At 70.2% G+C, this 57,671-nt stretch carries 45 protein-coding genes and 9 pseudogenes; 32 read left to right on the top strand and 22 right to left on the bottom strand.

The window, feature by feature from the left end:
* Window positions 1-110 precede the first annotated feature (110 nt).
* On the bottom strand, window positions 111-305 hold the full coding sequence (locus ACZ67Q_RS29245) for a hypothetical protein (RefSeq protein ID WP_471188115.1): 195 nt from the start codon (window positions 303-305) through the stop codon (window positions 111-113).
* A gap of 40 nt (window positions 306-345) precedes the next feature.
* Window positions 346-564, bottom strand: a pseudogene (locus ACZ67Q_RS29250) (ATP-binding protein); the annotation flags it as partial.
* A 652-nt stretch (window positions 565-1,216) separates the two neighbouring features.
* Here ACZ67Q_RS29250 and ACZ67Q_RS29255 point away from each other — a divergent pair.
* Window positions 1,217-2,062: a hypothetical protein gene (locus ACZ67Q_RS29255; RefSeq protein ID WP_471188117.1), complete on the top strand. Its 846-nt coding sequence runs from the start codon at window positions 1,217-1,219 to the stop codon at window positions 2,060-2,062.
* A gap of 652 nt (window positions 2,063-2,714) precedes the next feature.
* Here ACZ67Q_RS29255 and ACZ67Q_RS29260 read toward each other — a convergent pair.
* From ACZ67Q_RS29260 to ACZ67Q_RS29280, 5 genes are all read right to left on the bottom strand, one after another.
* Complete coding sequence (locus ACZ67Q_RS29260; protein ID WP_471188120.1) at window positions 2,715-3,050, bottom strand: hypothetical protein; 336 nt, start codon at window positions 3,048-3,050, stop codon at window positions 2,715-2,717.
* 165 nt (window positions 3,051-3,215) lie between these two features.
* Window positions 3,216-4,970 (bottom strand): cation:proton antiporter, encoded by a 1,755-nt coding sequence (locus tag ACZ67Q_RS29265; RefSeq protein ID WP_471188123.1) that lies wholly within the window; start codon window positions 4,968-4,970, stop codon window positions 3,216-3,218.
* A 105-nt stretch (window positions 4,971-5,075) separates the two neighbouring features.
* Window positions 5,076-6,119: a cytochrome d ubiquinol oxidase subunit II gene (locus ACZ67Q_RS29270; RefSeq protein WP_471188126.1), complete on the bottom strand. Its 1,044-nt coding sequence runs from the start codon at window positions 6,117-6,119 to the stop codon at window positions 5,076-5,078.
* The gene (locus ACZ67Q_RS29275) at window positions 6,116-7,588 is read right to left on the bottom strand and encodes a cytochrome ubiquinol oxidase subunit I (RefSeq protein WP_471188129.1); all 1,473 of its coding nucleotides are present in this window, start codon (window positions 7,586-7,588) and stop codon (window positions 6,116-6,118) included. The genes ACZ67Q_RS29270 and ACZ67Q_RS29275 overlap by 4 nt, the downstream gene beginning before the upstream one ends.
* Before the next feature lie 346 nt (window positions 7,589-7,934).
* On the bottom strand, window positions 7,935-8,417 hold the full coding sequence (locus tag ACZ67Q_RS29280) for a hypothetical protein (RefSeq protein ID WP_471188131.1): 483 nt from the start codon (window positions 8,415-8,417) through the stop codon (window positions 7,935-7,937).
* A 224-nt stretch (window positions 8,418-8,641) separates the two neighbouring features.
* Between ACZ67Q_RS29280 and ACZ67Q_RS29285 the strand changes: the two genes are divergently transcribed.
* From ACZ67Q_RS29285 to ACZ67Q_RS29300, 4 genes and pseudogenes are all read left to right on the top strand, one after another.
* Window positions 8,642-8,956 (top strand): hypothetical protein, encoded by a 315-nt coding sequence (locus ACZ67Q_RS29285; protein ID WP_471188134.1) that lies wholly within the window; start codon window positions 8,642-8,644, stop codon window positions 8,954-8,956.
* A gap of 172 nt (window positions 8,957-9,128) precedes the next feature.
* Window positions 9,129-9,335 carry a hypothetical protein gene (locus ACZ67Q_RS29290; RefSeq protein ID WP_471188137.1) on the top strand — a complete coding sequence of 69 codons (207 nt, stop codon included), beginning with the start codon at window positions 9,129-9,131 and terminating at the stop codon, window positions 9,333-9,335.
* A gap of 101 nt (window positions 9,336-9,436) precedes the next feature.
* Window positions 9,437-10,033 (top strand): TetR/AcrR family transcriptional regulator, encoded by a 597-nt coding sequence (locus ACZ67Q_RS29295; RefSeq protein ID WP_471188140.1) that lies wholly within the window; start codon window positions 9,437-9,439, stop codon window positions 10,031-10,033.
* Between the two features lie 29 nt (window positions 10,034-10,062).
* Window positions 10,063-10,395 (top strand): annotated as a pseudogene (locus ACZ67Q_RS29300) (transposase); the annotation flags it as partial.
* Window positions 10,396-10,854: 459 nt separating this feature from the next.
* Here the strand turns inward: ACZ67Q_RS29300 and ACZ67Q_RS29305 are convergent.
* A complete protein-coding gene (locus ACZ67Q_RS29305; RefSeq protein ID WP_471188143.1) occupies window positions 10,855-11,565 on the bottom strand; it encodes an alpha/beta fold hydrolase in 711 nt (236 codons plus the stop codon).
* Window positions 11,566-11,597: 32 nt separating this feature from the next.
* Between ACZ67Q_RS29305 and ACZ67Q_RS29310 the strand changes: the two genes are divergently transcribed.
* The 11 genes and pseudogenes from ACZ67Q_RS29310 (at window position 11,598) to ACZ67Q_RS29360 (ending at window position 28,194) form a co-directional block, all read left to right on the top strand.
* Window positions 11,598-12,761: a beta-ketoacyl-[acyl-carrier-protein] synthase family protein gene (locus tag ACZ67Q_RS29310; RefSeq protein WP_471188617.1), complete on the top strand. Its 1,164-nt coding sequence runs from the start codon at window positions 11,598-11,600 to the stop codon at window positions 12,759-12,761.
* A gap of 29 nt (window positions 12,762-12,790) precedes the next feature.
* A complete protein-coding gene (locus tag ACZ67Q_RS29315; protein ID WP_471188146.1) occupies window positions 12,791-14,047 on the top strand; it encodes a cytochrome P450 in 1,257 nt (418 codons plus the stop codon).
* Window positions 14,044-14,859, top strand: a complete 816-nt coding sequence (locus ACZ67Q_RS29320; protein WP_471188149.1) for an SDR family NAD(P)-dependent oxidoreductase — start codon at window positions 14,044-14,046, stop codon at window positions 14,857-14,859. Before ACZ67Q_RS29315 ends, ACZ67Q_RS29320 begins: the two co-directional genes overlap by 4 nt.
* An 83-nt stretch (window positions 14,860-14,942) precedes the next feature.
* On the top strand, window positions 14,943-16,160 hold the full coding sequence (locus ACZ67Q_RS29325) for a macrolide family glycosyltransferase (protein ID WP_471188151.1): 1,218 nt from the start codon (window positions 14,943-14,945) through the stop codon (window positions 16,158-16,160).
* A 13-nt stretch (window positions 16,161-16,173) separates the two neighbouring features.
* Window positions 16,174-18,243, top strand: coding sequence for an FtsX-like permease family protein (locus ACZ67Q_RS29330; RefSeq protein WP_471188154.1), 2,070 nt, complete (start codon window positions 16,174-16,176; stop codon window positions 18,241-18,243).
* A 43-nt stretch (window positions 18,244-18,286) separates the two neighbouring features.
* Window positions 18,287-18,748 (top strand): annotated as a pseudogene (locus ACZ67Q_RS29335) (ABC transporter permease); the annotation flags it as partial.
* Between the two features lie 351 nt (window positions 18,749-19,099).
* A complete protein-coding gene (locus tag ACZ67Q_RS29340) occupies window positions 19,100-19,375 on the top strand; it encodes a hypothetical protein (RefSeq protein WP_471188157.1) in 276 nt (91 codons plus the stop codon).
* Window positions 19,375-19,773: a PIN domain-containing protein gene (locus ACZ67Q_RS29345; RefSeq protein ID WP_471188160.1), complete on the top strand. Its 399-nt coding sequence runs from the start codon at window positions 19,375-19,377 to the stop codon at window positions 19,771-19,773. Before ACZ67Q_RS29340 ends, ACZ67Q_RS29345 begins: the two co-directional genes overlap by 1 nt.
* Window positions 19,774-19,975: 202 nt before the next feature.
* The gene (locus tag ACZ67Q_RS29350; protein ID WP_471188619.1) at window positions 19,976-20,827 is read left to right on the top strand and encodes a DnaB-like helicase C-terminal domain-containing protein; all 852 of its coding nucleotides are present in this window, start codon (window positions 19,976-19,978) and stop codon (window positions 20,825-20,827) included.
* 136 nt (window positions 20,828-20,963) lie between these two features.
* Window positions 20,964-21,050 (top strand): annotated as a pseudogene (locus ACZ67Q_RS29355) (IS5/IS1182 family transposase); the annotation flags it as partial.
* A 499-nt stretch (window positions 21,051-21,549) separates the two neighbouring features.
* Window positions 21,550-28,194 (top strand): polymorphic toxin-type HINT domain-containing protein, encoded by a 6,645-nt coding sequence (locus tag ACZ67Q_RS29360; protein WP_471188621.1) that lies wholly within the window; start codon window positions 21,550-21,552, stop codon window positions 28,192-28,194.
* A 100-nt stretch (window positions 28,195-28,294) separates the two neighbouring features.
* Here the strand turns inward: ACZ67Q_RS29360 and ACZ67Q_RS29365 are convergent, their stop codons facing one another.
* The 3 genes and pseudogenes from ACZ67Q_RS29365 to ACZ67Q_RS29375 all read right to left on the bottom strand — a co-directional run bounded on the left by ACZ67Q_RS29365 (window position 28,295) and on the right by ACZ67Q_RS29375 (window position 30,008).
* Complete coding sequence (locus ACZ67Q_RS29365; RefSeq protein WP_471188163.1) at window positions 28,295-28,681, bottom strand: hypothetical protein; 387 nt, start codon at window positions 28,679-28,681, stop codon at window positions 28,295-28,297.
* A gap of 431 nt (window positions 28,682-29,112) precedes the next feature.
* Window positions 29,113-29,403 (bottom strand): annotated as a pseudogene (locus ACZ67Q_RS29370) (DUF1330 domain-containing protein); the annotation flags it as partial.
* 41 nt (window positions 29,404-29,444) lie between these two features.
* The gene (locus ACZ67Q_RS29375; RefSeq protein ID WP_471188165.1) at window positions 29,445-30,008 is read right to left on the bottom strand and encodes a carboxymuconolactone decarboxylase family protein; all 564 of its coding nucleotides are present in this window, start codon (window positions 30,006-30,008) and stop codon (window positions 29,445-29,447) included.
* 102 nt (window positions 30,009-30,110) lie between these two features.
* Between ACZ67Q_RS29375 and ACZ67Q_RS29380 the strand changes: the two genes are divergently transcribed.
* A complete protein-coding gene (locus ACZ67Q_RS29380) occupies window positions 30,111-30,386 on the top strand; it encodes a winged helix-turn-helix transcriptional regulator (protein ID WP_471188167.1) in 276 nt (91 codons plus the stop codon).
* 911 nt (window positions 30,387-31,297) lie between these two features.
* Here the strand turns inward: ACZ67Q_RS29380 and ACZ67Q_RS29385 are convergent.
* The 7 genes and pseudogenes from ACZ67Q_RS29385 to ACZ67Q_RS29415 all read right to left on the bottom strand — a co-directional run bounded on the left by ACZ67Q_RS29385 (window position 31,298) and on the right by ACZ67Q_RS29415 (window position 38,061).
* Window positions 31,298-32,182, bottom strand: coding sequence for an NmrA/HSCARG family protein (locus ACZ67Q_RS29385; protein ID WP_471188172.1), 885 nt, complete (start codon window positions 32,180-32,182; stop codon window positions 31,298-31,300).
* A 344-nt stretch (window positions 32,183-32,526) separates the two neighbouring features.
* On the bottom strand, window positions 32,527-32,703 hold the full coding sequence (locus ACZ67Q_RS29390) for a hypothetical protein (protein WP_471188174.1): 177 nt from the start codon (window positions 32,701-32,703) through the stop codon (window positions 32,527-32,529).
* A gap of 641 nt (window positions 32,704-33,344) precedes the next feature.
* Window positions 33,345-33,492: pseudogene (locus ACZ67Q_RS29395) on the bottom strand (lamin tail domain-containing protein); the annotation flags it as partial.
* 306 nt (window positions 33,493-33,798) lie between these two features.
* Window positions 33,799-34,767 (bottom strand): quinone oxidoreductase family protein, encoded by a 969-nt coding sequence (locus ACZ67Q_RS29400; RefSeq protein ID WP_471188177.1) that lies wholly within the window; start codon window positions 34,765-34,767, stop codon window positions 33,799-33,801.
* A gap of 230 nt (window positions 34,768-34,997) precedes the next feature.
* Window positions 34,998-36,443 carry an MFS transporter gene (locus ACZ67Q_RS29405; RefSeq protein ID WP_471188179.1) on the bottom strand — a complete coding sequence of 482 codons (1,446 nt, stop codon included), beginning with the start codon at window positions 36,441-36,443 and terminating at the stop codon, window positions 34,998-35,000.
* Between the two features lie 229 nt (window positions 36,444-36,672).
* Window positions 36,673-37,035, bottom strand: a complete 363-nt coding sequence (locus ACZ67Q_RS29410) for a MarR family winged helix-turn-helix transcriptional regulator (RefSeq protein WP_471188623.1) — start codon at window positions 37,033-37,035, stop codon at window positions 36,673-36,675.
* 852 nt (window positions 37,036-37,887) lie between these two features.
* The gene (locus ACZ67Q_RS29415) at window positions 37,888-38,061 is read right to left on the bottom strand and encodes a hypothetical protein (protein WP_471188182.1); all 174 of its coding nucleotides are present in this window, start codon (window positions 38,059-38,061) and stop codon (window positions 37,888-37,890) included.
* 129 nt (window positions 38,062-38,190) lie between these two features.
* On the opposite strand from ACZ67Q_RS29415, the gene ACZ67Q_RS29420 reads away from it, so the two are divergent.
* The 4 genes and pseudogenes from ACZ67Q_RS29420 (at window position 38,191) to ACZ67Q_RS29435 (ending at window position 40,688) form a co-directional block, all read left to right on the top strand.
* Entirely contained in the window at window positions 38,191-38,397 is a 207-nt protein-coding gene (locus ACZ67Q_RS29420) for a UBA domain-containing protein (protein WP_471188185.1), read from the top strand.
* A gap of 743 nt (window positions 38,398-39,140) precedes the next feature.
* Window positions 39,141-39,269: pseudogene (locus ACZ67Q_RS29425) on the top strand (IS5/IS1182 family transposase); the annotation flags it as partial.
* 41 nt (window positions 39,270-39,310) lie between these two features.
* The gene (locus ACZ67Q_RS29430) at window positions 39,311-40,186 is read left to right on the top strand and encodes a hypothetical protein (RefSeq protein WP_471188188.1); all 876 of its coding nucleotides are present in this window, start codon (window positions 39,311-39,313) and stop codon (window positions 40,184-40,186) included.
* Window positions 40,187-40,526: 340 nt separating this feature from the next.
* Complete coding sequence (locus ACZ67Q_RS29435) at window positions 40,527-40,688, top strand: hypothetical protein (RefSeq protein ID WP_471188190.1); 162 nt, start codon at window positions 40,527-40,529, stop codon at window positions 40,686-40,688.
* Between the two features lie 371 nt (window positions 40,689-41,059).
* On the opposite strand, the gene ACZ67Q_RS29440 is transcribed toward ACZ67Q_RS29435, so the two are convergent.
* Together ACZ67Q_RS29440 and ACZ67Q_RS29445 are read right to left on the bottom strand one after the other, a co-directional pair.
* Window positions 41,060-42,247: a sensor histidine kinase gene (locus ACZ67Q_RS29440; protein ID WP_471188192.1), complete on the bottom strand. Its 1,188-nt coding sequence runs from the start codon at window positions 42,245-42,247 to the stop codon at window positions 41,060-41,062.
* On the bottom strand, window positions 42,244-42,831 hold the full coding sequence (locus ACZ67Q_RS29445) for a response regulator (RefSeq protein WP_471188625.1): 588 nt from the start codon (window positions 42,829-42,831) through the stop codon (window positions 42,244-42,246). The genes ACZ67Q_RS29440 and ACZ67Q_RS29445 overlap by 4 nt, the downstream gene beginning before the upstream one ends.
* Before the next feature lie 548 nt (window positions 42,832-43,379).
* Here ACZ67Q_RS29445 and ACZ67Q_RS29450 point away from each other — a divergent pair.
* From ACZ67Q_RS29450 to ACZ67Q_RS29480, 7 genes are all read left to right on the top strand, one after another.
* Entirely contained in the window at window positions 43,380-43,760 is a 381-nt protein-coding gene (locus tag ACZ67Q_RS29450; RefSeq protein ID WP_471188195.1) for a hypothetical protein, read from the top strand.
* Window positions 43,761-43,883: 123 nt separating this feature from the next.
* Complete coding sequence (locus tag ACZ67Q_RS29455) at window positions 43,884-44,615, top strand: DUF5819 family protein (protein ID WP_471188628.1); 732 nt, start codon at window positions 43,884-43,886, stop codon at window positions 44,613-44,615.
* Entirely contained in the window at window positions 44,612-45,676 is a 1,065-nt protein-coding gene (locus tag ACZ67Q_RS29460; RefSeq protein WP_471188197.1) for a hypothetical protein, read from the top strand. The genes ACZ67Q_RS29455 and ACZ67Q_RS29460 overlap by 4 nt, the downstream gene beginning before the upstream one ends.
* On the top strand, window positions 45,673-46,800 hold the full coding sequence (locus tag ACZ67Q_RS29465; protein ID WP_471188199.1) for a serine hydrolase: 1,128 nt from the start codon (window positions 45,673-45,675) through the stop codon (window positions 46,798-46,800). The genes ACZ67Q_RS29460 and ACZ67Q_RS29465 overlap by 4 nt, the downstream gene beginning before the upstream one ends.
* Window positions 46,801-46,802: 2 nt before the next feature.
* A complete protein-coding gene (locus ACZ67Q_RS29470) occupies window positions 46,803-47,198 on the top strand; it encodes a thiol-disulfide oxidoreductase DCC family protein (protein WP_471188202.1) in 396 nt (131 codons plus the stop codon).
* An 834-nt stretch (window positions 47,199-48,032) separates the two neighbouring features.
* The gene (locus ACZ67Q_RS29475; protein WP_471188204.1) at window positions 48,033-50,579 is read left to right on the top strand and encodes a hypothetical protein; all 2,547 of its coding nucleotides are present in this window, start codon (window positions 48,033-48,035) and stop codon (window positions 50,577-50,579) included.
* A gap of 230 nt (window positions 50,580-50,809) precedes the next feature.
* Window positions 50,810-51,052: a hypothetical protein gene (locus tag ACZ67Q_RS29480; protein WP_471188206.1), complete on the top strand. Its 243-nt coding sequence runs from the start codon at window positions 50,810-50,812 to the stop codon at window positions 51,050-51,052.
* Window positions 51,053-51,467: 415 nt separating this feature from the next.
* Here ACZ67Q_RS29480 and lspA read toward each other — a convergent pair whose 3' ends face one another.
* The gene (gene lspA, locus ACZ67Q_RS29485; RefSeq protein ID WP_471188209.1) at window positions 51,468-52,055 is read right to left on the bottom strand and encodes a signal peptidase II; all 588 of its coding nucleotides are present in this window, start codon (window positions 52,053-52,055) and stop codon (window positions 51,468-51,470) included.
* A 498-nt stretch (window positions 52,056-52,553) separates the two neighbouring features.
* Here lspA and ACZ67Q_RS29490 point away from each other — a divergent pair, with 498 nt between their 5' ends.
* The 4 genes and pseudogenes from ACZ67Q_RS29490 to ACZ67Q_RS29505 all read left to right on the top strand — a co-directional run.
* Entirely contained in the window at window positions 52,554-52,964 is a 411-nt protein-coding gene (locus ACZ67Q_RS29490) for a histidine kinase (RefSeq protein ID WP_471188211.1), read from the top strand.
* Window positions 52,965-53,048: 84 nt separating this feature from the next.
* Entirely contained in the window at window positions 53,049-53,489 is a 441-nt protein-coding gene (locus ACZ67Q_RS29495; RefSeq protein WP_471188214.1) for an Lrp/AsnC family transcriptional regulator, read from the top strand.
* Window positions 53,490-53,539: 50 nt separating this feature from the next.
* Window positions 53,540-56,515 carry an aminotransferase gene (locus ACZ67Q_RS29500; RefSeq protein WP_471188216.1) on the top strand — a complete coding sequence of 992 codons (2,976 nt, stop codon included), beginning with the start codon at window positions 53,540-53,542 and terminating at the stop codon, window positions 56,513-56,515.
* Between the two features lie 52 nt (window positions 56,516-56,567).
* Window positions 56,568-56,942 (top strand): annotated as a pseudogene (locus ACZ67Q_RS29505) (FAD-dependent oxidoreductase); the annotation flags it as partial.
* A 69-nt stretch (window positions 56,943-57,011) separates the two neighbouring features.
* Here ACZ67Q_RS29505 and ACZ67Q_RS29510 read toward each other — a convergent pair.
* Window positions 57,012-57,194 (bottom strand): annotated as a pseudogene (locus ACZ67Q_RS29510) (MMPL family transporter); the annotation flags it as partial.
* Between the last annotated feature and the right edge of the window lie 477 nt (window positions 57,195-57,671).

The raw sequence follows: 57,671 nt of genomic DNA on the forward strand, positions 1-57,671 counted from the left end.
CGGACCTATCCAGGAGGGCTCCGACGCCGTGATCACACCAGCCACGGCAAGATCATCTCACCTCTGGCCAGCAGTTACGGGACAACCTCTAGGACTTCCCGACCAAGGCTTCAGTAGCTCTGATTCTCGCCCGCGAGGGTACGCCGCGGCCCCTGCTCGGGCGCGATGGCGGCCTCCGTCTTGAGGACCTCGGCGCGGGTGTTGCAGCCATCCTTGTCGGCATTCACCCAGTGCTCGAAGGCGTCGCGCTGGTGGCCGGGGCGGTCCTCCGCGGCGATGGGCGGCTGGGCCAGGACGTCCCGCACGGCCGCGGTGAGCGTTTCACCACTCGGGCGGCCTCTACACAATCACGATCTCCAGGCCGTGCCGGCCGACGCGGCCCGGGTCGGCCGCCTGAGCCACGGGCAGGCACGGCTCGCTGTCCCACACCGTGACCTTCACCGCGCCTTCACGGACCTGCAGGGTCAGAAGCCATGGTACGGGAGCGTGTTTACGGGCATTGGTCACCAGCACCAGCTGGACCGCACCCTTGGCGCTGTCGGACACGGGCACCCCATGCACGGCCAGCGGTCAGTCAGGCCCTGGCGTTCCTGGCGGCCGGTCTGGTGAGCGCGTACGGCGAGGTGTGGCCCCGGTGGACCCTGTGGTTGCGCGGGCCGCCGGGCGCCGATCCTCGCAGCGGTCATCCCAGCCGGCCTCGGCGCGACGTCGCAGGCCACCCCGCCCTCCCTATGCAGCGGGTACTCCGTGACGTTGGGACCCAGTTGCCGACGAATGGCACAAAGCCATCGGACCTGGCCGGATCGCCACAGCCCTGGCCCTGCTCGACCTCACCCACGTGCAGTTCGTGCTGCTCGCCTGCACCTGGTGCTGCGACCACGGGGCTTGGGCAGAGATCGCATCACGGTGGACCCACATGGGTCAACGCTTGCGTTGAACAGTCGTTATGTGCGGTTCGCCGTGGCAGAGTCTGTGCGTGTTGAGGGGCGTGCCATGCCAGCTGCCCCATGAGTGCAGCAAACCGGGGATACGTCATGAGTGACGCACGAGGCGGCTCGGGCCGGAGCGCAGCCCGGAGTGCCCTGGACGGTGCTCCGTCCCGTAGGTCCCCAGCGGATCAGAGGCGGGGCGTCGGAGACGACCCGGCCTCGGGCCACCTGGGCAGCGGGCAGTGCCGTCCTTCCGACGAGGGCGGCATCGCCGCCATCCCACCCGCATGACATCCGCCGAGCAGCGCGCCGAGGGCGCGGGACCGTTCACCACCCGGCTCACCTGGCAGCCGCCCAACGGCGGCACCGCCGTCTGGGAGTCGCGGCCCGCCCGCCGACGCGGCACCCTCGCGGTCCGTCCGCCCGGGACACCGGCCGGACGGAACATCAGCGTCAACGACCTCGTGCTGGGCCGCCTGCGCAGGCTCAACGCCATCGCTGCGACCGCCTTCATCATGGGCGGCGCGCTCTTCGCGGCCGGTGCCGGTGTCGCACAGTTCGGCCCCGGCGACGCCACCGCGTGCGCCTCCATCTACTTCGCCGGCGGCCTCTTCTTCAACACCGGCGGATACGTCTCCCTGCTCCAGGTCGTCAACGCGCCACGCCACGAGCCCGGTGGCGAAGGCCGCCTGGTCACCCGCGACTGGCGCTGGTGGAGTTACGAGCCGGGGCGGGTGGACTGGCTGAGCACCTTCGTGCTCTTCGCCGGCACGCTGGTGTTCGCCGTGAACCTGCTGGACTCCTTTCTGCAGGGGCTGAGTGTCCAGCAGATCAACCGGTTGATCTGGGCACCGGACGTGATCGGCTGCGTGTTGTTCCTGATCTCCGGACACCTCGCTTTCATGGAGATATGCCACCGCGGATGGCCCTGCCTGCGCCGCCGCAGCCTCGGCTGGTGGATCGTCGCCGTGAACCAGCTCGGCTCCGTCCTCTTCATGATCTCGGCACTCGCTGCCTACACCCGCCCCGCCACCAGCAGCCTGATCAACACCGACATCGCCAACTGGGGCACTCTGCTCGGCGCTGGATGCTTCTTGGTAGGCGGCCTCCTCCAGCTCGGCGAACACCCCTGACCCGCAAGGACTGGCTCACGGCGATCCCTGTCGGTCCGGCCGGCCGCCACGGGCAGAAGTCACCACGCCCGGCGTAGGGCGTAGGGCGTAGGTACCAGTATCGCGGCGATCCCGTCAGCAGCGCCTGCCCGGCAGTCGGCTTCGAAGCGGGTCTCCAGACCTCGCTGAACGTCGTGCCGCAGGCGAGGGCTGTCGTTCCGGTGGCGGGCCGCCGCTCACATGCACATGGCGGATGAGAGCGACGTCGTCGGCCGCGCCGCCTGCGACACCAGCCGGGCCAGCAAAGCGTCGGCCAGTCCGCCGGGGGGCGACGGCCATGCACTCGGCCAACCCCGAGCACAGGCGTTCAAGGCCCTCGTCGATGTCCTCGCCACGAGGTTCAATGAGCCCGGCGGTAATGACAGAAGGGTGTCCCGCGGTGCAGGGCACGCCGGCGCCTGGGGCAACCGGACCGAGTGCCTGGGTCGTGGCGGACGGGGTCGCCGACGCGGCCCGCGTCGAGAGGTATCAGGCGGAACCGGTCACCGCCGACGCCGACTCCCTGAGCCACCGCCGACGCCGGTGCGTCCCCAGCACCTGGATTTTTAAGGTTCCGGGTGCCGCCGAGAACCCGGAAAGCAATCGATGCGCGCCAGTTGACGGAGATGTCCGCTCAGTCGGTCGCGAAGGCGAAGCTCTGCCACAGTCCGGTGGACCGGACCACCTCGTCCGAGGACTGCTGCGCGAGGTAGTTGCTCTCCCCGCCCTTCGGCACGGTGCAGTTCGGTGTGTTGTACAGGACGATGTTGCTCAGCGTGTAGTTGTCGGCATGGGTCACGCCCTCGGGGAAACGATGGCACCCGCTGGTCGAAGGGTTCGACAGCGTCTGCACGGGTCTGACGCCGCTGCGGACCTTGATCTGACCGGACGCGGTCTCGGTGCAGGCGGTCAGCACGACGCCGAGCAAGGCGATGCCGGTGAGCGCGGCCAGCGGCCGTAAAGCGCGCATCCGTCCTCCAGTGCGGGTCCGCGGGGGCTGACTGCGACGTCGTTCCCTCACCACTATCCGCCACAGGCTGCGAACTCGCCGCCGAGCCGAGCGTGCCACGGTCCGGCCCCTGAATGCCCGCCTCCGTACGCGTTGCCGACCGCAGGCCGACGGTTCGGCCGGCCGTCACGGGTGGTTCGTCAGGAGGACCAGGGTGTCTTCCGGACCGTATCGCGGCGGGTTCCCCTGGGTCACGGGCTCCAGCCGGTGGCCTGGGCGCACCACGAACAACAGGTCGCTGCCGGTGGGCACCGAGTCTCGGGCGGACACGGCGACGATGCTGCCGCCGCCGTGGTGTCTGCGGGCCAGGATGGGGCCCGTCAGATGCGGCCCGAAGAGGACCTCGTCGCCGGTATAGGGGGCCGTCACGCCTTGGCTGTCGGTCTCCGGGCCGACGCGGTACACCGGCCCCTCGACACCGCCGCGCAGGATCGCGGTCGCCAGAACGTTGAAGTCGTCCTCCTCGGTGAGGAGGTACACGCCGGTCACTCCCTCCCACTCGGCGCCGGGCCCGGTGGCGTCGGCCAGCATTCCCCCGGGCGCGACTTCCAGGCCGGCCCGCCGGATGCGGTCGCGTTGCTCGTGCTGCCCTGCCCACATCAGCACCTCCATTCCGGTGGATCGCAACGCCGCTCCGAGGTCGACGACCCACGGGTCTCCGCCGACCAGGAGCGGGCGCGAGCGGGACAGGCGCATCACTCTCAGCAGCCGGGCCACGGGGGCGGCCGTCAGTCCGTAGAGGGTCACGGTGGCGACGATGACGACGAACGTGGCCGGGAGGATCTCGGCTGCTCCGCCGATGTGCTTGGCGACCAGGGCCGAGGTGAAGGTCGACGCGGTGGCGGCCGCGACGATCCCCCGTGGCGCCATCCATCCGACGAAGCACCGCTCGCGTCGCGACAGGTCGGTCCGGGCGGTGCACACCGCGACGACGAGGGGACGCACGACGAGGACCAGAAAGGCCGCCAGCCCCAGCGCGGGCAGCCCCACATGGCGCAGCGACGCGGGGGTGATCGTGGCCGAGATCGAGGTGAAGAGCAGCCCGATGACCAGACTGACCAGAGTCTCGAAGAATTCACGGCGAACGGGAACCTCGATGCGGGCGAGGTTGGCCACCGACAGCCCCATCAGCACGGCGGCGATGAGGCCGGAATCGTCCTGCAGTACGTCGCACGCAGCTGCGACACCGATCACGACGGCCAGCTGGGCCGTGGTGCCGAGCACCGCGCCGGGCCGCACGAAGCGAAACAGCGCCCACAGCACGGCCGCCCCGACCACGCCTCCCCCCACTCCTGTGCCCACGCTGGCCAGGAAGTGCAGGACACCGCGAGATGCCGTGGGCTGTGTACTGGCGTCGACGGCGCGGAAGACGACGGCGCCGAGAATGCCACCGACGGGGTCGATGAGGGAGCCTTCCCACACGAGGATGTGCTGGAGGCGGTCCTCGGGGCGCACGAGGCTGAGCAGAGGGCCTACGACGGTGGGGCCTGACACCACCAGGACGGCACCCAGCGTGATGGCGGCCTCACGGGACATGCTCAGCAGCGGGACGGCGAGGGCGGCGCCGAGGAAGCAGGTGACGGGGACGCCGAGCCAGATCAGACGGGTGACGACCCTGCGGTTGTGTCCTTCCAATCTCGCCAGGTCCAGGCCGAGACCGGCGTCGTAGAGGATCACGGCGACGCCGAGGGACACCAGGGGGGAGAAGGCGGTGCCGAGCAACTGCTGCGGGTCGGCGACATCCATCAGGGCACCGGCTGCGAACCCGGCCGGGAGCATGACGATGAGTGCGGGGATGCGCAGCACGCCGGCCAGCAGCTGAGAGCCGACGGCGAGAACCACCAGCAGGCCCAGGCCCAGCAACACGTCATTCGTCGTCACGAATAGTCCTTGTCTCGGTGCGCTTCCCGTACCCGGCCGCGGCCAGCACGCCGGCCGCCCTCCCCCACGCCCTGTATGACGTCCCGCCGCAACGGCGGCCTGCGCCTACGCATCGTCCCCGGGCAGCCCCGCCGCCCCGGTGTCGGCGTCGGTCAGGGGCTCCAGGACCCCCTGCGTATCGAGGCGGTAAAGAAGCACCACAGCAGGACCCACCAGGACGACGGCGATCAGCGTCACGATCCCCAACCAGCGCAAGGTGTGCGCGGCACCGGCACCATCAGCCACCGTCAGCGAGACCGGCAGCAGATAGGGGCGCTGCGCGAAACCCCAGGCCACCACGGCCAGGGCGACGGTGGCGACCGCTGTGTGCCGTGACCAGCGGTGCGCGCGCACCAGCAGCAGCGCCACGGTCAGCACGCCGAAGCAGGCAGCCAGGACGACCATCAGCAGGCCCGGGCCCCGGGTCAGTCCGTGCCAGACGTAGCGGGCGTCGTCGTGGGTGACGGGCAGGGCGATCACGGCCAGGACCACCACGGCACCGAAGGCGAGCAGGGCCCGCAGCCGGAAGTAGCCGACGAGGTCCTGGGCTGCGAAACGGCGCGCGTCCGCGATCAGGAAGACGGCACCGAGAAAGGCACTGGCCGCGAGGGCGAGCAGGCCCGCGAGCACCGACGTCGGGTTGGCCCAGACGTCGGCGGAGGCCGGCGTATCCGCCGCGACACGCCCCGAGGCGACACCGCCCAGCGCAGAACCGAGGAAGTACGGCGTGATGAGCGAGGCGATCGCGAACGCCGCTCCGTACACGCGCCGTCGCGCCAGGCGCCTGCTCGGCTTGCGCAGCGCGAACCCGGCTCCGCGCAGCACCAGCCCGACGCCCGCGAGCACCAGCGGCAGCCACAGGGCAGTGAACACGGCTTGGAACATCGTGGGGAAGCCGGTCCACATCAGGACGAGTGCGAAGACCAACCAGACGTTGTTGACTTCCCAGACGGGCGCCATGGCGTGGTCGATCAGCCAGCGGGGCCGCTTGCCCCGGTCCGCGCCGCCCGCCAGCAAGTCCCAGAAGCCCGCTCCGTAGTCGGTGCCGCCTCCGCAGGCGTAGGCGGCGATCACCACGACCAGCGCCCAGGCGATGACGTCCGCCATCATCGTGCACCCCCGGAAGGCCGGCCGGGCGAGCCGGTCTCGCCGCCGCCGGGCACGGCTCCGGCCTCGCTTCTGGGCCCGTACGGGGTGTCCATTTCGGGATCGACACCGGCCGCGGCCTCGTCGGCCACACGCCAGCGGGTTCGCATTTTGAGCAGGACCGCCAGGAAGGATGCGAAGACCGCCACGTACACGACGACGACCACGCCGAGCACGGCCCAGATCGCTCCGGCCTGCGTGTGGGTGACGGCCTCGGCCACGCGCATGCGGTCGTAGACGATCCACGGCTGACGGCCGACTTCCGTGGCGATCCACCCGCACTCGACCGTCACCAGGCACGCCGCGCCCGCGAGGGCGGCGCAGCGCAGGAACCACCGGTTGAGCGGCAGGTCCCGGTGGCGCCACCAGATCCACGCGTACCAGAGGGCCAACAGGATCAGCAGACTCCCGATGATCACCATGATGTCGAAGGCGAAGTGCGCGATCGTCGCCTGGGCCGCGGTCGGACGATCTGCCGCCGGCACCGAGGTCAGTCCGGTCACCTCGGTGTCCGGTCGGAAGCCGGCCAGGATCGAGTCCAGCTGGGGAATCCTGAGACCACCCGAGATGCTCCCGTCGGAGCGGATGCGGCCGAAGATGTACTCGGGAACATGCGTGTCGGTCTTCCAGACGATCTCCATGGCCGCGAACTTCACCGGCTGCTTGTGGAACACCGAGCGGGCGGCCGAGTCCCCGAGGAAGAACTGCACCGGTGTGAGGATCGCGGCGATGGTGAACGGCACGGCGAAGCCGAGCTTGTGGTAGCGGTCGTGGCGGCCGCGCAGCCAGCCGACCGCGTACACCCCGGCGACCAGGTACCCGGCGGTGAGGAACATCGCCACGACGAAGTGCCAGTACTCGGGGCCGAAGATCGGTGTGAAGACGGCCTTGCGCACGTCCACGTCCACCGGATCGCCCTGGCCGTCCAGCATGAACCCCTGAGGGGTGTTCATCCACGAGTTGGCTGCGATGACGCCGAAGGCCCCCAGCAAGGCGGCCAGCGGCAGCGGCGCAGCCAGCCAGAAATGCGTCCACGGCCTGAGGCGGCGCCATCCGTAGAGGTAGACGGCGATCATGACGGCTTCGAGGAAGAAGGCCCATGCCTCCACGCCGAAGCCCAGGCCGAACACGTCACCCCAGCGGCCCATCATGCCGGGCCACAGCAGGCCGAACTCGAAGGACAGCACCGTACCGGTGACGATGCCGATGGCGAACTGCACCGCCATCACCGCCGACCAGCGCCGGGCGAGCAGCATCGCCACGGGATCGTTGCCGCGCAGACCCCGGTAGTGCATGACGAGCGTGACGAACGGCAATGCCACCCCGAAGGGGACCAGCAGGATGTGGGAGGCCAAGGTGAAGGCCATCAACTCACGAGAGGGCAGGAGCTGGGGCGGCGCGCTGCCGGCCAGGAGCACTGCGGTGCTGAGCATGGGCGCCTCGGTCACCTTCCCCCGCCGAAGCGGAGAGCGAACGGACAGGACGACGACGGAGCGAACCGCCCGGCGAATCTCAGCCCCCGCGGCACTGCCGTGGCTCCGGCGGTCCGGCGGCCACCGGGACGGAGCCCCGGAACATGAAGGCTCTCGCGCCGCGCGCCCGAGGCGAAGACGATCGGCCGGCTCAGGACCGCGCCCAGCCTGCTGCGGAACCCCGTCAGGAAGACGATGTGGGCGAACAGGGACGTCAGCCGGTCGGGTGGGCGCGTCGCGACGCCCGCGGTCCACAGCACGGTGCGCGCGGGGTATCGCATGGTCATGCCGCCGCGGTCCCGCACCCTCAGGCCGTTCGCGTCGAGGCCGGTGCCCCGCGTGACCAGGTGCAACTCGACGCCGAAATCACGCGGGGTGCGGACCGCCCACCCGGCCAGGCGTCAGCCGAAGATCCCGAGCACCGGGTCGGGTCTTTCGAACACCAGGACGCGTTCTGCTCCACGACCTCCTCGGCCTCGTCCGCTCCGACGACGTAGCCGACCACGACATCGGACCCGGCCCGGCCCAGGAAGATGGCGGTCATCTTGCCGACACCGGGGTTCGCGCCGGTCACCAGGGGCTTCTGGTCCCGCAGCAGCTGTGCACCCAGCAGCGTGCCCTTTTCCCCAGCGCTTTCCGCCAACAAGCTCCTCCTCACTCGCTGCCAACGGCGCCCGTCTTCGGCCGTCGGCACGAAGACCTCGCGGCGGAGGCATGATCCGGTGGTCAGAAAAATGCACCGGCCAGTGGAGGGCAGCGCGACGCGCCCGCCCGGGCCCACTTCGATCATCGAGGTCACCCCGGTGGCGCACAGGCACTGTGAGCAGCCGGAACACCTGTCCACGGCCGTGTGCGCCCGGGAACGTCCGGCCCGGACCCCGGAGGTCCCGGCCCCGCACCAGATCGTGGTGCTCGCGCAGTCCGGCTGCCTTGATTACGGTGGATGTAGGGAAAGCATGCCAAGACGTGTCGCCGACGCCTCGCCTGGTCGGTGATGGAACGGATGGCGATCACATGACCGCTTCGACTGCCGGCCCACAGCAGGCGCGCCCCCTGGATCACCGAGCGGCGGGCGCGGAAGGAAAGAACGCCGGTGCGGCTGCCGACCGAGTGGTCGCCGACAACGCAGTCACGGTGACGGCGTTCGGCGCGCACGTCGAACTGCCTCCTGTGGAGCAGTTGGCCTTTCTCGCAGGCGTCGGCGTGCTGGGCGCTCTTGAGATCATCGAGTGGCCGGTGGCTGTGGTCCTCGCCGTGGGGCACCAACTCGCCCACAGCCATCACGGGCGGCTCCTCCGGCAGTTCGGGGAGGCTCTGGAGGAAGCCTGAACCGGCACGATCCGAACCGGGCCGGAGGCGGAGGTGCCGCTCCGTCACCTTGCGATGACCGGGAACAGCTGATCCCTCCGACCCCCATGTGGCCTACGTCCGCTGTCGGGCCGCCGTCGGCGCCCATGGCCTCCGAGGCAGACCCGCAGGACAACGCGAACGGTTGCCACCAGTGGCTCTGCACAACGCCGGAGAAGCGGCCGCTGGCCCGGCTGCCGACACCTTCACGTCACCGATCAGCGAGGAACCCCTGCCCAAGCGGACAATGCCGGATCTGCCGGCGCCCCCGCACATCGTCTACCAGCTACTGCGCGGTGAACTGCTCCTGGACGGCAACGCGGCGCAGAACCTCGCGACGTTCTGCGAGAAGCGAGCCTGAACGGTCTCACCGCAGACAGCACTTACTACCGGTGGTATACGCCTTCAACAGCGCCGGACCACGCAGCCCCGACCATCGACGCAACGGCAAGGAAGCTCCGCGTGGCAGGCAAGAAGCAGTTCGACATGGACACGGCGCTCGAGGCCGCGATGATCGAGTTCTGGCGCGACGGCTACGCCGACACCTCACTGGACGGTCTGTCTCGGGCAACCGGCCTGAACCGCAGTTCCGTCTACTCCCTCGGCGACAAGGACACGCTCTTCGTGCGCTGCCGGGATCTCTACGCCGCGCGCTACGGCGAGAAGTACGACGCCGCCCTGTCCTGTGCGGCCTCGGAACCCGTTGCCGCTGTACGTGCGTTCTTCGACGTCACTCTCGAGCGCATCGCCGATCCCGAAGTACCTGATGGATGCCTGATGGCCCAGTCAGCCATGGCGATCCCCGTACTGAGTCCGAGCGTCGCAGCGCGCGTCAAGCAGGCGCTCGGCTTCCAGCGCCAACGGGTGCGCGCCGCACTCAAGGCCGGCGGACTCACCGACCAGGACACCGAGGCCTTCGCTGTACACGCGGCGGCTGTGAACCAGTCGCTCACCGTCATGAGCAGGGCCGGGGCGAGCCCGGAGCAGCTGCTGGCTATCGTGGGCGTGACCGTGGACGCGCTGTCGCAGGTACTGAGGCGTGCCCGACGGATCGCGTGACGGGCTGTGCCGGTGTCGTTCCGGTCGGCGTGGGACGAGGTGATCTGACGGGTCGGGAGTGGGCTCGTCTGAAGGCACACTTGCCGAAGAGCACGGGGCGAGGCAGGGCGGGGCGGGCCTGGGGCGTGTCACCTCAAGGTGATCAATGGGATCCTGTTCCGGCAGCGGACCGGTATTCCGTGGCGGGACCTGCTGAGGCGCTTCGGGACGTGGAGACCTGTCATGACCGGCACCGCAGGTGGACGGTCGATGGTACCTGGGACAGGACTCTGCGAGCTGTTCAGGCCGACGCTGATACGCGGGGCCGGGCCTGGTCGGTGGTCAGCATCGAATTCACGTCATGCCGTGCCCACCAGCATGCGTGTGCGTAGGCGTTGGCATCGATGCGTCCTCGCGCTACTACCGGTTATCGGCGAACCTGCGGGTCATCACGACGCCGACGCGGAACTCGTCAACGCGGCGGCCCGACCGCCAGTGCCCGGCAACAGGCGACGGGAAGGCCTGGCGGGGCGCCGGCCGGCCGGGGTGGGGTGGTACGGATGGCGTCAAGGAGGTCGTCACGCCTTCTTCAAAGCCCCTGGCCCGGACGGGATGCCTTGAAGCGATCGATGTTCTCGCTCATACGGTGGACGGTATCCGCCTGGGCTCGGGGAATGCGGGCGTGGAAAATGTCTCTTTCCACCTCGAGGAAAGGGAGGTTCTGCTCCGTTATCGTCACCGAGTCGGGGGGCGACAGCTGCCGAATTCGCTCGGCAAGGCCGGCGACGGCCGGAACCGCCGGTGACAGGTACCGCCCTCAGCGCAGTGCGGCAGCGGTCGGATCAGGCGGCTGTGCGGGGGCCGGGGAAGTACTCCAGCGCGGCGATGTACGGAGTACCGTCCAGGCGCTCGCCGAGGAGGAATCTGCGGGTCAGGTCGAGGTGTTCGCGTGGGCGGGTGAGGAAGACCCAGTGATCGGCTTCCTGGATCGTGGCGAACACCGCGTCGGACGACATGGCGGCCAGGGCCCGGCAGCGAGCCGGCTCGACCGCGACATCGTGTTCGCCGGTGACCGTCAAGAGGGGGACGGACAGACCGGTGGGCTGGGGTGCGTCGCACAGCAATTGCAGACACCGGGCCCACAGGTCGATGTGGGTGTCGTCGGAGCTGCGGAAGATGTCGTTGAGGACCCAGCGAAGCGTCTCCCGCCCGCGTACGGGCAGTTCGGGGTCGAGACAGAGCAGATGGGAGACGACGTCGTCCACCGGTTCGTGCCGGTCGGCACGCTTCGCACGGGCCGCCAGAGAGGCGGGGGTGACGCCTTCGGGAAGGACGGGCGGATGTCCGCTGGCGCCGGTCAGTACGACGCGCTCGGTGCGCTCGGGGTGACGTTGGGCGAAGCGATAGGCGATCTCTCCGCCGTGCGACGTGCCGCAGACGTTCGCCCGGGAGATACCGAGTTCGTCCAGTACGACGGCGAGGCCGTCCGCGAGGTCGGCCATCGCGCAGTGCGGGGGGAGGACGCCTGGACCGGACAGGCCGGCGATGCGCACGCCCACCAGATCGGCCAGCGGGAGCAGCGCCGCTGGACGCCACGTGGGGCCGGGTGTGCGAGGGCGGGTCCACCGAAGCGGCGACCAGTCCCGCGCTGGCCGGCATGCCGGTGGACTTCTGCGCCTCCGTCGGTGAGTTCGACAGCGAGGTCGTGGGGCGCCGCAACCTCTACCGGCTGGACCGGTTCGTGCAGTTCGTTCTGGTGGCCGCGCATGAGGCGGTCGTCGATGCCGGGCTGTCTCCTACGGAGTGGGACGCGGACCGGGTGGGAGTGGTGATCGGGTGCGGCATGGGCGGTGTCGCCACCTGGGAGAAGCAGCATGCCAGGCTTCTCGGTCAGGGACCGGACCGCGTCTCCCCGCTGATGATCCCGATGCTCACGCCGAACTCGGCCGCCGGCGAGGTCGCACTGGCCTTCGGGGCCCGCGGACCGGGCAGTGTCGTGTGCACGGCCTGCGCCTCCGGCGCGACGGCCATCGCGGCGGCGCGCGACCTGCTCGCCTCGGGCCAGTGCGACATCGTGATCGCCGGAGGTACGGAGGCGGCGCTCACACCGTTGACGGTCGCGGCCTTCGCCAACCTCGGGACGCTGTCGCAGCGGCGCACCGACCCCTGGGCCGCGTCGCGGCCGTTCGACGCTGACCGGGACGGATTCGTCATGGCAGAGGGAGCCGCCGTCCTCGTACTCGAGCGGGCCGAACACGCCGACGCGCGGGGCCGGCGTCCGCGTGCGCTGCTGGCGGGCTGCGGAGCGGCGTCCGACGCCCACCATGCGACCGCAGCGCACCCCGAGGGGAGAGGGGCCCGGCAGGCCCTGCAGACGGCACTGCGCGACGCGGGACTCGACGCCCGGGACATCGACCACGTCAACGCCCATGGCACCTCGACCGTGTTGAACGACGAGGTCGAAGCACACGTGATCAGCGACGTGATGCCCCACGGGCCGCAGGTCACCTCCACCAAGGGCGTGCTCGGGCACATGCTGGGCGCCGCCGGCGCGGTCGAAGCGGCCTTGACGGTGCTGGCCATCCAGCAGTCGACCGTCCCGCCCACGGCCAACCTGGAGAGCCCCGGGCCCGGCATGGACCTGAACCTCGTCGTCAAGACCGCCGTGCGCCAGCCGGTACGCGCGGCCCTGTCCAACTCCTTCGGTTTCGGCGGCCACAACGTCGTCCTGGCCTTCCGTCACGCGTAAAGACCCCAGCCACAGGAGGCTCGTCACCCATGGCCACCGCCACCCCGCAGCTGGCCGCGCCGCCCGCCCCACGCGGCATCATCCGGCGGCTGCAGTCCCGCCAGGGGCGTGAGGATCCCTTCCTGCTGTTCGAGGAGGTACGGGCCGTCGGACCGGTGGCCGGCCTGGGACCAAGCTCCCTCCTGGTCACGGGATACGCCGAGTGCCTCCAAGTCCTCACGCAGCGCATCTGGCTCGTACCCGACCACCAGTGGCGCACCGGCCGGGGCATGGACACCGACAGCCGCACCGCGAAGATCCTGGGGACCCTGCCCCGTCTGAACCCACCCGCGCACGGGCAGATGCGGCGCTTCCAGTCCGGCCCCTTCACCCCGGCCGGCCTGCAGCGGCTGCGCCCCACCGTCCGCCGGCTCGTCACTCTCCATCTCGACCGGCTGGACGCCGAACTCGCACAGAACGGCACGGCGGACTTCGTCCACACCGTCGCACGGCCGCTGCCCATCGCCGTGATGAGCGAGATCCTCGGCCTGCCCGCGGCGGACCGCGAGCTGATCACCCGGTACAGCCTCGAGTCGGCCGCCCTGATCGAACCCTTCGCGACACCCGCCCAGATCACCGTCGCGGAAACAGCGAGCCTCGAGTTCTACGCCTACGTCATGGCCCTGCTCGACGAACGAGCACGCACCCCGGGCGATGACCTGCTGTCCCAGTGGCTCACCGCCCGGCCCGACGGGACGCACTGCGTCCCCCGGGACGAGCTGGCCGCCCATGTCGTGTTCCTCGTGGGAGCCGGCGCCGAAACCACCTCGTCGTTGTTCGCCACCGCCGTCCAGGCCCTCGAGCGGTACCCCGAGCAGGCGCGGTGGCTGGCCGCCCACCCCGACGCCGTGCCCCAGGCCGTAGAGGAACTCACCCGGTGGGACCCGTCGGTACAGAACGCGGTCCGTGTCCCCGGGCAGGACACGACCCTGGCCGGGATTCCCGTGCCCGCCGGCACGCTCGTCCACGCGCTGATCGCGGCCGCCAACCGCGACCCCGGGCACTTCCCGCGCGCCCACGTCCTCGACTTCCGTCGCCCCCCGCAGCGCAGCCTCAACTTCGGCGCCGGAATCCACTACTGCCTCGGAGCCCCCCTCGCCCGCATGAACGCCGCCGAGTTCCTGCCCGAGTTCCTGCGCCGCTTCCCCACCCTGCGCACCGAAGGCCCGGCGATCCGCCCCCCGGGGATCAACCTGCGCACGTTCCTCAGCCTGCCCGTCACCCGTACGCCCCAGGCCACCGCATGAAGGTCTTGAAGGGCCGCACGGCCGTCGTCACCGGAGGGGCCAACGGAATCGGCCTGGCACTGGCCACCAGATTCCTGCACGAAGGGATGCGCGTGGTCGTCGCCGACAACGACGGCGCCTCCCTGGAACGCACCGAGACCTCGCTCGGACGGCTCGGTGACGTCCTCGCCATCCACACGGATGTGGCCGACGCCGCCTCGGTCGGGGCACTGCGCGACGCGGCGGTCGACCGCTTCGGCGCGGTCCATGTCCTGTGCAACAACGCGGGCGTGGGCGGGCTGCAGCGGTTCGCCCGCACCACCCTGGCCACCTGGGAGTGGACGCTGGGCGTCAACCTGCACGGCGTCGTCCACGGCTGCCAGGCCTTCCTTCCGGTGCTCGCCGCTCAGGAGGAGGCGCACATCGTCAACACGGCGTCCATGGCGGGCTTCCTCAGCGGCCCCTACCTGGCTCCCTACTGCGCGTCGAAGGCGGCCGTGGTCGCCCTGTCGGAGTCCATGGCCGCCGAGTTCGCCACGGAATTCCCTCACATCGGTGTCTCGGTGCTCTGCCCCGCCTACGCGGCCACCGAGATCCGCCACGACGAACGCAACGCCCCCGCGGGTCATGTGATCCGCTCCCGGTCCGACCCCGACTTCGACGCGCGTCGGCAGGCGAGCTACCGCAGCATCGAGGCGGGCAGCCCACCGAGCGAGATCGCCGACCTGGTGGTCCGCGGCATGGCCGAGCGCCGAACCCACCTGTTTCCGCAGCCCCGGTGGGTCGGCTGCTTCGAGCAGCGTGCCGCCGCCATCGCGGCGAGCCTCGACTGAACCCGCCACGGCCCCCGAACCCCGTCGCGCCGCATCTCACCCGACCTCTTCGATCACCCTCGCCGAAGCACCCCGGAGGAACCATGTCATCCGCGGCCCCGTCCACCGGCGCGTCGACGCCGCCGGCCCCGAGCGGGCGCGGCAGCCACATCGCCGTGTTCAACGCACCCCAGCCCGGGCACGTCAACCCCACGCTGGCCGTCGTCACCGAGCTGGTCACCCGGGGCCACCGGGTCACTTACGCCATCACCGAAGAGTTCGCGCCCCAGGTCAAGGCGGCCGGAGCGGACGTCGTCACCTACAGCCTCCCCGACAGCGGCCTCGAACCACCGGAGGACCTGACGACCGGGGCGACGGAGAGCATGCAGCAGAACATGCGCGCCCTGCCCGAGCTGGCCGCCGCGTTCGGCGACGACACACCCGACCTCGTCCTGTACGACCTGGCAGCGGCCGGCGGCAGGCTGCTCGCCGCCCACTGGCAGGTGCCCGCCATGCTGCTCGCGCCGACCCACCTGCCGTACGACGGCGTACTCCCGGAGATGTACGGAGTGCCCGACCTGGACCACATCCCCGGTGTCGACCTGCTGAGGACGCTGCTCGCGGCCCGGGGTGTGCACGAGTCACTGGAGGAGCTGATCCTCTCCCCGCCGCACGCCGTCGCCTTCTTTCCCCGGGCCTTCCAGCGCAGAGCCGACACCGTCACCGCCGGGTCCGTCACCTACGCGGGGCCGGCACTGGGCAACCGTCCGCACCAAGGGAGCTGGCAGCCCCCGCGGGACGGACGCCGGGTCCTCTTCGTGTCGCTCGGCACGCAGTTCACCCGCCGGCCCGAGTTCTACCGGGCGTGCGTCGAGGCCTTCGCGCAGAGCGACCTGCACGTCGTCATGACCGTCGGGAACAGCATCGACCCCGCCTCACTCGGACCCGTACCGGACACGATGGAGATCCACGCCCGCGTGCCCCAGCTCAAGGTGCTCGCCCACGCGGCGGCGTTCGTCACGCACGGCGGGATGGGCAGCGTCATGGAAGCGATGGCCCACGGCGTTCCGCTGGTCGTCGTACCGCAGATGGCGGAACAACAGACCAACGCGCACCAGGTCGAGCACCTCTCGCTCGGCCTTCACCTGCCCCGGGAGCAGGTCACCTGCCAGGCACTGCGCGCATCGGTCGAGCGCGTCATCACGGATCCCGGCATCGCCCGAGGCGTCGCCCGGTTCCGTCGGACCGTCCACGACGCCGGCGGGGCCGTCGCGGCGGCGGACGCCATCGAGCGGGCACTGACAGCCGAACCGGCGCACTGACGGCCCGGACACCATGGTCTTGCTGAGGATCGCCCTGCGCAGCGCTCTCGCCCACAGGGGGCGGATGCTCTGCTCCCTGACGGCCGTGGTGCTGTCGGTGGCGTTCGTCGTCGGCTCGCTGGTGTTCTCGCGTACGGCGTCGGCCGCGTTCGGACGGCTCTTCGCCACCACCACGGTGGACCTGTCCGTCAGACGCGCGGGGGACGGCGGCCCCACGGCGGCCGGATCCAGTGGCGGCCCCGTCCAACCCCTCGCGGCACGGACCGTCCGCCGCGTCGCCGCCCTCCCCGGGGTGCGGACCGCCGTGGGAGCCGTCAGCGTCCACGACGCCGGGCTGGTCGATCCGGTCCGTCACCAGCCGGTCGGACCACGCGCCGGGGCACCGGTGACCATCGGAGCGTGGGCAGCGCCCGCCCGGCAGCTGCTGGCCGTGACATCCGGGCGCCCCCCGGCCGGCAGCCGCGACATGCTCCTGGACGCCGACACAGCCCACAACTCCCGCATCCGCATCGGCGACCGGCTGCGCGTCATCGCCCCCACAGGCTCCCACGATTTCGCCGTGTCGGGCATCGCCCGCTTCACCACGGTCAGCCCGGGTACGACACTGGCCCTGCTCGAACCCGCCACCGCCCAGAAGATCCTGCTGGGAACAGCCGGATTCACCTCGGTAGAGGTCCGCGCCGACGGCACCCGTGCTCTGGGCCGCCTGAGGAAGGACATCGCACGCGAACTCGGCCCCGGCTACCAGGTGCTCACCGCGACCGAGCAACGCCGGCAGGACACCACCGATCTCCGCTCGCTGCTGGGCTTCCTCACCTACGCACTGCTCGCCTTCGCCGGCATCTCCCTGGTGATCAGCGGCTTCCTGATCGTCAACACCTTCTCCATGCTGGTCTCCCAACGCACCCGCGAGTACGGCCTGTTGCGGGCCGTCGGCGCGGGCAACGGGCAACTGTCCCGCACGCTCCTGCTGGAAGCGGCGGCCCTCGGGCTCGTCGGCTCCGTCCTCGGTCAGCCTGCCGGTGCCGGTCTCGCCCTCCTGCTGACCCGTCTCATGACCACCGTCGGCATGGACGTCGAAAACGCGCCCCTGGTCTTTCCGGCCGCAGCCCCGCTCGTGTCGATCACGCTCGGCGTCATGGTCACCGTGGTCGCGGCCTGGGTGCCCGCACGCAGCGCTGCCAGAGTCTCGCCACTCGCGGCGCTGCGCACCCACGGCCTCCCCTCGAGCAACGCCGCCGTCGGGCCCCTGACCGCAGCCGCCCTGCCGGCGATGGCTCTCGGTGTCGCAAGCCTCATCGCGGCCACCGTCCCCGCCGGCACCGCCGCCGCCGGCCTGCTGCTGGCAGTCGGCGTTGTCCTCACGCTCACCGGCGCCGTGGCGGGAGGCCCGGTGCTGGCAACCGGTGCCATCCGCGTCCTCGGAACGGCCTTCGTCCTCGCGTTCGGAGTGGCCGGCCGGCTCGCCCAGCGCAACGCCATGCGGAATCCTCGCCGCACCGGCGCCACGGCCGCCGCGCTGGTGACCGGCATGTCACTGGTGACCTTCGCCGCCGTGGTCACCGCCTCCCTGACACGCTCGGTCGACTCCCAGGTCGACCGGTCGATCGGCGCCGACTACGCCGTCATGACCGGGCACGGTGTCCTGCCCCGGCCCGCCGTGGCCGCCGTGCGGGCCCTCCCGGGGCTGCGGCACGTCACCGTGCAGAAGGAGGTCGAGGCCGCCATCGTCACTCCCGACGGGCAGCGAACCAGCAGCGTCGTCCGCGTCTGCTCCCACCTCGGCGCTCCACGACCTGCGCCTCCCCGTCACGGCGGGCTCACAGAAGGGAGCGTTCAACGGCGGTATCTCCGTGGACGCGGACTTCGCCGACGAGCACCACCTCTCGCTCGGCTCGCGTCTGACCCTCTCCTACGCCGGCGGCCGGACCCAGACGCTGCCCGTGGCGCTGGTCACCACGGTCGGCAGCGGGCTGTTCAACGGTGCCTTCTACACCGGTCTGCCCACCTACACGAGCGCCGTCCCCGAGGCCGAGCAGCCAGGCCCCCGCATACTGCTCGCCCAGGCATCACCCGGCACTGACCAGCGGCGGGTGATGGCCGGCCTCGAGCGCGCGGTCCGGCCCTACCCTCAACTGACCGTCCACGACCGGGCCGGCTACAAGAGGAGCGTCCGCGAACAGATCGGCACCGTGCTCCACCTCGTCTACGCCTTGCTCGCCCTCGCCGTCACGATCGCCATGCTCGGCGTGGTCAACACCCTGGCGCTCTCGGTGGTCGAACGCACCCGGGAGATCGGTCTGCTCCGGGCCGTCGGCCTCTCCCGACGGCAGTTGCGCCGGATGATCCGTCTGGAGTCCGTGGTGATCAGCCTGTTCGGCGCCCTGCTGGGCAGCGGCCTGGGCCTCGCATGGGGAGTCTGCACCTGCAGGGTGCTGGCCGCCCAGGGCCTGGACCGGACCGCCGTCCCGGTCCTCACGATCGCCGGTGTCCTGGCCGTCTCCGTCCTGATCGGCCTCGTCGCCGCCCTCGCGCCGGCCCACCGGACGGCACGGATGCACGTCCTGAGCGCCATGGGCATGGGCTGACCGCGGCCGGCGAGCGTTCCGACCCGGCGGGTGTGTGGGCGGCCGCGAGTGTGCAGGGTGGGCCGCCGCATCCTCCACGGCGGCCCGGGCACACCGGGCGGCCCCATCTCCCAAGCCCCGGCCTGAGCCGTGGACGACCTGTCCCTCGTGGATCCGCTCACCCGTGAGGGACCGGACCGCCGCCCCGAGGCCGGGTGCTCATCCGGCCAGGTAGAGGCGCTGATGTGGGAGGTCCGACCGGTCATCCGCAGAAGCCCGGGGCCGCCTGGCGAGCTGTGGCGGGCTGCCCTTGGCCTCAGCTCGCCGTCGCATTCCTCTACCGGCAGTAGAGGAGCGCGGTAGAGTGGGCTCATGGCAGCGGACGAGACGAGCATCAAGGTGAGCGCGGCGGCGCGGGACAGGCTGGCACAGCTGGCCGCCGAGCACGGCACGACGATCCGGCACCTCGTGGAGGAGCTGGCTCAGCACACGCCGACGAAGGCCGAGTACGCCGAGCGTGCCGAGCTGGCCCGCGCCGAGCTCGCCGCCGCGCTGGGCCAGGCGCCGAGCCCGGAGGCCGAGGCGAAGGCCCGTGCGCTGCTCGAGCGCCTGGGCGGGGCGCACCACGGCTCGCAGACGGCCGCGTAGTGGCGGCGATCTCGGTCGTCCTGGACCACACCACCGCCACCGCTCTGTACGACCCGAAAGACCCGTTCAACGAGGCGGTCGCCGCGTTCTACGTGCAGGCCTCAGGGGGCCTCGGTGCCCTGTCCGCGCCGGTGCTGTCGCTGACAGCCGGTGACGCCGAGCGGCCCGGACTGCTGGGTTACATCAAGGGGCTGCGGTTCATCCGCATCGAGGCCTTCGACACCGAAGCGGCGGTCACCGCCACCGAACTGCTGCGCTTCGGGCATTCCTGGGCCGCCGTCCACGCCATCCACGCCGCTCGCCCCTGCGCGGCCCACCCCAGCGGGCGGTACCTGCTCACTCTGACCCCCAAGGCGTACGCGGGCACCGGCGTCCAAGCCGTCCATCCCGACCAGTAACCGCCAACCGCCGGCGGCCAGCGGTCAGCGGTCAGCGGTCAGCGGTCAGCGGTCAGACGACGGTCGCCTCTGCCTGCCCTGCCGTCATGTCGTCGCGTCGCCCACCGTCGCCGCGACCGTTGACGGCGGTCGCGCGCTGGCGTGCGATCGAAGCGCCGGACCGCTGATCTGCTGGGACAGGCCGCTGCCCACGCAGCCGTGGCTGGCCGAGGCCCGCGTACTGGGGGCCTGCCTGATGGCGACTCCGGCCTATGACGCGGTGGCCGATGCGGCCCGGGTGCTGAAGGACGGCGAGGCACTGTCGCCGGCGAATCAGCTGGTGTGGTCGGCGATCGTCCGGTTACACGGGTCGAGCCGCGCGACAGGCGTGCCGATGGTCGAGGCGGAGCTGCGCCGTACCGGTGAGCTGGAGCGTGCCGGCGGTCCGGTCCGCCTCTCCCAGCCGGCCTCCGACGCGTGTGGCCCGGATCTGGTCGAGCAGTACGCCGAGTTGGTGCAGGGCTACCTCGCGGTGCGCCGCTACACGGCCGCCCTCACCCGTGCCCAGCAGACGGCGCGGCAGGTGGCGCCCACCGAGGTGCCCGACGCGATCCGCGCGCACCGGGCCGAACTTGACGCCCTGGCCGTGGGCGACGGCGAGGCCGACGCGCACTTCGGTCGCCTCGGCGACGACCTGCTCGACCACCTCAAATCACTGGAAGAACCGATCGAGGCTGCGGCCGTGACCGGGCTGGCGGACCTCGACATGGTGGTCAAGATGCGGCCGGGCAACGTGATCGTGGTGGCCGGCCGCCCCGCCATGGGCAAATCCGCCCTCACCCTAGGCGTCGCCCTGGCCAACGCCGCATCCGGGCGGCCGGCCCTTCTGCACTCGATGGAGATGGGCAAGGCCGAAGTCCTCAACCGCGTGGTGGCCGCCCGCGCACGAGTTGGCCTGCACCGCCTGATGGACGGCGGCCCGGCCCTCGAGGACGACGACTGGTCACTCACCCCCTCGGGCCGGACGCTGTCCGCCTGCCCAGCCCGCCGAGCCGCGCTGGCCACCCCGCATTGACGGGTCCGGCGGAGCTGCACCCTGCGGTGAATACGCGGTGAATTAAATGGCGCCGGCATGCCTCCAGCTGGTCCACCGCAGTTCAGCGACCGGCATCCGAGGAAGAAGGCCACTCCCTTCTAGGAGATGGCTCGCTTCTCGTGGCATCCGGCACCGCCTTGCCCGCAAGGGCATCGAGTTATCCCGCCAGCTGGGCCGGCACCGCTGGGTCGTGGAGCGGACCACCTCCTGACTGTCCGGCTGCCGCTCCTCCACCGCTGCTACGAGCACAAGCCGGAGCACCTCCTCGCCATCGCCGCGATCCTCATATGCCACCGCAGACTGACCTCACGGTGTAGAGGGCCAGGTACGTCAGAACGACGCTCCGCGCGACTCGCATCGGCACCCGACGCGGGCCGGGGGCGGCCCAGTTGTGAGTGTCTCGCATCAGATTCCACCGCGCACCCTCGCGGCACCCCGGCAAGCCTCAACTTCGCCCAGGCCGGCTGGGTGACTCATATCACTGCGCACTTGAGCCCCATCAAGGGTCAGTTGTGCCAACTTGTCGCCCTTCCCTGCCTCTTACCTCCCTCTTACCTTTACGGCGGTGTCACACAGGTGGCACACAGCAAACTACGAAGAAGCCGAGACTCATGACGATCCATAAGCCCGCTCCACATGAGCGGGGCAGGCCTTGGTCGGGGGGAACACTCCGCTACGTGGCGGGGAGCGTGGCCCTGGCCTTGGCCGTCTCGCTGCTCGACGGCACAAGCACGGCGGCCGCCGCCGACTCACCGGACAAGGCCGGCAAGCAGCCGAAGCCGGCCGTGACACAGGCCGCTGACATCCCCTCGGCCCGAGTGGCCGCGCGACTGTCAGGGCGACGTGTCGAGGCCCTTTCCGAACGGACCGAGACGTCCACGACGTGGGCGAACAAGGACGGTTCGCTCACCACCGAGCTCACGGCCGGCCCGATCCGGTTCCAGGAGGACGGCCGCTGGCGCCCGGTGGACCTCACGCTGGTCGAACAGGCCGGCGGCGCGGTCGAGCCCGTCGGCCACCCCAACGGCTTGCGGCTCAACGTCGGCGGCGGCGCCAAGGCCCGCTCGCTGCGGGAGGCAGCCACCGCCGGGGCACGCGACCTCGTGACCCTGGGCGAGGGCGACCAGCAGATCACCCTGCAGTGGAAGGGCGGCCTGCCCAAGCCGCGGCTCGACGGCACCCGCGCCACCTACGTGGACGCCTTGCCCGGTGCCGACGTCGTCGTCGAGGCGACCCGTACCGGATACGAGCAGTACGTCGACATCCGGCAGCGCCCGGCCACGACCGGCTACACCTACACGCTGCCGCTGAAGGCCAAGGGCCTGAATGTCAAGCAACTGAGGGACGGCAGCGTCCTCTTCACCGACCGCAAGAACAACAGGCGGGCCGTCATGCCCGCCCCCGTGATGTGGGACGCCACGACCGACAAGGTCTCCGGAGAGCACACCCACCGCGCGAAGGTCGGCCTGAAGGTGGTCCAGCGCAGGGGCTCGGTCGACCTCGTCCTCACCCCGGACGCGCAGTTCCTCGCCGATCCGCGGACGAAGTACCCGGTGACGGTCGACCCGTCCACCTCCGCGCTCAGCAACGTCTTCGACACCTACGTCCAGCAGGGCGAGACCGTCGACTGGTCCGCCGACACCGAGTTGGACCTGGGCAACCCGGGCACGAAGAACGCCGACGGCACCTTCCGCACGGCCCGTTCGTTCATTTCCTGGAACACCGCGCCGATCGCCGACGCGCTGGTGATGGACGCCAAGCTGTCACTGTGGAACTTCCACTCCGGCAACTACACCGGCTCCTCCTGCCCGAACCAACCGTGGGAGGTGTGGTCCACCGGGGCCGCCTCGACCTCCTCGCGCTGGACAGCCCAGCCGGCGTGGATCGCGCAGAAGGCCACATCCTCGGAGACCCGGGGCAACGCCTCCTGCACCACCCAGCCGGACGGCTGGATCAACGCCGACGTCACCACGCTGGTGCAGGAGTGGGCGTCGGCGAAGGCCGCGAAGTCCCACATGGGCCTGCGCGCCTCCGACGAGGCCGTCACCGGGCAGTGGAAGCGCGTCAACTCCGCCAACGCCGCCGCCAACCCGCCCAAGCTGGTCGTGACGTACAACTACCGGCCGCGCACGGGCACCAAGCAGGAGGCGGGCCCGCCGTACTACTCCTACAGCGGCGCCTACGTGGTCAACACCACGACCCCGACCCTGCGGGACACCTTTGTCGACCCCAACGGTGACAAGGTCAACGGCACCTTCCAGATCTTCGACTCCGCCACCAACACCCAGGTCGGCAACGTCATCGTCTCTCCGTGGGTGAACTCCGGGCAGGTCGCCTCCGTGACCGTCCCGGCCGGTGTGCTCGGCAACGGCAAGACGTACAGGTTCCGGACGTCGCCGTACGACGGCACGCACTACAACCTCGGCTGGTCGGAGTGGAAGACCTTCACGGTCGACACCTCGGCGCCTTCCGCCCCCACGTCGATCACGTCCACGGACTACCCGTCCACCGCGTGGGTCAGGGGCGCAGGCCAGGCCGGCACCTTCACCGTCACTCCCAGCGGCACCGACCACAACTGGCTTGAGTGGACGCTGGACGGCGTGACCTGGACGAAGGTCGCCACCGGCGGCTCCACCGCCGCCAAGGCCCTCAGCATCGCCCCGCCCAAGGACGGCACGCACACCTTGCAGGTCCGGCAAGTCGACAAGGCCGACAACAAGTCCGAGGCCGTCGAGTACACCTTCCACGCCGGGCCGGGCGGCTTCGTCCAGCCCGACGAGGGCGAGCGCACCGCCCGACGCCTGCCGCTCGTCGCGGAAGCCGACGGATCGAAGTACGACAAGGTGTCGTTCTCCTGGCGCCGCTCCGAGGCCGACGCATGGACGCAGATCCCCGCGGCGCAGGTCACCTCGGGCGGCACACCGCTGACCGCCTGGCCCGTGCCGCTCACGGCCGGCCGCAACGCCCAGCTGGTGTGGGACGCGACCAGCACGGTCGACCCGGACGGCACCGTCCAGATCAAGGCCGACTTCACGGGTCCCGACAGCGCCTCGGGCAGCACGCAGCCGCTGAACGTCGTCGTCGACCGCACCGCCTCAGGCGCCGCGACCGACGAAATCGGCCCAGGCCAGCTGAACCTGCTGACCGGTGACTTCACCCTGTCCGCCACCGACACCACGCACTTCGACCTGTCGGTGACCCGCACCGCGTCCTCCCGCAAGCCGGACGCCGGCGCGCAGCAGGCCGGCCAGGTGGCCATCTTCGGAAAGGAGTGGGTGTCGGGCACGGCCGCCGAGGCCACCGACTCCGACTACTCGCACCTTCAGCGGATCTCCGACACGGCCGTGGCCGTGGTGGACCTGGAGGGCGAGGAGATCTCCTTCACCGCCAACGCGGCGAAGACCGGCTGGATACCGGAGCCCGGCTCGGAGGAGCTGACCCTCACCGGCAGTGTGACCGGCAGCTTCACCCTTTCCGACACCGAGGGAACGGTCACCGAGTTCACCAAGCCGGACCCGGCCGCGACCACCTGGCAGGTGTCCAGCGCGCTGATGGACGGCCTGGCCCAGACCTCGACGACCGTGGTCTCCGAGACGGTGAACGCCTCCGGCAAGACGCTGGCCCGCCCCAAGCGCGTCATCGCGCCGACGTCGGCCGCGTCCGCCGCGACCTGCACGGCCACCCCGGCCACCAGGGGCTGCCGCTCGCTGGAGTTCGTGTACGCCACGACCACCACCGCGAACGCCACCTCCCTCGGTGACTTCGCCGGCCAGGTGAAGGAGATCCGCCTGTGGTCGACCGACCCCGGCGCCGCCGCGGCGACCTCCAAGGTCGTCCAGACCTACCGCTACGACGTCGCCGGCCGGCTCATCGAGACGTGGAATCCGCTGATCAGCCCCGTGCTGAAGACGCAGTACGCCTATGACGGCGCGGGCCGCGTCACCCAGGTCACCCCGCCCGGTCAGCTGCCGTGGACGTTCACGTACGGCAAGGCCGGCTCCGGCTCCGCCGCCGGTGACGGCATGCTGCTCAAGGCGTCGCGGCCCGCGCTGAAGCAGGGCACCCTCGACGTGGTCGAGGGGGAGGCCGCCACCAGCGTCGTCTACGACGTGCCGCTCACCGGCACCGCTGCCCCCTACAAGATGGGCGCCGCCGATGTGAAGGCGTGGGGCCAGACGGACGTGCCGACCGACGCGACCGCCGTGTTCCCCGCCGACGCCGTCCCGGCGTCGAACGCGGGCGCCGCCCTGACGGCCGCGTCCTACCAGCGCGCGGACATCACCTACATGGGCGCCTCGGGCCGTGCGGTGAACGCCGCGACGCCCGGCGGGCACATCACCACGACCGAGTACGACCGTTTCGGCAACACCGTCCGTGAGCTGACGGCGGCCAACCGGGACGTGGCACTCGGGACGACGGTTGCGGACCGTGCGACGCAGGCCGAGCTGGGCATCGCCTCGCTGGCCTCGTCCGAACGCGCCGACCTGCTCACCACCAAGTCCGTCTACAACGGCAACGGCACCCGGGAGCTGGAGGAGTTCGGTCCGCTGCACCGTATCGACCTCACGGCGGACCTGAAGTCCGGCACCACCACCCTGGTGGCGGCGGGCTCGCCGGTCACCGCCCGCAGCTGGACGGTCAACGCCTACGACGAGGGCCGCCCGACCGACGGCACCGCCAAGGTCAAGGACCAGGTCACCAAGGTCACCACGGGCGCCGAGGTCCGTGAGCACCCGGGTGTGCACGGCGAGACGCGCGTCGTGCAGACCGTGTACGACTGGGCCAAGGGCCTGCCGGTGAAGTCGATCCAGGACCCGGCGGGCCTGGCGATCACCACCACGACCGAGTACGACTCGCTCGGCCGTGTGGTCAAGACGTACAACACGGGCAGCACCGGCGCCGACGCGGGCACCGTGGTGACCTCCTACTGGTCCGCGTCCGGCACCGGCGCGTGCGCCGGCCGCCCGGAGTGGGCCGACCTGGTGTGCTCCACCGGACCGGGCGGCGCCATCACCGGTGGCGGCAGCAACCCCGCCCAACTGCCGACCACCACCACCGAGTACGACTGGTGGGGCAACGCCACGGTCGGCACGGACACCGCGAACGGTGTCACGCGGACCACGACCACCACCTACGACGCGGCGGGCCGTCGCGTCACCGTGAAGGTCACCGGCGGCACCGGCCAGGCCGTCCCGGACGCCACGACCGAGTACGACCCGGCCACCGGGCAGGAGTTGCGTACGACGTCGCCGACCGGCGGCACCATCACCCGGGTCTACGACAAGCTCGGCCGGCTCACCTCGTACACGGACGCCGACGGCGGCAAAACCACCACCGAGTACGACCTGCTGGACCGCCCGGTCAGGGTCAGTGACACCGTCCCGTCCAGCGTCACCTTCACCTATGACCACACCGTCGAGCCGCGGGGCCTGGCCACGAAGGCGACGGACTCCGTCGCGGGCGTCTTCCAGGCGACGTACGACGCGGACGGCTCGGTCGCCACGGAGAAGCTCCCCGGCGGCTACACGGTCACCCAGACCGAGGACACCACCGGCGCCGCCGTCGCCCGCACGTACACCCGTGACAGCGACGGCACCGTGGTGATGTCCGACGCGGTCACCGAATCCGTGCAGGGCCAGACCACCAGCCACGCCGGCTGGTCGGACCAGACCTACCGCTACGACGCCGTCGGCCGTCTCGTCCAGGTCGACGACACCGTGGACACCGTCTGCACCCGGCGGACCTACGGGTTCGACAAGCACGCCAACCGCACGTCCCTGACCACGGCCACCTCGGCGCCCGGTCTGGACTGCCCGACCACCGGAGGGACCAGCAAGACCTCGACGTTCGACAGCGCCGACCGCATCACCGACACGGGCTACGCCTACGACGCGTTCGGCCGCACCACTGCCCTGCCGGGCGGCGTGAGCGTCGGCTTCTACGCCAACGACCTCGCCTACCAGCAGACTGTCGGCAGCAAGCGGCAGACCTGGAGCCTCGACGCCGCCCTGCGCTTCCGCGGCTGGACCGTGGAGAGCAACAGCGGCGGAACCTGGTCGCCGACCGAGAACAAGCTCAACCACTACGACGGCGACAACGACAATCCTCGCTGGATCATCGAGAACACCGCCACCGGCGCCCTGACCCGCAACGTGGACTCCCTGTCCGGGAACCTCGGGGCGGTCACCAGCGCCACCGGTGACACGGTGCTGCAGTTCACCGACATCCACGGCGACGTGGCGCTCCAGCTCCCGCTCAACGCGGGCGAGGCCCCGATCGTTCTGGACACCGACGAGTACGGCAACCCGCGCGACAAACAGCAGGCCGTGCGCTACGGCTGGCTGGGCGGCAAGCAGCGCTCCAGCGAGACAGTGGCCGGCTTCACCCTCATGGGCGTACGCCAGTACAACCCCGCCACCGGCCGGTTCCTGTCCGTCGACCCCCAGCGCGGCGGCAACGCCAACGCCTACGAGTACTGCTCGGCCGACCCGATCAACTGCTTCGACCTCGACGGCAAGTGGGGCTGGAAGAAGTTCTTCAAGAAGGCCAAGCGCTGGGCCTGGCGCAACAAGTGGGACATCGCGCTCACCGCGGCAGGCTTCATCCCCGGCCTCGGCGCCGCCGCCTGGGGCTACCGCGCCTACCGCGGCTATCGGGCCCTGCGGGCCGCACGGGCCATCGGCCGCAGCTGCCGATGGAACTCCTTCCTGCCCGAGACGCCGGTCGTCATGGCCGACGGCAGCACCCGGCCGATCAGCCAGGTGGAGGTCGGAGACCTGGTCCAGGCGGTCGACGAGATCACCGGTGAGACCACCGTCTCGCCCGTCTCCGACGTGATCATCGGTCACGGCACCAAGGATCTCGTCACCCTGTCCGTGGACGCGGACGGCGACGGACGGTCGAAGAAGATCACCGCGACCGCCAACCACCCGTTCTTCGTCCAGGGCCGCGGCTGGATCGACGCGTTCCGGCTGACCCCGGGCTCGCGCCTGGCCAACCCGACCGGGTTCGCGCCGACGGTCACGGCCACCAGCCGGACGCAGGCGGTCCGCACCGTCTTCAACCTGACCGTCGCCGGCAGCCACACCTACTTCGTGGCCACCGACGGCCGGTCGGCGCTGGTCCACAACTGCGCCCGCTACATCCCCAAGAAGCGCAACGTCCTGAACTGGTGGCACCCCACCCGCTTCAGCAGCAAGGCCTCGGCGATCCGCCACGCCAAGCAGGTCGCGCGGACCGGAGGCCGCTGCCGCTACCGCGGTCCGTGCGGTTCCGGCAACCACGTCCACGTCGACTTCATCAACCGATTCGGACGGATCTTCCGCACGAACCACTACCGCTGGTGAGCAGCAGGCTGGTGAGCGGAGAGAGGTGAAACGAGCGTCGGGGCGGTCAGAATCTCCTGACCGCCCCGACGCGCAGCTTGCGTATGCCGACCGTGAGGCGTCAGCAGAACTCCTCGACGTACAGCAGGATGCGGCCGTCCTCGGAGCGGAACTCGTACGCCTGGTACGTCCACGTCTCCGACCCGGCCGTGTCGAGTCCGTCCTTGATCAGTGCCCACGCCGCCTCGCGCTCCTCTGCCGGCACGGGCCGCAGCACCTCCCCGGCGCCCTCCCCGACGATCACCTCGTCCGCGCCCCGCACGAGCCGCTTGACCATCCGGACGTCCAGCGGCCCCCGGCTCTTCGTCCACAGACAGCCCCGCTCGTCGACAAGCTCACCCGAACTCGCCGGCGAGCGCCCGCCCTCCACCGGATCGGACCCTTCCGCGGATTCCATGGCAGCCACCACGTCGGCGAAGCTCTTGTCTGACGTTCGCTTCTTCGGCATGAGACCAGTGTGACAGCAGACGCGTCGTGCATGAGCTCCCCTGGGGGACCGTCACCCGTGCCGGCCCGGCGGCACACCCATGCCTCCCGTTCGTCCGCGAGTCGTGAGGAAGCCCTCACCTGGTTGAGGGGCTAGCGTCCACCCCATCTGCCGAACGCGTGCGCCGGCTCGTCCTCGCCCGACGCCTGGTCCGCCGGCATGCCATCCTGGCCGGATGCCATAGGAAGTGCTGTTCGTCGCGGTGGAGGCACCACGGTGGTGCGGGTCGCGGCATTGCGCTTCCTCTCTGTCGATGGAACTGAGGGTTCGAGGGACGGTGGTCAGAAGGCGCGCAGCCGAGGCTGAGTGGGACGACCGACATGCGCTGGTGAAGGCGAGTCGAGCCCCTTGGAGCTCTGTGAGCCTTTAGTGAAGCTCCGACTGGATCTCGGTCAGTCGATGCCTTCGACGAAGCGGACGTCGCGCTCGACGCCGTCGGAGAGGGCGACCAGCGCCTCCTGGTAGGCCGCGCTCTCGCGTGCCGCGACGGCCTGCTCGAAGCTGTCGAACTCGACCAGGACGGTGCGCTCGGCGATTCCGGCGTCATGCGCCACGACCCGACCGCTACGGACGAGGGTTCGACCGCCCCCGGCCTCGACGGCCAGGCGGGCCAGCTTGTTGTAAGCAGCCAGCTTCTCAGGGTCTGAAATGGTGCGGTAGACGCTGACCCAGTAGCCCTTGGGCTTGGCACCTCCAGTGTTGGGATGAGTGCATGTGACTTAGATCAGTGTGCGGAGATCGGCTCGGTGCCGGGTTCAAGGGGCAGGCGGAGGGCTCTGACGGCGAACGAGATGGCGTGGTACCAACCGCACATCAAGACCAGATCGAGTGCGGCATCTTCATCGGCGACAGCGACCAGGTTCGCCCAGGTGTCGTCGGAGAGGTCAAAGGTCGCATGGAGCTCGTCGACCGCTTTGAGCACGGCACGATCGGCGGTGTGCCAGCAGTCGTCCGTCGGGCTTCCCTTCGCGAGGGACGCGAGCTGCGCCGCGTCGAGTCCCACCTTCTCGGCGAAGCCCGCGACGTGCACAGCCCACTCGTAGTCGGCGCCACACAGCGCGGTGGTCCGGTCGATGACCAGCTCGCGCTGGCGCACAGTGAGAGCGGAGCGCCGAGAGAAGTAGTAGCTTCCCCAGCCCGCGATGGAGCGGGCGAGCTCGGGCCGGCGGGCCCACACCCGGAACAGCTGGATGGGGGAATGCCCGAGGAGCTCAAGGGCCTCGCTGGCTCCCTCGCCATAGGGCGGCGAGAGCGGCTCGATGCGAGGCTGCTTCGATTTCAGAGGCATAGCGGGACGTTAACATTGACGCTTCGGAAAGGGAAGCAGATGACACGACCAACACCACTCCCAGGCCGCCGGGTCCGCGGCTCGCACACGGGGCGCCCGATCATGGCGCTCCTGGACCTCTTGGGCCGACGCTGGGCGCTGCGAGTGCTGTGGGAGCTACGGGACGGCTCATCTCCGACCTTCCGCCAGCTCCAGCAGCGATGCGGCGGCGTGTCATCAAGCGTCCTGGCAGACAGGCTTCGCGAGCTTGGACAGGCCGATCTCGTCGAGAACGCCGGCGAGGGGTACTTGCTCACCGAACAGGGCAGGACCCTTCGAGAATCTCTCGCCCCGCTCGATGAGTGGGCCTCCGGTTGGCGGCCCAAGGCGGGGGACTGACGGCCGTGACGGCGGGACGGGCTCAGTCGCTCCAGCGGTCACAGAGTGTCGCGACTCCATATCGGGGCCGGTGGCACTGCCCAGGGGGTATCCGACGCTGAGGACGACGTGGTGGAAGCTCATGGCGCTCGACGTCTCGCTCTTTGGGGTGACGGCCAGGATGACGCCGGGCATGGCGGCCGAGAAGCCGCCGACGCCGAAGCCGAGCACGCCCATCGCCGCGAACAGTTCGGCCAGGTCCGAGCGGGCCGCCGCGAACAGGGCGAACCCGCTGCCGACCACGACGGCGCTGCCGGCCAGGAGCAGGGAATCGGCGATCCGCTTCCGGACCCGCGGCGTGAGCTTGCCGGCGACGAACCCCAGCACCGAGAACGGGATGAGGACCAGCCCGGCGACGAAGGTCGTCAGCCCGAAGCCGTAGCCGGCGCCGTGCGGCGTCTGCGCGTACCGGATGATGAGCGTGAGCAGGAGGTACATGCCGATCTCGCCGACGAACATGGCGATGTTCGCCCCGGCGACCGCCGGGTGCCGTGCCGCCCGCACATCGACCAGGGGCGCCGTGCTGCGCAGCTCGATGACGGCCCAGACGCAGAGCAGCACCACCGCGACGACGGCGAGGCCCGCCGCCACGGCGAGGTGCCGGCTCCACAGATCCCCTTCGCCGGCGAGGAACAGCACCAGGAGCAGCGCAGCGGCCAGGACGGCCGCGCCTGCCACATCCCCAAGGGCACCGAGGTGGTGCACTGCGAAGGGGAGGGGACTGCCGGCACCACGCATCCCAGAAGGTTGGCGGTGCCGGCCCGCCCTTTCGGACCGCCTGACGGGTCAGCGGTCCGGGTTGACGCCGTTCGAGACGGACTTCACGCGGGCGATCTGGACCTTCGCCGCGTACTCCAAATTCGGCGGCGGCTTCACGCTGTCGCGGAATCGCGTAGCGCCGGCGTCGACCAGTGCGCGCCGACCCAGTCCTGCAGCGTGGTCAGGGAGGGGTGTGCCGCGCGCAGGGCGAGGACGTCCGCGCGGAACCCGACCGTGTTGAACCAGTCGAACATCTCGGCCATCTCCTCGCTGTGAGCGCGGATCTGCTCGATCGGCTGGGGCGCGAAGCGCACCGGGCGGTCGGCGGCGCGGGCGAAGACCTCGGCGATCTGCGGGCCGGTGAGTTCGTCCCCGGCTATCTCGATGGTTCGGCCCAGATGGTCAGCCGGGGCGTCGAAGGCGTCGGCGGCGAAGGTCCCTATGTCGTCGGGGGTGATCATCTGCAGTCGGGTCTGCGGGTCGAGCGCCAGGGTGAACATGAGCTCGCCGCCGACCCACTGGGGGCCGAGGTGCTCGAAGTTGGTGATGAAGAACGTCGGCCGCAGGATCGTCGCGGGCAATCCGAGAGCTTCGATGTGCCGTTCGACCTCGCCCTTGCTCGCGAAGTGCTGCACCCGGCCGGGCCGGTCGGCGCCGTCGACGGAGCTGTAGACGAAGTGTGCGACACGGGCGCGAGCCGCCGCCTGCGCCACCGCCTTGCCCTGGCGTACTTCGCCGGCGAACGCGTCCGGGCCGGTGAAGGTCTGCACGCTGAACACTCCGTATGCCCCGGCCAGAGCCGCGTCCAGCGAGGCCTCGTCGTCCAGGTCGCCGCGCACCAGCACCGCCCCGGCCTCCTGCAACGCCAGCGCTTGCGGCGACTCCGGGTCACGCACCAGGGCGCGAACCTCCCAGCCGCGGGCAAGCAGCGCGCGGGCGGTCGCGCCCCCCTGCCGCCCGGTCGCTCCGGTGACCACGACGATGCGGTTCTCCTGCATCACAAGCTCCTCACAAGCACAGCCCGGGAAGGCCGTCAGCGGCCTTCCCCCGATGCAGGAAAGCCTGCGACCTCAACTTTGCTCGAGGTCCAGCAAGTGTGATCGACGCCACAAGCGGCTGGTCGCGAACCATCCGCTCTCCGCGCCGCACCACCTCGCCAACGCAACCGCCCACCCGCCAGCTGAAGTGCTCAGTCACAGATGTGAAACGCCTCGCCCCCGACCGCTTCAATACCGGTACGACTGAGCGCTTCAACTGGCGAGCGGAGCATTGAGGCGACAGCGCTCAGCCGTCCGTGGCCACACTGGGCGCTCTCAGGCGCTTTCAGCGGCGTCCAGCTCCGCTACGGGCCTCGGGCTGTCCGTTCGTCCTGCTCGCGCAGTATTCGCATGACGGTCGCCGGGGAAGGGTGCCGACCCTTCTTCTTGCTTTTGGTGATGACGACCCGGGCCGCGATCTCGCGCAGGCTCAGCTCCTGGCCCAGCGGGTGCAGCGCCATCGTCCTGCTGCGATGTGCCACCTACATGACACTGGACCGCCTGGGATTGCAGCACGTCCTGTCAGTGGCCAGAGCACAAAGCACCACGTCGTGTCAGCGGCCAGCCATCGCCACAGGCGAGACCTGCAAGAGCAGGCCGCTCCTGACCAACCGTCACTGTCATGACCTCACTGCCACGTGGACCAGGCGCGGCGCGATCTCGGCGGCGAGCGGGGCGGACGGCCGCTGAGACAGGGCGACGTGTCCCTCGGGGAGGCGCACTGCGAGGTGCCGTGGTCGGACTGGCGCCCCGGTGATGCCAACCACCACAGCGTCCACAGTTTCAGTGTGGCGCAGCTTCTGCCACTGGCGGGAGCCGTCCCTGTACGTCGACGACCCCACCTTGATCATCAGTCCCTCGATGTACTGCGATCGAACGTTGGTGCGCTTGCGGCAGCCCGAAACCCGGCCACGTCGGTGCCTTACGGGCATGCGACGCCGTTTCGTTCCTGGCCGCCGGCATCCCCCACGCCCGCTTGGCCAACAGGTGGCGCGCCACAATGCCTGTGCCCTCGTCGCCCACCGGAGGCGTGCAATGGTTCACGCCGGGCACCGCTGTGCACCGCCTTGCGCGCACCGGTGATGTCTCTCAGCGCCGGCACGGCCGCGTGCGGATGCGGGATCACCGCCTGGCGGGTGCTGTTCGTGATCTCCACCCACTCGGCGTTCAGCGAGCGGTTGGAGCGGTCGTCGCGTTTCGGGGAGTCTTACCGCACCGCTGATCGCCACCGCGGCACGCTCACGCGAGCCGTGGTGACGGCCGGCGGCCATGGCCGGCAGCGTGGCGGCGCCGACCAGGGCGGCGGATACGGCCGTGGCGGCGGCCGGACGGCGGGCGCGTTCACCCGAAAGGGAGTACGGCAGACCCCGCCGGCCGCCGTCCCGACTGCCCCTCCCCCGAGCGAGGCCGCACGCTCCGACCGAAGAGGGACGAGCGCTGCCGCAGGAGGAGCAGAGGGGGCCGAGATCACCGCGGATGCCGCACCACGTCCCGCGTCCCGTTCGGGGTGTGCCGCCCCACGACAGCCGCGCCCCTCGCATGCACCGCCCCACGACCGTCGCCTCTCCCCCGCTCAATCAGGTTCGGGGAAGCAGGAGAAGCTTTCCCTTTGTGCGGCGAGCGAGCAGGTCTTCATGCGCCTGGCGGGCCTGTCCGAGCGGGTACTGCCCTCCGACAAGCGGTCGCAGGCGCCGCCTGGCGGTGAGGTCCAGCAGTTCCTGCAACGGCGCGCCTGCGGCCCCTTCCCGGACGAGCAGCGGGGTGAGCCAGAAACCGGCGACCGTGAGACTCTCCACTGCAAGGCGGCTCGGGGAGATGGCGGAGGCGGGCTGCCGGGCAGAGGCCCCGTAGGTGACAAGTCTCCCCAGGTAGCCCAGGGTGTCCAGGGCGGCGTCGAGAACCGGGCCGCCAATGGCGTCCAGCACGATGTCGACCGGCCGCCCGTCGTTGGCGGCCAGGACCCTCTCCCGGTACCCCTGTGCCTCGCCGTCGATCGCGACGTCCGCGCCCAGGTCCAGGGCAAAGGCGCGCTTGCCTTCGGAGGAGGCGGTGGCGATCACCCGTCCGGCCCCGAACTCCCGGGCCAGCTGGACAGCGAGGCTTCCGGTGCCGCCGGCGGCGGCGTGTACCACTACACTCTCGCCGGGTCTGATCCGGGCAACCGAGCGCAGCAGGTGCCAGGCCGTCAGCCCCTGGACGTGTACCGCCAGCGCCTCGCCCGCGCTGACGCCCTCCGGCACGGTGACCAGGTCCCGGTCGGCGACCACCGTCCGCTCGGCGTAACCGCCCTGCAGGACGTGGCCGAGGACCCGCCGCCCGTTCGCTGTCCGGCCCACAACCTCCATGCCCGGGATTCGCGGCAGCGGTCCCTTGGGGGCATAGGGGCCGTCAGGCTGCTCGCCGGCGATCTGCTTGATATCGCCGAAGTTGACGCCGGCCGCCTCCACTTCGACCACTGTCTCACCTGGCCTTGCCACCGGTTCGGGCACCTGGGCCTCTGTCAGGACCTCCGGGCCGCCGAACCGCTCGAACTGAACGGCGCGCATGCGTCTTCTCCCCGCTGCAAGGCTTTATCCATGGTCACCGCTCCCCTGGCGGAACCGGACAACCACCTTTGAGGTGCCCGCTCCCGCATCCTCGAGCATCGCCGGCGTTCGAGGACCGTCACTTCCCAGCCGATACGGCGCGGACCGATCGCGGAGGCGAGGACGCCGGTGCCCCCTCCGACGTCGACGGCCGTGCGGCCCCGTGCGCCGCCGCCCTTCCGGCATGCCTGTCATCGACTCGACCGGTCCTGGCTCGGCGCGCCGGTCAGGGGCGCGATCGGGTTTGTCCCGGGCGAGCGCCGGCGGGCGAGTGCGAGGCCGGCCATCGTCGTGATCGTCATCGCGGCGACACCGACCACCGCTGCCGTGGTGTAGGCGCCGTCGTGTGGGAAGGGTTGACCGGTGTCGGTGCCGGCGGCCAGGAGCAGGCCGCCTATGGCACTGCCCAGGGAGTATCCGGCGCTACGGACGACGTAGTTGAAGCTCATGGCGCTTGACGTCTCGCTCTTGGGGGTGACGGCCAAGATGACACCGGGCATGGCGGCCGAGAAGCCGCCGACACCGAAGCCCAGCACTCCCATGACCACGAACAGTTCGGCCACGTGCGACCGGGCCACCGCGAAGAGGACGAACCCGCCACCGACGACGACGGCACTGCCGGCCAAGAGCAAGGGTGCACTGATCCGTTCGCGAAGCCGGGGGCTGAGCTTGCCGGCGACGAAGCCCAGCCCGGAGAACGGGACGAGGACCAGCCCGGCAGCGAAGGTGGTCAGCCCGAACCCGTAGCCTGCGCTGTGCGGCGTCTGCGCGTACCGGGTGACGAGCGTAAGGAGGAGGTACATGCCGATTCCGCCGACGAACATGGCGATGTTCGCCCCGGCGACCGCCGGGTGCCGTACCGCCCGGACATCGACCAGGGGCGTCTTGCTGCGCAGCTCGTGGGCGGTCCAGCCGCAGAGCAAGAGCACGGCAACGACGGCGAGGACCAACGCCACGGCGAGGTGACGGCTCCACAGATTCGTCTCGCCGGCCAGGAACAGGACCAGGAACAGCCCACCCGCCAGGATGAAGGCGCCCGCTACGTCCATGTCCGCGGAGCGGCCTTCAGGGGCTACAGGTATGGAGCGCCACGCGGCCAGGAAGGCGATGGCGGTGACGAACAGACCGAGGCCATAAGCGGCCCGTACGCCGCCGAACTCGCTGAGCAGTCCGGCAAGCGGGTAACCGACGCCGGCCCCGATGATGGAGACCACCGAAATCAGGGCGATCGTGGCCGCGCTGCGCCCCTCCGGAAGGTGATCGCGGGCCACGCCCATCATCAGGGCTGTCAGACCGAGCCCGACGCCTTGGGCCGCCCTGCCGACGAGCAGCCACGCGAACGGCAGCGGTAACACGGTAAGCGCGCTGCCGGCAACGACGACCGCCAGCGTGGCGAGAACCGTGGCTCGTCGGTGTGGGCCGGCTCCGAGCCGGCCAAGGACTGGCGTAGCGACGGCGCCGCTCAGCAGCGCGATGGTCAGCGTCCATTGCGCGCTGTCGAGCGAGACGTGGAACGTGCTCGCCACGCTGGTGATGAGCGGCGTCCCGAGGCTGCCGACCGCCGCCACGACCAAGGCGATGAACAGCAGGGAAGGGACCAATAGCCGCGACTCGGAGTGCTGCGGGGTCGTGCTCATCGGTGGCTCCTGATCGAGCTGCGGTCAAAGACGCGAATCCGGGCCCATTCCGCCCATGGCTCGTCCGGCTGGGCGACCTTAAGCGTGACGCCATTGCCGAGCAGCGTCCCGGAGGACAGGAATCCCTTGGTCCTTACCGGATCGGGCCCGGCGGTCTCGGTGACCACCTCCCGCATCCGTCCGGAGCCTCCGTCCGAAGACGCGGCGACCCCGCTGATTGACCCCCTTGTCACTGCTTCGGCCCTTCTTGGTCCTGGCTGTCGAGCGTTGCCAGATGCAGCAGCGCCGGAAGGGCTGCCACCAAGGCCTCGGCCTCCTCATCACTGACCTTGTCGATCAACCGGGCAAACGCCTGGGCGCCCGCCTGGCGCCGCGCCCGGACGTAAGACGCGCCGGCCTCGGTCAGACACACCAGCGTGACCCGCTTGTCGGACGGGTCTCCTCTCCGTTCGACAAGCCCGTCTTTCTCCATCACCCGAACCAGGACGGTCATCGCGGGCTGAGTGACCCCCTCGGTCAAGGCCAGATCGGTGATCCGCCGGGGACCGGTCCGGTCGAGGGTGGCCAGGGTGGCAGCGGACGTGAGGCTCAGGTCACGCGGAAGACGCCTCACGGCTCTCGTGGCCAGTTCGTAGAGGGCTGACCCGACTGCGGCGGAAGCGCCCCGAGGGGCGTCTTGACGGCTCATGCTTGAAGCATAGCTTATTTATATTAATTCTCTATACATCGACTGTGTCTGCCTTCACGTCACGGAGGTCCTACGACGCGTGGGGGCCGACACCACGAGCGCGACTGGCGCCGACAACTCCCCCACACGCGACGTCGTTCAGCCAGTGGCCGACCAGCCGGGCATCGCAGGCAGCGAAGCCTCGCCGGTCAAGGCGCTGTTGCGGCTTCGAAGCCCGCGTGCTGGTGGGCACGCCAAGTTATGGAGTCCACACGCACGACCCTCCAGTCCGGCGCAGGGATGCGGGGTGGCGTGCGCCCGCCGGCCCGGCCGCCACGCCCGCGCGGATCGAACGGCTCAGCCATGACCCCGAGGTCCGGACGCGCCAGGCGGCCGCCGCCGAAACCCCGCGCCTGCCGCTCCTCCCGCTCCTCCCACTCCACGAGGCACTCCATGTCCCTGAAGTGGGCTCCAGCGCGGGCGCCGACCCGGCACTCCCCAAGGACGAGATGGCCGCCGTCCGGGACCGGGCCGGTGTTCCCGCCTGATCGCTGTGAGCAAGAAACAAGTGCTCATACCCAGAGCGAAAGCCGCGGTCAACCGCTTCGCGCAACATATGCAGGCCTAGAGTCACTTCGGTCGCTGTTCGACTGACAAGTGCCCGGCCGGGCAGCGCTTTTGCGCCGAGAGCCTGGCCGCCTGGCGGCAGTGGGCGCGAGTTCCCGGCGCCGGACCGACGTCTTCTTCGCGATGCTCGCGACGGAACAACCCGCCGGGTCAGGCTGAGCCGCCGAGAACCCGCCTTGCTTCCGTCCACAACCGCTCGAACTCCCCCGCGGAGATCTCCGCTGCCTCGGGCTGGTCCTGCCAGCCGTCCACAGGACCTTCCGCGAGGACGCCGTACCGCCGTTCATAGCGGCCCATCGCCGCGAGATCGGCATGACCACGCAAGTACAGCACCTCTTCCGAAGAGACCGAGCTCTCACGCAGAGTGGCTTGCGAACGTCGCCCGTGACGGCGCGGGGCACCTGTTTCAGGGTGCCTGAGCAGTGGAAGGGCTGAGCGGTACTTCTTCGCTCCTTGGAGGACTTCATGCCAGAAGATTTCGATGACGTCCCTGATCCTGACGACGACACCATCGAGGACACCGTCGACGAGACCGGGGTTGACCCCAAGGACATCGAATTGGTCATGGGGCAGACCGGCGCGTCAAGAGGGAAGGCGGTCAGGGCCTTGAAAGAGAGCGGCGGCGACCTCATCACCGCGATCCTGGCGGTCAACGGATAGCTGGCGAGCCGCGACCGCGACCGTGGACTACAGCCTCGTCATCACCGCCGCGCACGCTGCCAAGCCCTGCCCGCTGATCTTGAAGTCGTGAGGAGGTCGGCAGATGGCGGCCGCCGGGTCGTTGAACGAGCAACCCCATACAGCGGGCGGCCATGCCCCGGGCGCTGTGACGGCCGATCCACCCCGGCCCCTCGCCCAACGAACAGTGCAGCGCCCCCACACCAGCGGGTGATCATCCGCGCCTGCCCGGCGCGCCAGGTTTGGGCAGGTATGACACCTAATGACAGCCGTCCTCGCGGCGGGGGCGCTCGCCGCCCTGATCGCTCCTGCCGCCGAGGCAGCCACCTCTGCGACTGCGCCCTCCGCGTCGGCCAGGCCATGCACCACGGCCTGGCCCGCCGTTGAGAGGGTGGCCGTGCGCCGGCCCCGCCCGTACGACGGACCGGTCACCACGACGCGCACGCCGGTCCACCACCACCTGCGCAAGGGCGAACTCGTCCGCTCCTGCATCGTCGCCGTCGGGCGCACTGATGGTGGTCCCGCCTACCGGGCGTGCGGTGCGGAGGGGAGCCTGTGGCGGATCGTGCCGGGCGGGCAGGTTCCGCAGAGAGCGTGGCCGCGAGCCGGCGGGGTCGGCGGGAGGGGGGGCTGCGCAGGCGGAGGTCTGGTGCGCGCACATGCAGGCGCTGGTGAGCGAGGCCTTTCACACCCGGGGGGAAGCCGCGGCAAGGGTGGGCAAGAGTGCGTGGCACCACGGCTTCCGACGCCTACGAATCCGCTGGGAACGGCGAGCCGACATCCATGAAGCGTTCCTCAAACTCGCGTGCTGCCTGTCCGCACACCGGCAACTCAAGGCTCTCTGCAGTGGTTGAGGGAGGTGAGGTTGAGCGCTGAGTCGGAAAGGATAGAGGTCATGTCAGAGACTCTCTACGGACTCTTAGGCGTGTTGGGCGGCGCCCTGGCCACCAGCGCGGCAGCCTACTGGGGCCCCTTGCAAGTACAGCGTGAGCAGTCCAAGGCTGCCCGCAGGGAGGCCGAGGCGGCACGTGACGAGGCACGTCGGCAGTCTCAGAAGGAGGGCGAGCTGAACCGCATCATCAGCATGCGTAAGGCCACGCGCGCCTGGTCCGACCTGCTTGCGCGGACAATTCAAGACCTTGGATTGGGTCGACCAGTCCAGATTGAGGACTTCGATGCCGCCGCGGCGGACGCTAGCGACCAGGCACAGCTCGCCCTTGATCACGCGTTGCATGACGGCATCTGGATCTACCAGTCGAGTTATGGATACCCCGCCCACCGCTCCCCTGCCGAAGGCCGCTCTCACGAGCAGGCACGGGTCCTGGCTGCACTGAGGCGCGTGACCGAACTGATTCGGGAGGCAGCGATCAATCAAGCACATCTGGACGACTCTCGCTCCGAAGAGTTGAAGCGTGCGCTTGACTTGGCAGATGAAGCACGCGCAGCCCTGGCCACGGCACTGCTGAACCGACTAGAACAGATCATGGAGATCACCACCATCGGGGGACCTGTTGCCCGTTCGTCCTCTGATGAGCAGGACGATTCATCCCCGCCACTCGCTCAAGGCAGCCCGAGGGTAGGACGGGAGGTCACCGTGGAAGGCGCAAACGGCGCAGTCACAGTGAGGGCGCCTCGCCGCGACTCGGCTGAACTCGACAGTCCTGGTTCGCGCCCTGCACATCCGGACTGGGCCACGCTCGCTGCAGTTGCCACGCGAGACTCCAGCCGCTGGAGGTTGCTGCTCTCTCCTCGAAGGAGACGTCGACCCTGACGGTCAAGACTTCGGCTCGACTCCACCAACACGTCTACGCCCTTGCTCCGCGCCAGAGGCAAGCCCAACCTGAGGGACCACAGCGTGGTCGTCAAGCCAAGACCCCTCATTGTGTTAGCCGTTGTAACAGTCCGGTACGGGCCGGTCAACGTCGGGACTGCTCGAGCGCGGGAGGGACGGTCCCACGTGCCGCAGATCGTGCACCCACGACCACCTGCTCCCTGCGCAGGCGGGCCCCTTCCGTACCCCACCGCGGGGCTCCAGGCAATACGCCTAGTAGCTGCGGCCGGGCCCTGCACTCGCCGGACCCCGGATCGAGGTGGTCGGCTTGGGGGACTCCGTGGACGAGGACGAAATCAGGCGTGCGGTCGCGCGAGGGATGCAGGACTACGAGAAGCCCGAGGGGATCGTCGCGGAGGCGGAAAGCGCCATAGGCGGTTGTGTAGCGATGTTCTTCGTGGCCTTGGTGATTCTGGGCATCATCGCTGCCTGCAGCAGGTGACGCACCTTCCCGGCACGCACCACCGGTGTGATACCTGGGCCGCCCGAGGTCAAGCGACGCCAACCGACAACGCCAGAAGCCCACGGCATTCGACCTGGTCGGCGCCGTGGGCTTCGTCGGTCCCGCTCGCCCTTCCTCTGCCAGGCCGGCGATATGGAGTCCACGCTTCTGGCCCGAGCAACGGCGGTGTGACCCGGCGGGGGACTTCCCGTCGACGCCGCCTTTCGCCGTACGCATCAGCAGAAGAACGCGGAGCGAGGCGCACAGCCGGGCCGTCCGCGTTCCTGATCTCCGCGGGCCCGTCCTCCTCGGCGAGGCCGGCCCCGGCCCCGCGGGCGGCCTGACGCCTGTCCGGTCCGCCCACGGCGAGTTCAGCAATCGGCCCGTTCGGCCTCGCGGGGCGTGAGCGGAACGCTCAGCCGGACGGCGAAACCGCCGCCCGTGCAGGGGCCCGAGGTCAGCGCGCCGCCCAGCAGGGCGGCGCGCTCCCGCAGTCCGATCAGGCCATGGCCGCCGCCGGGCAGCGCCGTCCGACCGGCCGGCTCCCGCGCCGCGCCGTTCTCCACGCACACCCGCAGGTGGTCGACGCCGACCTCGACCGTCACCGTGGTCAGCGCGCCCGGGGCATGCTTGCGCACATTGGTCAGGGCTTCCTGCGCGGTCCGGTAGGCGGCCCTCTCGATCGGCTCTGGTAGGGCACGGTCTTCCACGCCGCTCACCGTCAGGGTCGCGGCGACCTCGGATTCCTCCACCAGTTTGGGCAGGTCCGCGAGGCGCGGCTGCGGGGCGAGTTCGGTCGGTTCGGCGTCGGAGGCTCTGAGCACCAGGATCATGGCACGGAGTTCCTGCAGGGTACTGACAGCCAGGTCACGCAGGACACCGGCAACGGCTCTGGTACGGGCGTCGTCGGTGGTCACCTCCAGCCCTCCGGCCTGGACGGCGATCAGACCCGCCTTGTGCGAGACGACGTCGTGCATCTCACGTGCGATACGGGCGCGTTCCCTGGCGACGACGGTCTGGGCGTGCAGGGCGCGCTCGTGATCCCGCATCGTGGCGAGTTCGGCGACCCGGTCCGAGAGGTCCTCACGCGTCTGGGCCAGCAGACCAAGGGCCGCGGGTCCGGCCGCCAGCATCACCGCGTAGATCAGCCGCCGGACGATGTCGCGCAGGGTCTCTTCGGGAAACGCGGTGACGGGCCAGGGAAGGAACTCCCCCAGCCCGACCAGGAAGACCGCCAGCCCCGTCTGCCACAGCGGTCGCGGTCTGCGGCTCACGGTGTAGAGAGCCACCAGGGACGCGAGCAGCGCGCTCCCCGCGTACAGCCCCGGAAGCGCCGCCGCCAGCGCCACGCGCGGCAGGCGGCGGCGCACCAGCAGAGCGGCGGCCGCCAGCAGGGAGACCTTGAAGGTCCAGTCCCGCGGGCCGGGGAAGTTCAGCCAGGCGTCCAGCCCGGCCGCAGCGACGAGCGTGACGGTGCTGACCGCGGCGTGCAGGCGGGATCGGGGGTGCCATGGGAACGTCGTGAGTGCCGTCCCGCATGCCGGAGGGTTCGGCTTCACACGCGTTCGCCCACCAGCCCGACCCGCTCGGCGAGCACGGCGGCCTGGACCCGGTTGGACACGCCGAGCTTCGCCAGTACCGCGCTCACATGGTCCTTCACTGTCGCGGCTCCCAGGTGCATGCGCGCCCCGATCTCGCTGTTCGACAGGCCGTGGCCGAGGAAGGCCAGGATCCGTCGTTCGCGCGGGGAGAGCGTCTCCAGGGCCAGGGAGGCCGCCGGCGCCGCCGTGCGCGCTTCCCGCAACCTCCGCAGCACGGGTGCCGAAAGGCAACCGGCTCCGGTCGCCAACCCCCGCACGGAACGGATCAGTTCGTCGGGGGCGGTGTCCTTGACGAGAAAGCCGCTCGCGCCCAGCCGGAGGGCCTCGCCGAGGTACTCGTCCGTGTCGAACGTGGTCAGGACCGCCACATACGGGGGCTCGTCCAGTTGCCGCAGGTGACGCAGGACCGTCAGTCCGTCCACGTCCGGCATCCGGATGTCGAGCAGGACCACGTGCGGTCGCAGCGCTCGGGCGGTCGACACCGCCTCCGTGCCGGTGCAGGCGGCCACCACCTCGATGTCGGGCGCCACGCCGAGAATCATGGTGATCCCCGATCTGATCAGCGCCTCGTCGTCGACGATCAGCACCCGCGAGGGATAAGCGGGTTCTGGTGCCTCCACTTGCTGGCCTCCTGCCTCATGGAACGACTTCCGCAACCGTAGATCACACGCGGCACACGCCGGAACAACTACCAGCAGAGCAAGAAGCTGTGACGAAGCATCAAAGCGGGGGCGGGAACGGGCGCCGTCCGGCGGTACGGGCACCCCCGATCGGGTGGGAAGTCCCCACCGACCGGAGGAGGGCCTCCACCTCTGGTCGGGTCGGCTCTCCTTCCGAAGTAGCAGATCATCTTTGAAACAGCGGAATTGAGCAAGATCTGAGGCTGGATGCCGATGCCCCTTTGTAGGGTCCTGATCAGTCGCAAACGCATTCCATCGCCAGGCGGCGAGGCTACGTTTCCCGCCGTACACAGGCTCGTATGCGACATGGCGACTCGCCCTGACCCGCGCCGTTTCAGGGTGACGTCAGGAAATCAGCTGGAATCGCTTTGGTTCCGTATGCAATGAAAGGCACGTCAATGAATTCAAGGATGAAGCACGCGGCGACCGCCGTGGCGGCCGCCGTGGTCGTGGGCATCCTCGCGGGCGTCGCGCCGGCGAACGCCGCGCCGAACGCCGCGGGCGAGGTGTCGTCCTCCGCGGCCCAGGCGAAGCCGGAGGCGGCCAACAGCCCCATGTTCCTCGGTGACATCGCCCACCACGTGGTGAACGGCGCCAAGGACATCTCCGCGGTGGCCGGTGGCGTGAAGGCCGTCTACGACGGCGGCAAGTGGGTCGCCAAGAAGGCGTCCCGCGTCGCACCGGTCGCCGAGGACGCCGCCGTCGGCGCCGCCGAGGTCGCCGCCGCCGCTCCGCTGGTCGCCAAGCACCAGCGCGGTGCCACCCCCATCGCCGACGCGCAGTTCAACTAGGCGGTTACCGCAGTGGCCTCGACGCTTTTTCGGGGCCGAGGCACCGGCCGGGAGGAATCCCGGCCGGTGTCCCGGTGGACCCGCCTTTTTGTCTGCATGCCCATTCTCGCCGGCGCGGCTTACATGGGATTGACCGCCTGCCTCGTCGCACCGCCTTCTCCCGCGCAGACGCGTATGATCAAAACGGCGCAGGACATCGCCCATCCCTATTTCGACCAGAATTGGCAGCTCTTCGCGCCCGAGCCGCCGGACTTCAATGTGGACGGCTGGTACCAGGTCGCCTACAAGGACGCGCAGGGCCACCGCCATGAATCCGAACCGCGTTCGCTGACCGGCCCGTTCCTCGCTCAGTCGCAGAGCCAGTGGTGGTTCCCCAACCGGGTGGCGCGGGTGGTCACCACCATGGGCAACGACCTGTCCAACCTGCAGTACCGACAGTCCCGCATCGACCAACTCCGGCCCCACAAGGCGTCCGACCCCAAGGGTGCCGGGCAGAAGGCGTCCGACGGCCTGGAACAGGCCGCCCGGGCCAGGGTGAACGACAGCTCCCTGGCCGGCCACCTGCCTCCGTCCGCCGACGTTCCGGCCCCCTCCGCCGACCAGCACGCCCTGGACGTCCTGCAGCGCGCCCTGGACACCGAGGTGAGGGAGGAGGACGTACAGGTGAGCCGCGTCCTGTCCCCCCTCGCCGACCAGCTCGTACGTCCTGAGCGCATCCTCCAGGTCCGGGCGTTCTACACGGTCACGCCCGTCACCCGCTTCTCCGACCGGTACCTGGACCATCCGGCGGCCCAGGAAACCGTTCGGGTCGGCGACAGTCACTGGCTGGCCTATCTCCCCGAGGAACGGCGATGAAGCGACAGTTCGGCTCTCTGATGGCCTGCCTGGACCGGTTCGGCACACAGCGCCAGCGCCTGATCGGCCTGGCCGTGACGCGCATCGGCCTCGGCGGCACCTTCGTCCTGATCTACCTCACCAACCTGCCCTACCGCGACCTGCTGTGGGGGCCGCACGGCGACTCCGACTTCGGCCAGTTCCGTGATTCGCTGGGCGGCCGGCCCCTGCTCTCCCTCTACGCGCTGAGCACCAGCTCCTGGTGGTTCGACCTCGTCTACTTCGCCGGGCTGGCCGTCGCCGCGCTCTGGACCGTCTACGGGGGCCGGCCGCTCACCCTCCTGCACGCGTTCTTCGCCTGGTCGCTGTACGCGCGCAACGAGGAGCTGAGTGACGGCGGTGACAACCTCAACCGGATCCTGATCCTCTTTCTGCTCTTCGCGACCACCAACGCGTACTTCAGCCCGAGCGCCAAGAAGGTACGTGCGCGCCTGGCACTGCAAGCGCGGCGTCCCCGTCCCTCCGTCAGCCTCCACAACACCGCCGCGACGCTGGTCGTCTTCCAGACCGTCACCGTCTACGCGGTGGCGGGCCTGTGGAAGGTCGCCGGAAGCCGGTGGCGCGAGGGCAACGCGCTCTACTACATCAGCCAGGTCCACGAGTACAGCACCACGTCCCTCCTCCTCTGGCTGATGAGGAACCCGTTCCTCGTGACCGCCGTGACGTATCTGACGGTCGCGGTCCAACTCGCCGTGATCCCGGCCGTCCTGACCCGGCGCCGGTGGTTCCGCGAAGCCGTGCTGCTGTTGATCGCCGGCATGCACATCGGCATCATGTACGGCATGGGGCTGGTCTCCTTCGGCCTGTTCATGCTGGCGGCCGACGCGGCCATGCTCACCGACGCCGACTACCGGGCCGCCGCGCGCCTGGTACGCGGTGCTCGCCGCCGCCTGCGGCAGCGGCGGGAGAACACCGCGCCACCGGACGAGCCGGCGTCCGGCCAGTCACCTCCGGTACCGCCGCAGCGCGACGCCACCGCCGGCGACCGCGTCACCGCAGCCAAGGAGGAAGCGAAGGTATGAAAGGCCGCTTCTGGTGGGGTGTGGTGGCCGCGTTGTGCGGGTGGAACGCCTACGACCACCTGACCGCCGGAAACGAGCGCCTCCGCGGCGCGTCGGAGGCCGTTGTCGCCCTGTTGCTGGTCATCGGGCTCATACACGACGCGTACACGGCGCGCGCCGCCCGAAGGCTGACGGACGACTTCGGCGCCTACCTGCGCGCACGGGAGGACCGGGCGGGTGTCTTCCTCGTCCGCCGGGGCACGGACGGGACCTGGCTCCCCCAGCACGCGCACAACGCCGACGAGAAGTTCCCCCTGGCCTCCACCCGCAAGGTCCTCATCCTGTGCGCCCTGTCGGAGCAGATCCACCAAGGAACCGTCTCCGCCGACGAGCGCCTCCCGCTGCGCGAGGTCAGGCGCTTCCACCTGCCGGGCACGGACGGCGGCGCGTTCGCACAGGCCTACCCCGGCGCCGGCCGCCGCACCGAGATCAGCATCCGGGACTGCGCCGACGCCATGATCCACCAGTCCTGCAACGCCTCCGCCGAGTATCTGTGGCGCCGTGTCGGCGGCCGTCCGGCCCTCGCCGCTCTCGCCCGGCGCCACCACATGGACGCGCAGGATCCGGTGTACTCGGGGTACGGCGAGTTCGTCGCCTCCCTGGCCCCGTTCCTGCCTCGAACCCTGCGCTGCCCCGACGACCGGCTCGCCGACTACTACGACCGTCTGGGCGCGCGCCCGCACCGCTGGTACCGGCTGCTGCTCCTGCTGCCCACCGCGGGGCTCCAGCCCCGGGTCTTCCGCCGCAGCTGCTCGGGCACACCCAGAGACTGGGTCACCCTCTTCCAGGCCGTCATCGACTCCCCGGCCGGTGACAGCCCGCTGGCGTTCGCCCGCGAGGTCCTGCGCTGGCCCATGCGGAGCAACCCCGCGAACACCAAGGTCTACCACGAGGTCCTGGCCAAGGGCGGCTGCCTGCCCGGCGCCGTCACGCAGGTCTACGCCCTGCACTCCCGGACATCCTCGGGCCCGGCCATCATGGCCTGCTTCTTGAAGGACCTCCCCTCCGCCCAATGGAAGATCCTCTCCGGCACACCTCGCCAGGACCGGTACATGGTCTCCACGATGAATCGCACCGGAGCGTGAACATGAGTACAGCGACCCCCTCGGGTGCCGTGCTGCTCTACGACGGCGACTGCGGCTTCTGCCACTGGTCGGTCACCCGCCTACGGAAGCTGACCGGCACCACGGTCCGTCTCCTGCCCTGGCAGGCGGCGGACCTGGAGGCCCACCGGCTCACGGAACGCGATGTCACCCGGGCCGTGCAGTGGATCCCCGCACATGGCCCCGTCCGGGCGGGACATGCCGCTTTCGCCGCCTGGCTCAGCACCGCGGCCGGCACCGGCTGGCGGGCGGTCGGCCGTCTGCTCACGGTGCCTCCGATCAGCTGGACGGCCCGTGGCGTGTACCGGCTCACGGCCGGCAACCGCGGTCGCATCCCCGGCCCGTGGCGCCAGGGCGCCTCCTGCCGGATCGACCGGTAACCAGGCCGCGCGGGACGCCAGGGGGGGTTAGGGGTCACGTAGGCGGGCGTCAGGGCGTCACCGCGGGCTGTCAGGGAGCGTGACACCCGCGCCCAGGGGGCTGGTGTCAGACGTCCGTGATCTTGGGTTCCGGGGTCGCCTGCAGAGCCATGCGCCCGACATACCCCCGCACAGCCACCCGTCGAAGGCGTCGGCGGCGTACGGCGCGCAGGTCCGGCGCGGCCGCTGGTACATGCGGACGCTGACCCTGGTGTCGCCGAGCAGGTCGCCACGCAGCTGAAGACGTGGCCGTCGGCCCAGTCCCGGCACGCCCATGACCGAGGCGTGCCGCCAGCGCCCCTGGTACCACACCATTGGGGTCCGTCCGGCGGATCATGTCGTCGTAAGCTGCAGATTACTCATCCCCGGGGGCAGCTCGATGGGCGCGATGATGACCCTTGCCGACCGTGGCCACATACCCCTGGCCGCAGTTCGGCCGCACGACACGCAAGTCGGCCACGCCACCTGGATCTGAAGCTCTCAAATGACGGCGCTGCCCGGCTCTTCAGCCGGGCAGCGCCGTCGCCGTAGGCTGTTGCTTCCGCTCCTCAGGGCACCGCGTAGTTGATCAGGCCCTTCGAATTCGACGCCGAGGCCGCCCGGCAACGGGCCATCGCCGCAGGACACCCGCCACAGGCCGAGCCCTGCGCCCAACCGCGCGACACGCGCACATGGGACGAGGAGGATCGCCGCCACCTGGACAACGGCTGTCGGCTGGCAGGGGCCCCGCTGCGGAGCGGGTCGGACGGTCGGGTTATCTTCCGGCTGCTCGTTCCGTTTTCTCACAGGAGCCTCATGCGCCTCAAGCAGGTCTCCCTGGTCGCGGCCCTCTCGGTCGTGGTCGGCCTGACCACTGCCGCCGTCGGAGCCGTCGGCCCCGTCGCGTACGCCGACGACATGGCCACGCTGCCCCTGTCCGGGTACGCACACCTGATGGTCGACCGCGCCCACCAGCACGTCTTCATCAGCCAGGGCGCCGGCTCGACCGACATCCTCGTGACCGACCTGTCCGGCACTCCGGTCACCACCGTCGCGGGGGAGCAGGGCGCCACCGGTCTGGCGCTGTCGCCCGACGGCGGCACGCTCTACGCGGCGCTCTCGGACGCCGGGGCGATCGTCGCGATCGACACCGCGACACTCGCGGAGACCGCCCGCTGGTCCACCGGCGCGGGCAGTTCCCCGGTCTCCGTCGCGGTGGCCGGGGGCCGCGTCTGGTACGGCTACACGGCCGCTGGCAAGGGCGGCATCGGCTCGATCGACCCGTCCGCACCCGCCCCGGCGGCGACCCCGCAGCCGGCCCTGTCGCAGTGGACGACCGCGCCGCTGCTCGCCACGGGCGGCGACGTGCTCGCGGCCGAGGAACCGCAGGGCAACCTCAGCCACGTGGCGACCTTCGGCGTCGCCTCGGGCACCGCGTCCGCCAAGGCGGACACCCTGGTCTACGGCGGCACCGCGACCGGGCTCGCCGTCACCGGCGACGGGACGCGGCTGCTCCTGGCCGCCCCGCAGCAGCTCGCCCTGCGGGCCTACCGCAGCACGGACCTCGCGGCCGCGGACCCCGCCGCGTACTTCACCGGCGGCTCCGGTTCCGCGCCCGGCTCCGTGGCCGTCGACACCGACGGCACGGTCGCCGTGGCCGGAACCTCCGGCGTCTACCTGTACGCCGGTACGAACAACCTCGCCGAGAACCACCTGACCCTGCCGTCGGGCGACGTGGCCCCGGACGGCCTGGAGTGGGGCGCCGACGGCACGACCCTCTACGCCGTCACCAAGGACCCGTCGGGTGCCTACAGCCTGAACGTGCTGGACACCCCCAAGCTGACGGACACCGAACTGGCCCTCAGGCTGCCGCAGTACGCGGTGCCGACCGAGCGCTACACGATCGGTGGCTCACTGAGCACCCGCGGCCTCCTGCCGGCGGGCGCCGCACTGCAGGTCACCCGCGACGGCACCGCCCTGCCCGACGCCACGCTCGGCGCGGACGGCACGTTCACCTTCACCGACCTCCGGCAGGACGAAGGCGCGTACACCTACCAGGTGGCGTACGCCGGTGACGCCACCCACCGCCCCGCGACGGCCTCACTGACCGTGCATGTGGCGAAGCTGCCCACCGACGTCGCCGGCACCGACATCACCTCGGCGGACCCCGGCTCGGTCGTGTTCACCGGCCACCTCTCAGCCCAGCTGGGCCTCGGCACCTTCCCGCAGGGCACCACCGTCCAGGTGGCCCGGCGCGACGAGGCCACCCAGCGGACCGTGCCGCTCGGTTCCGTCCCCGTGGACCCGGCCACCCTGCGCTTCACCGTGGCCGACGCCCCGGGCGCCGCCGGCACGTTTACGTACCTCCTCACGTACGCCGGTGACACCACCCACCAGCCGTCCGAGAGCGGCATGAGCTTCGTGGTCGCCCCGTACGCCCCGGCGCTGACACTGAGCGCCCCCGCGAGCGCCACCCGCGGCGCCGCACTGTCCTTCGGCGGCAGGCTCGGTGACGGCCCGTACGCCGCCGGGCGGACGGTCACCGTCTCCCGCAAGGACGCCGCCCACGCCACCCCGGTGACCTGGACGGCGCCCGTGGCCGCCGACGGCACGATCACGGTGAAGGACACCCCGGACACCGGCGGAGCCAACACCTACACGGTGACCTTCCCCGGCGACGCCGCCCACCAGGCGGCCACCGCAGTCGCCACCGTCCAGGTGTCCCGCGCGGCGACCGCCCTGACCGTCACCAGCAGCGCCCCCTCGTACGCCTACGGCGCGACGGCCACCGTCACCGCGCACCTCGGCACGACGTACAACGGCCGCACGGTATCGATCCACGCCACACCGTACGGCGGCACGAAGACCCTCGTCACGACGGGCACCGTGGACGCGAACGGCAACCTGAAGGCGACCTACGAGGTCACCCGCAACACCACCTTCACCGCGTCCTTCGCGGGCGACTACCGCTACGCGCCCGCCACGGCCACCCGCGCCGTCAACGGCTACGTGAAGATCGCGACGGCACTCAGCGGCTCCTACACGAGCGCCACGTACAGCGGCATCAGCTACCGCGTCTTCCACAAGACGGTGAAGCCCACGGTGACCGCGACCGTCACGCCGAACAAGGCCGGCCAGTGCGAGCGCTTCCAGGTCCAGCAGTACTACAGCAGCGCCTGGCACACGCTCACCACGTCGGGCTGCTACGCCCTGTCGTCCACGAGCATTGCGAAGGCCCAGCTCAGTCTTACCAACGCGCTCAACCAGAAGTTCCGCGTCCGCTCCGAGTACGAGCGCTCCACGAAGGACCTGAGCAACGTGAGCACCTGGGGCGGCTGGCAGTACTTCGTGGTCCGCACCTGAGGCCCGCGACGCGGCGTCAGCGAGGGAACCCAAGGTCCGCACCGGCACGCCCCACCGTGCCGGCGCGCAGCTCCAGACGGTGCGGGACGACGACGCCCTGCGGGGGGCGACGACGACGCCTGCGGGGGCACCACGGAGGCGGGGCTGGGGATGCGGTCGGCCAGGCACTGCAGGACGCGCTCCGTGATCTGCCGCTTGTCCGGACGTGTGGGCGATGTTGAGTGGGCGTGATGCGGCCGGCCGTCCTGCTCACGGCCGGCCAGCGCCAGCAACGCCACCGCCGCAACCTGGGCCGTGACGGCGGCCGCCCTCCTCGATTCGACTGGGAGATCTACCGTCGACGCAACATCGTCGAACGCTGCGTCAACCGGCTCAAGGACTTCCCTGGCATCGCCACCCGATATGACAAGACCGCCACCTCACACGAGGCAGCGGTTTCTCTCGCCTCAAAGTCGATTGAAGACGGACCCTAGCTCTCTCCTTGGTGAAGGCGAACGTTGCCTGTTGGGACACTAGGCAGCCGCAAAGGCTCCATGGCCTCCGCACCATGGTGGGGTCCGTCGTGTGCGCGCGCCTTCGTTGCTCGCTGCGCGTCTGTTCGCAGCCGGGTCCGGCAGCAACGTCCTCCTCGCTGCACCCCAGGCACTCACCGAGACCGGCAGCTGGCTGCGCCTCGCCCATGTTGGCCGTGATGGCGCTTTATGAGAAGAGCGCTGTCCGCAGTCTCCGTGTATCCAGAAGTCGATGGTGGTTTCGTCAGAGTGCCTCTGCCTCGGGCAAGCGAGACGGTCGAGGATTTTCTGTTTCCCGAGCTCGGCATGCATGCAGACGCAGACGATACCGAGCCCCTGCGCTGCGCGGTGGTCGAACCCTCGGTTCTGGAGCATCTCATCGCGGGGAGAGAATGCTCCGGCCCTGCCGATCCTGTGGGGCTGAGCCGTCCAGGGAGGTGCCCCGGAGCGACATGAGGACCATCAGGCAGCCGCCGCAGACAATGCCCGAATCGGCGAGGTTGAACACCGCGAAGTGCTCGACGGAGATGAAGTCGACAACGTGCCCGCGAAAGACCGCAGGCGCCCGGAAGATCCGGTCAGTCAGATTGCCGAGCGCGCCCCCGAGCATCAGGCCCAGGGCGGCGGCCCAGGGAAGGCTCTGAAGCCTACGCGCGGCACGCATGATGACCACGACAACGGCGACCGCAATCGCCGTGAACACTGCAGTGAAGGCCTGGCCCCTGCTGAAAGCCGCACCCGAGTTACGGAACACTTGCAGCGTAAGCACGTGACCCGCTACAGCAACGGGCTCGTGGCCTTCCAACCGCGAGACAGCCACAAGCTTGCTGCCGAGATCCAAGGCATAGGTGAGAACAGCCGCCGTCAGCAGAGCGGTCAGAGCCAGTGTGCGCTTGCCAACAGCACGCGTCGCGGTCTCGGGCTGGGATTGCGAGGCATTGTGGATAGTAATGATCCGCTCCATGGATGCCGAGCCGCCCTGGACACCACCACATTACAAGAGCCCGCACGGGCCGTGTGGTGAACACCGGACGGCCCAGCTACTGAACTTGAACTCGGGATGTCGGCCAGCCCAGTTGTTCTGGCTCATGGGCGTGCGGCCGCCGTCAGCGACGAAGGTGGCGGCTTGGTCCCCGATGGCCGTGCCTGAAGTTCGGTGCCTACGGTCTGGACTCCACTCGTACACCATGGGGGCGGTCTCGATGACTTCGCTTGGCCAGATCTGCTGAAGTCGGTCCAGTCGGACTCGGTGGTCCAGGATCCAGTCGTCTTGTGGCCGGATCCAGAAGGATGTGGAGAGCCGGTCGGGGTCGTGGATCGTCACGCACACGGACTGAGTGCTGCGGCCGGGCGGGCGGTTGTACGTGGTGGAGTTCCACCCGCTGCTCAATCGCGGCGTCCTCGCCGACAACGACCCATCCGGGAACTGCTTCTGAACGGGCACCGCCAGACCCGCGCGGCCGTGGTCGAGGAGCGCCTGCGGGCCGCCCGGGACCTGCACGATCTCCTGGGCCACAGCTTGGCGGCCGTCCTGCTCAAGTGCGAGCCGGCCCGTCGGCTGCCGCCGGAGCGTGCCCGTACGGAACTGGCCGACGTCCTCGCCATGATCGAGCGCGGTGAAGTGGATCTGCGGGCGCGACCTCGGGCGGTGAGGTGCCGATGGTGCTCTCCGTGGAGGCCGAGACGGCGCGATCCTTGCCGGCCGCGGCCGGTATCGAGGCGAAGGTGCGCCGTCCGCCGAGGTGCCGGTGAACTGGATGCGCGAGTCCACCGCACGCAGTCGCCGGGCCGCACGCAGTCGCCGGGCCGCACAGCATCCGCGGACGCCTGGGACGCGGCCCCGTATCACACGGCTCGCTCGATTCGATCGTAGTGACGCTTGAATCGAGCGTCCTTGTCGGGCATGCTGCGTGAAACGAGAGCAGCGCCTGCCGTTCACGCAGGAGAGAGGTGCGGCATGGACGACACCGACCGGGCCATCCTGCGGGAACTACAGGTCGACGGCCGGATTCCTTACGCCGAGTTGGGGCCAAAGGTGGGGTTGTCACCCTCGGCCGCGAGGCTCAGGCTGCAGCGGCTGATCGACACCAAGGCGGTCCAGGTCGTCGGAGTGACCGACCCGATGACCCTGGGCCAGCAGGCGATGGCGCTTCTGGGCCTGCGCATCGACGGCGATCCCCGGGCGGTCGCCGATGAACTGTCCCGGCACGACGAAGTCGTGTACACGGTCCTGACCGCCGGCGGCTTCGACCTGTTCGCGGAGGTGGTGTGCGGTCAGCCCCGGGATCTTCTGGACTTCATCAACGACGTCGTCCGGCCCATCGAGGGGGTCGCATCCGTGGACAACTTCCCCTACTTCGGGATTCACACGCACCGCTTCCTGTGGCACGTCGACTGAGGCGTCCGAGCATCCCAGACGTGTTCGCCCACATCAGCCGAGGAACCCGCATGCTGCCCGATGAACACCGCACGATCGACTTCTTCAGCGAGGGCGCCCTTCCGGTACCCCGCGTCACACCGTCCGAGGCCGAGCTCATCGCTGCCGACCTTCTCGGCACCAGGGCTCGCCCCCAGTCGCTGGGCAGCCAGCAGGACGCCAACTTCCTGCTGCACGCCCCCGATGGGACGCCCGCGGCGATCCTCAAGATCGCCAACCCCGCCTTTCGCGGCATGGAGATCGAAGCCCAGGACGCCGCGGCCGACCTGGTCGCCTCCGCCCGGCCGGAACTGCGCGTCGCCACCGTCCTGCGCCGTCCCGACGGCTCACCACGTCGTACCACCGTGGACACGGAAAACGGTCCCGCCGTCGCGCGCCTGCTGCGCCATCTGCCCGGCGGCACGCTCTCGGGGCCCCGGCACCTGTCACCCGGCACCGTGGCGGCCATGGGCACCCTCGTCGGGAAGGTCAGCACCGCTCTGCGAGACTTCCGGCACCCGGGCCTCGACCGCGTGCTCCAGTGGGACCCCCAGCACGCCGATCGCGTCGTCGCCAGGCTCGCCGGGCACATCGACGAGCCCGACCGGCGCGCCGCCGTCGAGACCGCGACCGCCGAGGCCTGGTCTCATGTGCGCAATCTCGCCGCGGCGCTGCCGGCGCAGGCAGTGCACCTGGACCTCACCGACGACAACCTGATCCGCAGTCCCGGCACATGTCCGCCCATGCCGGACGGGGTCATCGACTTCGGTGACGTGACCACGAGCTGGGCCGTCGGCGAACTGGCCGTGTCACTGTCCTCCATGCTCCACCACGACGGCATCGAGCCTCACCACCTGCTGCCGGCCGTCCGTGCCTTCCATGAGGTACGGCCGCTCTCCCCCGAGGAGGCCGAGGCGTTGTGGCCGCTCGTGGTCCTGCGCGCCGCCGTCCTGGTGGCCAGCGGACGGCAGCAGGCCGCCGTCGACGAGGACAACGCCTACGCCAGGGCCGCACTCGACCGCGAGTGGCACATATTCGAACAGGCCACCTCGCTGCCCCTGCCGGTGATGACGCACCTTGTGAGAGAAACGACCGGCACGGCCGACGCGCCCAGCCGAACCGCGCGGGCCGATACGCCGGTGCGCCCTCTCGTGCGGGACCTCGCTGCCGACGACATCACCCTCCTCGACCTGTCCGCCGACGGCGATGCCATGGACGGCGGAGCCTGGACGGAGACCGGCATCGAGGCGCGGTTGGCGGCCTCGGCCCTCGCGGACGGAGCCGTCGCGGTCGCCACCCGGTACGCCCAGGCGCGGCTCACCCGGACGCAGGCACTGTCGGCGACGTCCACCGCAACGGTGCCCACCGGAATCGACCTCTGGCTCGGCCGGGACGCCATGGTGCAGGCACCGGCCGCGGGTAGGGTCCTCGTGGCGGCGCCGGGCCGCGTGGAACTCACCTACGGTGCGCAGGCGCTGTCGCTGTCCTTCCCTGTCTCGGTCCGGCCCCTGGTCGGCGCCGGTGCGACGGTGCAGGCGGGTGACGACATCGCCCGCCTCGGCTCCGGCGCCTCGGTTCACGTCGCCCTGTTCACCGCCGGCGGACCGGCTGTCCCCCACCTGGTCCGGCCCGAGTACGCCGCCGGCTGGCTCGCGCTCACCGCCGACCCGGCCCCGCTGCTCGGCCTGGTGACCGACTCCGGCCCCGCGCGTGACAGAGACCTGCTGGACCGGCGCGACGCCGCCTTCGCCACCGTGCAGGAGCACTACTACGCCAACCCTCCCCGCATCGAACGAGGCTGGCGCCACCACCTGCTGTCCACCGACGGCCGCGCGTACCTCGACATCGTCAACAACGTCACCCCGTTGGGCCACGCTCACCCCCGGGTCGAGCAGGCGGTCTCCCGGCAACTGCGACGGCTCAACACCAACTCGCGCTTCCACTACGCCTCGGTGGTGGAGTTCACCGAACGTCTCGCCGGACTGCTTCCCGAGCCCCTGGACACCGTGTTCCTGGTCAACTCCGGTTCCGAGGCGGTGGACCTGGGCCTCCGGCTGGCCATCGGGGCCTCCGGGCACCACGACGTAGTCGCACTGCGCGAGGCGTACCACGGCTGGACCTACGCCTCCGACGCCGTCTCCACCTCGCTGCAGGACAACCCGAACGCCCTGGCCACCCGCCCGAACTGGGTGCACACCGTGGACTCGCCGAACTCCTACCGCGGCCGGTACCGGGGAAGCGACGCCGTGCGCTACGGCTCCGAGGCCGTCGCGGTGATCGACGAGCTGGCCGCGTCCGGCCGCCCGCCAGGAGCGTTCATCGGCGAGACCTACTACGGAAACGCCGGGGGAGTCGCCCTTCCCGACGGATATCTCGCCCAGGTGTACACAGCGGTACGACGCCACGGCGGCCTCGCCGTCGCCGACGAAGTCCAGGTCGGCTACGGCCGCTTGGGCCACTGGTTCTGGGGCTTCGAGCAGCAGCAGGTCGTCCCCGACATCGTCTGTGTCGCCAAGGCCATGGGCAACGGGCATCCCCTCGGGGCCGTCATCACATCCAAGTCGGTCGCGGACCGGTACCGCGATCAGGGCTACTTCTTCTCCTCCACCGGTGGCAGCCCTGTCTCCAGCGTCGTCGGCCTCACCGTCCTGGACACGCTGCGCGACGAGGACCTCCAGGGCAACGCGGTGCGCGTCGGCGGCCATCTGAAGCACCGGCTCGAAGAACTGGCCGACCGCTACGGCATCATCGGCGCCGTCCACGGCACGGGCCTCTACCTCGGCCTCGAACTCGTCCACGACCGCACCACCCTGGAACCCGCCACCGAAGAGACCACCGAACTCTGCGACCGCATGCTCGACCTCGGCGTCATCGTCCAGCCCACCGGCGACCACCTCAACATCCTGAAGATCAAGCCGCCTCTGTGCATCGACACCACGGCTGCCGACTTCTTCGTCGACATGCTCGACCTGGCCCTCACCCAACTCGGCCACGGCCACACCGGGTGACAGGTGTGGGGGAAGGCGTCTCGCCGCCCGAAATTCCTGAGGAGAGGGACGAATGACGGACACCATCGTTGTCGGCGCAGGCATCGCCGCGGCGCGGTTGCTGCACACCGCGGGACAGCGTGTGGTCGTGCTCGAGGCGCGCGACCGCGTCGGTGGACGGATATGGACGGACCACACCGCGGGCGTTCCCGTCGACCGGCGCGCCTCATGGATCCACGGCCTCGCCGGCAACCCCCTCACGGGACTCGTCGCCGCGCTCGGGACGGAGACGCGAGAGTTCGCGGTGGGGAGCTTCCAGCCCGGAGGGCGGCCGATCGCCGACTACGACGCATCGCGCCGCCTGCTGGACGACGACGCGACACGGCAATGGACCACGGACGTCGACACCGCGGATGCCCTTGTCCAGGGGACCGTCGCGGCATCCGGCCATGACGACGGTTACGCCACCGCGACCGAGCGTGCCCTGGCCATGACCGCATGGGAACCCGAACGCGCCGAACATGACGCCGGGCTCGTCCAGGACGTGCTGGAACAGCAGGGTGGCTGCGCCGAGGGTGGCGGCGAAGCCGAGCCCGACGGAGAGCATCAGGACCACCGGGGCGAGCAGGCTGCGCAGGAGCAGCAGGGCGATCAGGGTGGCGGCGACCGGGAAGACGATCGTCAGGTCGTGGTCGACGGCTACTGGACGGCGACGGCGGTCAAGACCTGTGGATTGCGCCCGCACCGGGCAGCCGTCCCGCGTGGAGTAGCCCGTGCTGGTACGCGGCGCCGCACATTGCCGAGTTGCTCGCCAGGGACGGACGCACCGAGGAGGCTGTGGCCGTGCTGCGGCCCCACGCCCCCGCAAACAGGCACGATCTGGCCGGGTACTTCATCGACCTCGGCTGCATCGAAGAGGCCGTGGCCATCCTTCACAACTTCTGGGAGTCGCGCGGCCCATCTATGGCGCCGCCCTGGCACCGGCCGGTTCGCTTCCGGCGTCTGACCGTCGTGTCGGGCGCACCGGGACGGCGGTGGTGTGGTGCGGTGTGCATCGGCCGGCGCGGGACGCGGTGCAGAGTGTTGTGGGGAGGGGCCGGTTGTGGGTCCGCCCCCTCCCCTCGTTTCAGCGAAAGCGCGAAACGGATGCCAGGTCACCTACCGCCGGATCAGGCCC

This window comes from Streptomyces sp. NPDC036813, from assembly GCF_055609245.1.

Coding starts and splice junctions, on each gene's coding strand:
- ACZ67Q_RS29460 (WP_471188197.1), top strand. CDS start 44,612: ATGAAGCGACAGTTCGGCTCTCTGATGGCCTGCCTGGACCGGTTCGGC.
- ACZ67Q_RS29385 (WP_471188172.1), bottom strand. CDS start 32,182: ATGCAGGAGAACCGCATCGTCGTGGTCACCGGAGCGACCGGGCGGCAG.
- ACZ67Q_RS29275 (WP_471188129.1), bottom strand. CDS start 7,588: ATGCTCAGCACCGCAGTGCTCCTGGCCGGCAGCGCGCCGCCCCAGCTC.
- ACZ67Q_RS29340 (WP_471188157.1), top strand. CDS start 19,100: ATGGCAGCGGACGAGACGAGCATCAAGGTGAGCGCGGCGGCGCGGGAC.
- ACZ67Q_RS29270 (WP_471188126.1), bottom strand. CDS start 6,119: ATGATGGCGGACGTCATCGCCTGGGCGCTGGTCGTGGTGATCGCCGCC.
- ACZ67Q_RS29260 (WP_471188120.1), bottom strand. CDS start 3,050: ATGCGCGCTTTACGGCCGCTGGCCGCGCTCACCGGCATCGCCTTGCTC.
- ACZ67Q_RS29315 (WP_471188146.1), top strand. CDS start 12,791: ATGGCCACCGCCACCCCGCAGCTGGCCGCGCCGCCCGCCCCACGCGGC.
- ACZ67Q_RS29430 (WP_471188188.1), top strand. CDS start 39,311: ATGTCAGAGACTCTCTACGGACTCTTAGGCGTGTTGGGCGGCGCCCTG.
- ACZ67Q_RS29445 (WP_471188625.1), bottom strand. CDS start 42,831: ATGATTCTCGGCGTGGCGCCCGACATCGAGGTGGTGGCCGCCTGCACC.
- ACZ67Q_RS29470 (WP_471188202.1), top strand. CDS start 46,803: ATGAGTACAGCGACCCCCTCGGGTGCCGTGCTGCTCTACGACGGCGAC.
- ACZ67Q_RS29400 (WP_471188177.1), bottom strand. CDS start 34,767: ATGCGCGCCGTTCAGTTCGAGCGGTTCGGCGGCCCGGAGGTCCTGACA.
- ACZ67Q_RS29405 (WP_471188179.1), bottom strand. CDS start 36,443: ATGAGCACGACCCCGCAGCACTCCGAGTCGCGGCTATTGGTCCCTTCC.
- ACZ67Q_RS29330 (WP_471188154.1), top strand. CDS start 16,174: ATGGTCTTGCTGAGGATCGCCCTGCGCAGCGCTCTCGCCCACAGGGGG.
- ACZ67Q_RS29480 (WP_471188206.1), top strand. CDS start 50,810: ATGCGGCCGGCCGTCCTGCTCACGGCCGGCCAGCGCCAGCAACGCCAC.
- ACZ67Q_RS29320 (WP_471188149.1), top strand. CDS start 14,044: ATGAAGGTCTTGAAGGGCCGCACGGCCGTCGTCACCGGAGGGGCCAAC.
- ACZ67Q_RS29455 (WP_471188628.1), top strand. CDS start 43,884: ATGGGATTGACCGCCTGCCTCGTCGCACCGCCTTCTCCCGCGCAGACG.
- ACZ67Q_RS29465 (WP_471188199.1), top strand. CDS start 45,673: ATGAAAGGCCGCTTCTGGTGGGGTGTGGTGGCCGCGTTGTGCGGGTGG.
- ACZ67Q_RS29285 (WP_471188134.1), top strand. CDS start 8,642: ATGACCGCTTCGACTGCCGGCCCACAGCAGGCGCGCCCCCTGGATCAC.
- ACZ67Q_RS29380 (WP_471188167.1), top strand. CDS start 30,111: ATGGCGCTCCTGGACCTCTTGGGCCGACGCTGGGCGCTGCGAGTGCTG.
- ACZ67Q_RS29255 (WP_471188117.1), top strand. CDS start 1,217: ATGACATCCGCCGAGCAGCGCGCCGAGGGCGCGGGACCGTTCACCACC.
- ACZ67Q_RS29495 (WP_471188214.1), top strand. CDS start 53,049: ATGGACGACACCGACCGGGCCATCCTGCGGGAACTACAGGTCGACGGC.
- ACZ67Q_RS29365 (WP_471188163.1), bottom strand. CDS start 28,681: ATGCCGAAGAAGCGAACGTCAGACAAGAGCTTCGCCGACGTGGTGGCT.
- ACZ67Q_RS29280 (WP_471188131.1), bottom strand. CDS start 8,417: ATGATCGAAGTGGGCCCGGGCGGGCGCGTCGCGCTGCCCTCCACTGGC.
- ACZ67Q_RS29375 (WP_471188165.1), bottom strand. CDS start 30,008: ATGCCTCTGAAATCGAAGCAGCCTCGCATCGAGCCGCTCTCGCCGCCC.
- ACZ67Q_RS29325 (WP_471188151.1), top strand. CDS start 14,943: ATGTCATCCGCGGCCCCGTCCACCGGCGCGTCGACGCCGCCGGCCCCG.
- ACZ67Q_RS29500 (WP_471188216.1), top strand. CDS start 53,540: ATGCTGCCCGATGAACACCGCACGATCGACTTCTTCAGCGAGGGCGCC.
- ACZ67Q_RS29450 (WP_471188195.1), top strand. CDS start 43,380: ATGAAGCACGCGGCGACCGCCGTGGCGGCCGCCGTGGTCGTGGGCATC.
- ACZ67Q_RS29475 (WP_471188204.1), top strand. CDS start 48,033: ATGCGCCTCAAGCAGGTCTCCCTGGTCGCGGCCCTCTCGGTCGTGGTC.
- lspA (WP_471188209.1), bottom strand. CDS start 52,055: ATGGAGCGGATCATTACTATCCACAATGCCTCGCAATCCCAGCCCGAG.